The sequence below is a fragment of the Pseudomonas sp. WPR_5_2 genome (assembly GCF_003634475.1).
Taxonomy (GTDB): domain Bacteria; phylum Pseudomonadota; class Gammaproteobacteria; order Pseudomonadales; family Pseudomonadaceae; genus Aquipseudomonas; species Aquipseudomonas izuensis.
Map to the genome: position 1 here is coordinate 1,146,455 of NZ_RBLA01000001.1, position 57,671 is coordinate 1,204,125.

General features: G+C 62.2%; 45 protein-coding genes (2 of these 45 running past the window's edge). 17 read left to right on the plus strand and 28 right to left on the minus strand.

From position 1 onward, the window contains the following. The 9 genes from BJ917_RS05135 to BJ917_RS05180 form a co-directional block, all read right to left on the minus strand. A protein-coding gene (locus tag BJ917_RS05135) for a coniferyl aldehyde dehydrogenase (protein ID WP_256658502.1) crosses the window boundary here: on the minus strand, positions 1-354 show its 5' end (the start). It extends 1,077 nt beyond the left edge of the window; 354 of the gene's 1,431 nt are visible here — the first part of the coding sequence; its start codon is at positions 352-354; its stop codon lies beyond the left edge, outside the window. A 42-nt stretch (positions 355-396) separates the two neighbouring features. After that, positions 397-2,190 carry a LuxR C-terminal-related transcriptional regulator gene (locus tag BJ917_RS32515; protein ID WP_301943427.1) on the minus strand — a complete coding sequence of 598 codons (1,794 nt, stop codon included), beginning with the start codon at positions 2,188-2,190 and terminating at the stop codon, positions 397-399. Between the two features lie 629 nt (positions 2,191-2,819). Continuing rightward, a complete protein-coding gene (locus BJ917_RS05145) occupies positions 2,820-4,187 on the minus strand; it encodes a DUF1329 domain-containing protein (RefSeq protein WP_121102386.1) in 1,368 nt (455 codons plus the stop codon). Between the two features lie 27 nt (positions 4,188-4,214). Next, on the minus strand, positions 4,215-6,047 hold the full coding sequence (locus tag BJ917_RS05150; protein WP_121102388.1) for a DUF1302 domain-containing protein: 1,833 nt from the start codon (positions 6,045-6,047) through the stop codon (positions 4,215-4,217). A gap of 313 nt (positions 6,048-6,360) precedes the next feature. After that, positions 6,361-7,563, minus strand: coding sequence for a lipid-transfer protein (locus BJ917_RS05160; protein WP_096510520.1), 1,203 nt, complete (start codon positions 7,561-7,563; stop codon positions 6,361-6,363). A 31-nt stretch (positions 7,564-7,594) separates the two neighbouring features. Beyond that, positions 7,595-8,734 (minus strand): acyl-CoA dehydrogenase family protein, encoded by a 1,140-nt coding sequence (locus BJ917_RS05165; protein WP_121102390.1) that lies wholly within the window; start codon positions 8,732-8,734, stop codon positions 7,595-7,597. Positions 8,735-8,979: 245 nt separating this feature from the next. Then, on the minus strand, positions 8,980-10,503 hold the full coding sequence (locus tag BJ917_RS05170) for a long-chain-fatty-acid--CoA ligase (protein WP_121102392.1): 1,524 nt from the start codon (positions 10,501-10,503) through the stop codon (positions 8,980-8,982). Between the two features lie 4 nt (positions 10,504-10,507). After that, a complete protein-coding gene (locus tag BJ917_RS05175; protein ID WP_256658503.1) occupies positions 10,508-12,097 on the minus strand; it encodes a long-chain fatty acid--CoA ligase in 1,590 nt (529 codons plus the stop codon). 27 nt (positions 12,098-12,124) lie between these two features. Then, positions 12,125-12,928 carry an enoyl-CoA hydratase/isomerase family protein gene (locus BJ917_RS05180; protein ID WP_096510516.1) on the minus strand — a complete coding sequence of 268 codons (804 nt, stop codon included), beginning with the start codon at positions 12,926-12,928 and terminating at the stop codon, positions 12,125-12,127. A gap of 231 nt (positions 12,929-13,159) precedes the next feature. Here BJ917_RS05180 and BJ917_RS05185 point away from each other — a divergent pair, with 231 nt between their 5' ends. The 8 genes from BJ917_RS05185 to BJ917_RS05220 all read left to right on the plus strand — a co-directional run bounded on the left by BJ917_RS05185 (position 13,160) and on the right by BJ917_RS05220 (position 22,710). Then, complete coding sequence (locus BJ917_RS05185; RefSeq protein ID WP_121102394.1) at positions 13,160-15,967, plus strand: LuxR C-terminal-related transcriptional regulator; 2,808 nt, start codon at positions 13,160-13,162, stop codon at positions 15,965-15,967. A gap of 308 nt (positions 15,968-16,275) precedes the next feature. After that, positions 16,276-17,376, plus strand: coding sequence for an acyl-CoA dehydrogenase family protein (locus BJ917_RS05190; protein ID WP_246218887.1), 1,101 nt, complete (start codon positions 16,276-16,278; stop codon positions 17,374-17,376). A gap of 27 nt (positions 17,377-17,403) precedes the next feature. Next, on the plus strand, positions 17,404-18,588 hold the full coding sequence (locus BJ917_RS05195; protein WP_121102396.1) for a lipid-transfer protein: 1,185 nt from the start codon (positions 17,404-17,406) through the stop codon (positions 18,586-18,588). A 29-nt stretch (positions 18,589-18,617) separates the two neighbouring features. Further along, complete coding sequence (locus BJ917_RS05200) at positions 18,618-19,058, plus strand: MaoC family dehydratase N-terminal domain-containing protein (protein WP_121102398.1); 441 nt, start codon at positions 18,618-18,620, stop codon at positions 19,056-19,058. 14 nt (positions 19,059-19,072) lie between these two features. Further along, positions 19,073-19,489, plus strand: a complete 417-nt coding sequence (locus tag BJ917_RS05205; RefSeq protein ID WP_096510512.1) for a MaoC family dehydratase — start codon at positions 19,073-19,075, stop codon at positions 19,487-19,489. Between the two features lie 30 nt (positions 19,490-19,519). Next, positions 19,520-20,344: an SDR family NAD(P)-dependent oxidoreductase gene (locus tag BJ917_RS05210; protein ID WP_096510511.1), complete on the plus strand. Its 825-nt coding sequence runs from the start codon at positions 19,520-19,522 to the stop codon at positions 20,342-20,344. A 236-nt stretch (positions 20,345-20,580) separates the two neighbouring features. Continuing rightward, a complete protein-coding gene (locus BJ917_RS05215) occupies positions 20,581-22,152 on the plus strand; it encodes an arylsulfatase (RefSeq protein ID WP_121102401.1) in 1,572 nt (523 codons plus the stop codon). Between the two features lie 105 nt (positions 22,153-22,257). Continuing rightward, positions 22,258-22,710, plus strand: coding sequence for a hypothetical protein (locus tag BJ917_RS05220; RefSeq protein WP_096510509.1), 453 nt, complete (start codon positions 22,258-22,260; stop codon positions 22,708-22,710). A gap of 62 nt (positions 22,711-22,772) precedes the next feature. On the opposite strand, the gene BJ917_RS05225 is transcribed toward BJ917_RS05220, so the two are convergent. From BJ917_RS05225 to BJ917_RS05255, 7 genes are all read right to left on the minus strand, one after another. Continuing rightward, positions 22,773-24,089, minus strand: a complete 1,317-nt coding sequence (locus tag BJ917_RS05225) for an MFS transporter (RefSeq protein WP_121102403.1) — start codon at positions 24,087-24,089, stop codon at positions 22,773-22,775. 155 nt (positions 24,090-24,244) lie between these two features. Further along, on the minus strand, positions 24,245-25,462 hold the full coding sequence (locus BJ917_RS05230; protein ID WP_121102406.1) for a fumarylacetoacetate hydrolase family protein: 1,218 nt from the start codon (positions 25,460-25,462) through the stop codon (positions 24,245-24,247). A gap of 118 nt (positions 25,463-25,580) precedes the next feature. After that, on the minus strand, positions 25,581-26,675 hold the full coding sequence (locus tag BJ917_RS05235; RefSeq protein WP_121102408.1) for an Ldh family oxidoreductase: 1,095 nt from the start codon (positions 26,673-26,675) through the stop codon (positions 25,581-25,583). A gap of 54 nt (positions 26,676-26,729) precedes the next feature. Continuing rightward, on the minus strand, positions 26,730-28,277 hold the full coding sequence (locus BJ917_RS05240) for a UxaA family hydrolase (RefSeq protein ID WP_096510505.1): 1,548 nt from the start codon (positions 28,275-28,277) through the stop codon (positions 26,730-26,732). A gap of 164 nt (positions 28,278-28,441) precedes the next feature. Next, on the minus strand, positions 28,442-29,404 hold the full coding sequence (locus tag BJ917_RS05245) for a LysR family transcriptional regulator (RefSeq protein WP_121102410.1): 963 nt from the start codon (positions 29,402-29,404) through the stop codon (positions 28,442-28,444). 144 nt (positions 29,405-29,548) lie between these two features. Continuing rightward, complete coding sequence (locus tag BJ917_RS05250) at positions 29,549-29,824, minus strand: hypothetical protein (RefSeq protein ID WP_096510503.1); 276 nt, start codon at positions 29,822-29,824, stop codon at positions 29,549-29,551. A 234-nt stretch (positions 29,825-30,058) separates the two neighbouring features. Beyond that, positions 30,059-31,678: a mechanosensitive ion channel family protein gene (locus tag BJ917_RS05255; protein WP_096510502.1), complete on the minus strand. Its 1,620-nt coding sequence runs from the start codon at positions 31,676-31,678 to the stop codon at positions 30,059-30,061. Between the two features lie 240 nt (positions 31,679-31,918). On the opposite strand from BJ917_RS05255, the gene lldD reads away from it, so the two are divergent. After that, on the plus strand, positions 31,919-33,061 hold the full coding sequence (gene lldD / locus BJ917_RS05260) for an FMN-dependent L-lactate dehydrogenase LldD (RefSeq protein ID WP_121102411.1): 1,143 nt from the start codon (positions 31,919-31,921) through the stop codon (positions 33,059-33,061). A 113-nt stretch (positions 33,062-33,174) separates the two neighbouring features. On the opposite strand, the gene BJ917_RS05265 is transcribed toward lldD, so the two are convergent. After that, a complete protein-coding gene (locus BJ917_RS05265; RefSeq protein WP_121102413.1) occupies positions 33,175-34,704 on the minus strand; it encodes an MFS transporter in 1,530 nt (509 codons plus the stop codon). 621 nt (positions 34,705-35,325) lie between these two features. Between BJ917_RS05265 and BJ917_RS05275 the strand changes: the two genes are divergently transcribed. The 3 genes from BJ917_RS05275 to BJ917_RS05285 all read left to right on the plus strand — a co-directional run bounded on the left by BJ917_RS05275 (position 35,326) and on the right by BJ917_RS05285 (position 39,493). Further along, a complete protein-coding gene (locus BJ917_RS05275; protein WP_121102417.1) occupies positions 35,326-36,807 on the plus strand; it encodes an APC family permease in 1,482 nt (493 codons plus the stop codon). A 62-nt stretch (positions 36,808-36,869) separates the two neighbouring features. After that, positions 36,870-38,063, plus strand: a complete 1,194-nt coding sequence (locus BJ917_RS05280; protein ID WP_121102419.1) for an iron-containing alcohol dehydrogenase — start codon at positions 36,870-36,872, stop codon at positions 38,061-38,063. After that, positions 38,060-39,493: an aldehyde dehydrogenase family protein gene (locus BJ917_RS05285; protein ID WP_121102421.1), complete on the plus strand. Its 1,434-nt coding sequence runs from the start codon at positions 38,060-38,062 to the stop codon at positions 39,491-39,493. The genes BJ917_RS05280 and BJ917_RS05285 overlap by 4 nt, the downstream gene beginning before the upstream one ends. A 5-nt stretch (positions 39,494-39,498) precedes the next feature. Here the strand turns inward: BJ917_RS05285 and BJ917_RS05290 are convergent, their stop codons facing one another. Continuing rightward, positions 39,499-40,395: a LysR family transcriptional regulator gene (locus tag BJ917_RS05290; RefSeq protein ID WP_121102423.1), complete on the minus strand. Its 897-nt coding sequence runs from the start codon at positions 40,393-40,395 to the stop codon at positions 39,499-39,501. Positions 40,396-40,512: 117 nt separating this feature from the next. Between BJ917_RS05290 and BJ917_RS05295 the strand changes: the two genes are divergently transcribed. After that, positions 40,513-41,289 carry a metallophosphoesterase gene (locus BJ917_RS05295; RefSeq protein ID WP_121102425.1) on the plus strand — a complete coding sequence of 259 codons (777 nt, stop codon included), beginning with the start codon at positions 40,513-40,515 and terminating at the stop codon, positions 41,287-41,289. Here the strand turns inward: BJ917_RS05295 and BJ917_RS05300 are convergent. Beyond that, a complete protein-coding gene (locus BJ917_RS05300; RefSeq protein ID WP_121102427.1) occupies positions 41,282-42,055 on the minus strand; it encodes a helix-turn-helix domain-containing protein in 774 nt (257 codons plus the stop codon). The two genes, BJ917_RS05295 and BJ917_RS05300, sit on opposite strands and share 8 nt — an antisense overlap. A gap of 115 nt (positions 42,056-42,170) precedes the next feature. Between BJ917_RS05300 and BJ917_RS05305 the strand changes: the two genes are divergently transcribed. Beyond that, positions 42,171-43,391, plus strand: a complete 1,221-nt coding sequence (locus BJ917_RS05305; protein WP_121102429.1) for an MFS transporter — start codon at positions 42,171-42,173, stop codon at positions 43,389-43,391. A 439-nt stretch (positions 43,392-43,830) separates the two neighbouring features. Here BJ917_RS05305 and BJ917_RS05315 read toward each other — a convergent pair whose 3' ends face one another. Then, a complete protein-coding gene (locus BJ917_RS05315) occupies positions 43,831-44,793 on the minus strand; it encodes a threonine dehydratase (protein ID WP_121102433.1) in 963 nt (320 codons plus the stop codon). Positions 44,794-44,889: 96 nt separating this feature from the next. Between BJ917_RS05315 and BJ917_RS05320 the strand changes: the two genes are divergently transcribed. Beyond that, positions 44,890-45,711 carry a helix-turn-helix transcriptional regulator gene (locus BJ917_RS05320; RefSeq protein WP_121102435.1) on the plus strand — a complete coding sequence of 274 codons (822 nt, stop codon included), beginning with the start codon at positions 44,890-44,892 and terminating at the stop codon, positions 45,709-45,711. A gap of 738 nt (positions 45,712-46,449) precedes the next feature. Here BJ917_RS05320 and BJ917_RS05325 read toward each other — a convergent pair. From BJ917_RS05325 to BJ917_RS05345, 5 genes are all read right to left on the minus strand, one after another. Next, the gene (locus tag BJ917_RS05325; protein ID WP_096510495.1) at positions 46,450-47,037 is read right to left on the minus strand and encodes a DUF2889 domain-containing protein; all 588 of its coding nucleotides are present in this window, start codon (positions 47,035-47,037) and stop codon (positions 46,450-46,452) included. 49 nt (positions 47,038-47,086) lie between these two features. Then, positions 47,087-47,914 carry an SDR family NAD(P)-dependent oxidoreductase gene (locus BJ917_RS05330; protein WP_121102438.1) on the minus strand — a complete coding sequence of 276 codons (828 nt, stop codon included), beginning with the start codon at positions 47,912-47,914 and terminating at the stop codon, positions 47,087-47,089. 27 nt (positions 47,915-47,941) lie between these two features. Beyond that, complete coding sequence (locus BJ917_RS05335) at positions 47,942-48,361, minus strand: MaoC/PaaZ C-terminal domain-containing protein (RefSeq protein WP_121102440.1); 420 nt, start codon at positions 48,359-48,361, stop codon at positions 47,942-47,944. A 10-nt stretch (positions 48,362-48,371) separates the two neighbouring features. Further along, entirely contained in the window at positions 48,372-48,812 is a 441-nt protein-coding gene (locus BJ917_RS05340; protein WP_096510492.1) for a MaoC family dehydratase N-terminal domain-containing protein, read from the minus strand. 84 nt (positions 48,813-48,896) lie between these two features. Beyond that, a complete protein-coding gene (locus tag BJ917_RS05345; protein WP_096510491.1) occupies positions 48,897-50,084 on the minus strand; it encodes a lipid-transfer protein in 1,188 nt (395 codons plus the stop codon). A gap of 275 nt (positions 50,085-50,359) precedes the next feature. Between BJ917_RS05345 and BJ917_RS05350 the strand changes: the two genes are divergently transcribed. Beyond that, a complete protein-coding gene (locus BJ917_RS05350; protein ID WP_121102442.1) occupies positions 50,360-52,267 on the plus strand; it encodes a DUF1302 domain-containing protein in 1,908 nt (635 codons plus the stop codon). A 16-nt stretch (positions 52,268-52,283) separates the two neighbouring features. Continuing rightward, positions 52,284-53,654, plus strand: a complete 1,371-nt coding sequence (locus BJ917_RS05355; RefSeq protein WP_121102444.1) for a DUF1329 domain-containing protein — start codon at positions 52,284-52,286, stop codon at positions 53,652-53,654. 693 nt (positions 53,655-54,347) lie between these two features. Here BJ917_RS05355 and BJ917_RS05360 read toward each other — a convergent pair. The 3 genes from BJ917_RS05360 to BJ917_RS05370 form a co-directional block, all read right to left on the minus strand. Further along, on the minus strand, positions 54,348-56,042 hold the full coding sequence (locus tag BJ917_RS05360; RefSeq protein WP_096510488.1) for an AMP-binding protein: 1,695 nt from the start codon (positions 56,040-56,042) through the stop codon (positions 54,348-54,350). Between the two features lie 84 nt (positions 56,043-56,126). Continuing rightward, entirely contained in the window at positions 56,127-57,227 is a 1,101-nt protein-coding gene (locus BJ917_RS05365; RefSeq protein ID WP_096510487.1) for a hypothetical protein, read from the minus strand. 64 nt (positions 57,228-57,291) lie between these two features. Next, positions 57,292-57,671, minus strand: the 3' portion of a protein-coding gene (locus tag BJ917_RS05370; RefSeq protein WP_121102446.1) for an SDR family oxidoreductase. 1,438 nt of this gene lie beyond the right edge of the window; only the last 380 of its 1,818 coding nucleotides appear in the window; its start codon lies off the right edge, out of view; the stop codon is at positions 57,292-57,294.

Genomic DNA, 57,671 nt, shown 5'->3' on the forward strand with positions numbered 1-57,671 from the left:
ACGCATCCATTCGGCCAGTTCGGCCTTGGTCTGATGGAGCGTCGCGAGCGGCGACAGCACTTCACTGCCCCTGGAGAAGCTTGGGCTGCGATGGCCGAAATCGGCCGTCAGGGCGTCGATGATCGCCTGCTCGTGGCTGACCAGCAAACCGATTGCCCGGTCGAGCAATTCGCAACGCTGCTCGAGGGTCCAGGGTTCACTGGCCAGGAAGGCGGACCTCTGCTTTTCCAGGACCGTGCGGATTTCACAGCTCGTCGAATGCTCGATGGCGCTCATCACTACCTCTCTTGTTTTGGTCGGGACGCGGCCGTGATTGCACAGCACGGCGTCGGGGCTGGCTGCATGGTTGACCATCGCCGGCACCACGCCGCCACCCGGATCAGGTGGTGGGCGCTTTCAGGCCAGGATGCCCATGGCCTTGGCGCTATTGATCGCTTGGGTGCGACGGCATGCGCCGAGCTTGACGTTGATGTTCTTGGCGTGGGTCTTGACGGTATTGACCGAGATGAACAGGCGATGACCGACTTCACGCACCGACATGCCTTCGGCCAGCAGCTTGAGCACCGACATCTCGCGGGGCGTCAAGTCGTCCTGATAGTCCGGTACGCCCGTGATGCGCGTCATTGCGGGCTTTTCGGAGTCACGGGGCTGTTCGCGGGCCAGGTTCCGGGCTTTTTGCAGGGCAATCGGCCCCTGGTAACACGCGCCGTCAATCTTGCCCCAGTGCATGCGCCGTTCGGCTTCGTACAGCAGCAGCTGGGCTTTTTCCGCCTCACGGTTTTGGGAGGCTATCTCGGACAGCAACAGATAGGCATCGAGCACGAAGGGGGCGCAGGCATCGCGAACCTGCAACAGCCCTGCCCGCAAGACGTGCTCGGCCTCACTGGCATGCCCTTGTTGCACCAGCAATTCACCCTGCAGGAACATCAACCGACCGAGCAATGGATAAGGCGCGGTCCTGCTGCCCGTCAGTTGCGCAAGCTCAGTACGCAGCAAGGATTGCGCCAGGCCGGTTTGCCCCTGCAGCGCCATCAATCGCACCCTGTCCGCATTGACCAGCACTTCCGCTTCACGACTGCCCCGGCGCCGGGCAAGCTCCAGCGAATGCTCCAGCAACACCTGGGCCTCGGTCAGTTCGCCGGTTTTCATGGCGATACGCGCCAATGTGCAATGACACAACAACACCGAAAGCCAATCCGCCCCCGTGAGATAACGAAGGGCTGCATGGCAATGCTGACGCGCCTGTTCGACGTTACCGCGCAGGGCGTGCAAGGTGCCGGACAACGCTTGCCAGTTCGCCAACAGGCGTTGATGGCGCTGTGGATCGGGCAGCGGCAGAAAATGCCCCAGGCGTTGCAGGCACTCGTCGGCCTCCTTCAGCCGACCACTGAACAACAAGGCCTTGGCGCACAGGTAGATCAGGCGCGGGCTGCTGTGCAGCAGTTGCGGTTCAATGCGCTCGCGCCAGCCCATGAGTTTGCTCAGATGGCGTTCGCCGAGTATCCAGCTGAGCCATAAGCGCTCCATGTAGTTCGCGGCGACTTCCGGCTGATCGGCGCACAGGGCTTGCTCGACGGCGTCGTCGACGTGTCCCGATACGCTGAGCCACTGACAGGCCCGCAGCCGCAAGCGGTTCAATGGCGCACCGCTCAATTGCCCTTGCAGGACCCGGGCCACGGCCGGCAACAACCGGAACCAGCCCGGTTGTTGGTCGACGGGGACCAGAAACGCCTGGCATGCCAACAGACTGTCGAACACCCGGCCGGCCTGCCGGCCCTCCCAGAGTCGTTCACAGAAATCTGCGTTGGCCTTGGGCAAATGCGCCAGGCCCAACAGCACCTCGCGCTGGTCAACGCTCAAGCGCGACAAGAGTTCACGTCCGAGGTATTGGTCGAGCAACGACGATGGCCCCGGCAATAACAAACGAACACCCGCACACCATCCACCCGTGACCTGCCAGAGCCGTTCCCGGGCAGTGGCATCGGTCTGGGGCGATAACCCATCGATCAGCGATTCGAATTCATCCGCTCGCAAAGCCAACTGCCTGGCGTCCAGCTCAAGCAGCTGGCCGTCGAGCATCAGGCGCGGCAGGTTCCAGTCGGGGCGCTGGCGGCAGCTCACCCGTATTTGCAGGTGGGGGTTTTGAAGAGACAGGAGTTGATCGAACCAGTGGTTCAGGTCAGCGGGCATATGGGCGGGGAGATCGTCAAAAACAAGGTGAAGCTTTGAATCCTCATCGCCAGGACTGGCCTCTTCGCGAGCAGGCTCGCTCCCACAGTTGACCGCATTCCCCTGTGGGAGCGAGCCTGCTCGCGATAGCGCCAAGTCAGACACCCCATCTTTAGAGTCGAGAAATGCCAACAGCCGGTCAGACGACACTCCAAGCTCACCCGCCAGCATCGTGGTCAAACTGCCCAATGTTTGCGGCTGTCCATCCAACCCCACCCAAACCACCCGCCCCGGCGCAACCTCACCTCGCAAACACTCGCGCAGCAACGCCGTTTTCCCATACCCCGCCGGCGCGCAAAGCAGTTGCAATCGATGCGGCGAGCGCTTGAGTACGTCGCACAAATGTGGCCGTGGCACAAACATGACGGACCTCACTGATGGAGAAAGGATTCCATCATTGGCCTGCACGGCTGCTTGCACGCCACCCGCATCAGGTGGTTGGCACACACAACACCCACCTGTAGGAGCGAGCCTGCTCGCGATGGTCGTTAACGATTACGCGTGCCTGCTGACTGAACGCGGCGTTCTCGAGTCCATCGCGAGCAGGCTCGCTCCTACAGTAAGGCGTTGTTTCAAGCGGGAAGGAACCCTCAGCGGATACCCGCGTTACGCAGCGCAGACGGGGTGAAGTCGGTCATCTTCGCGGTCATGCCATAGGTGGTTGCATGCTTGGACTGGTTGGTCATCGCCAGCACGTTGTAGCGACCGGCGATCAGGTCATAGATCCCGAGCATGGCGAAGTTGGGGGCACCGCGCTCGTAATCGTTCAACGCATACCCTTCCGCCACCCGCCACAGCTGTCCACGGCCGTCGTAGTGATCGACTTCCGCCAGTTGCCAGGTGTCCTCGTCGAAGTACAGGTCACGCTTGGCATAGACGTGACGCTGGCCCGGCTTGAGCGTGGCTTCGACGTGCCAGACCCGGTGCAGTTCATAACGGGTCAGATCCTGATTGATGTGCCCCGGCTTGATGATGTCGTCGTACTTCACCTTGGGCGACTGCAAACGGTAGTTGTTGTACGGGATGTACAGTTCCTTTTTGCCGATCAGCTTCCAGTCATAACGGTCCGGCGCGCCGTTCATCATGTCGGTGTTGTCGGCGGTGCGCATGCCGTCGGAGCCATTGCCCGGGCCGTCGTAGGCCACTTGCGGCGCGCGGCGCACCCGCCGTTGCCCGGCGTTGTAGACCCAGGCCAGGCGCGGTTCCTTGACCTGGTCGATGGTCTCGTGAATCAGGATCACACTGCCGGCCATGCGCGAAGGCGCGGTGATTTCCTGCTTGTAGTAGTACAGGACGTTGTCGCCTTCCCCACCCTCGACGCCTTCCATCAATTGCGGGAACGCCAGTTTGTCGTCGTACTCGACGATGGAATACGAACCGTTGGTCTGCGGTGCGGCCTGGGCGGCCTGGCGCTCCATGTTGCCGCCACGATAACGGTTGGTGTGGTTCCAGTAGACCTCGACACCGTTTTTCGGAATCGGGAACGGGTAGTAGCGGGTTTGCGAGAAGTTCAGCAAGCCATTGCCATCGGCGGTCAGCTCGGTGGTCACCGCGCTCTTTTTGGCGATGTCATAGATGTTCTGTGGCGACGCCGCCGTGCGCTGGGTCTTGTACACCGGGATCTTGTAGCTGTCCGGATAGCGCTTGAACATCGCCAGTTGGCCCGGGGTCAGCTTGTCCTTGTACTGCTCGGCGTTGGCGGCGGTGATGATCACCTGCGGCTTTTCACCGGCGAACGGATCACCCAGGAAACCGTTGTCCAGCGCCGCCGCACCCGGCTTCAAGCCTCCGGTCCAGGCCGGGATGCTGCCGTTGGCATTGCCGGCTTTTTCTGCACCCAAAGGCGTCAAGGTGCTGCCCAGTTGGGCCGCTTCCTGGGGGGTGACGGCGGCCAGGACGCTGGTGGCCAGTAACGACAGGGTCAATGCGCCGGCACGTAGCATGGATGTTGTTTTCATTGTTCGGGCTCCTCGGCCAATGGTGCGTCAGAAATTCACGCCGAAGCTGAGCGCGACGTAGTCGCGGTCGACGTTGGTGTTGAAATCGCCACCGAAGTAGTTGGTGTAACTCAGGCTGGCGGTGTAGGTGTTCAGGTAGTCGGCATCCAGCCCGAGGCTGACGGCTTTGGAGCCTTCATCGAAGTTCGGGCCATAACCTTCCACGTCGTGGGACCAGGCCAGGTTGGGCGACAGGTTGATGCCGGCGATCACGTTCGGGTAATCGAGCTTGCCGCGCAGGCGATAGCCCCAGCTGTTGCTGGTGTAGAAGCCGTTGTCGTTGCACTCTTGGGCCGGGTTGCTGGCCGATGGCGTGCCCACGGCACTGCCGGCGCAGGTGGCCGGACCCGCCGCGCCTTGCAGCTGGCCGGAACCGAAGGCCGGGCTGCGACCGAAGCGCAGGTCAGAGCCGTCGGCCTTGCCCAGGCCGCTGATGTGGTTGTAGCCGACCTCGCCGACGACGGTCAGGCGGTTGGCGCCGAGCACCTGATCGAAGAACTGGGTCGCGGTCACTTGCGCCTGGGTCACCGGCATGCGCTTGTAGCCGTTGACCTCGGCACCGAGGTTGCGCCCGGCGAAACCGGTGGTGATCAGCGGCGAAGTGGCGCCGAAGGTGGCGGCCGACAACAGGTCGGCAGTGTTCAGTTGCAGCGGCATGTTCGGCCGGTAGCTGACTTCGCCCCCCAGCGAGACGCCCTCGACGTTGGTCTGGAAGCTCAGGCCGTAGAGGCGGATGTCTTCCGGGTAGTCGATGAAGTAACGCACGCTGCGCGCCGAGGTCACGCCACCGGCCGCACTGGTCATCTGGTTGACGCTCAGGAACGGGCTGCGGCTGTGGTAGTTCATGGCGTAGGCGCCGAACTCGGTGTCGTTGGCCTCCGGCACGTACCAGCGCAAGGCCAGACCGTACTGGCCGCTGTCGCGGGCGTCGTTGTCTTTCAGGCGTGGAATGAAGGCATCGTCAGTCCCCGCCGCAATGGCCGCTGCGCCGCCGGTGTTACGTGCCACACCCGGTGGCAGGTCGAGGCCGGCCACCACCAGACGGTCATCACAACCTTGCGGCACGCCGTCGCTGCCGAAGAAGGTGCCGCAGTTGTCGACCACCGACTTGTCCCACTCCAGCTGATAAAACGCTTCGGCGGTGATGTTGTCGGCCAGGCCCTGGGACACGTAGAGCAGGTTGACCGGGATCAGGCCTTCTTTCACTTCCGCACCGGGCCGGCGCAAGGCCGCGACGTCGACCGGGTTGATGCTGTTGATCGAGTTGCCGATGAAGGTACTCTCGCCCCAGCTCACCACCTGCTTGCCGAGCCGCACATTGCCGACCTGATCGCCGATCGAGTAGTTGTGGTAGACGAAACTGTCGAGGAACATCGCCCCGGACGATTTGGCCGCGCGGTCACGACCGCTGTCATCGATGTCGTAGAACGGCCGGTGTTCGTCCATCAACTCGAAGTCATACCAGTACTTGCCGCGCACGAAGGCGCCGCTGTCGCCGTATTTGAGCTCCAGGTCGTGCACGCCCTTGAAGATCTTCGAGAAGGTTTCGCCCTTCTTGAAGTTCAGGCGGTTGTCGTCGGTGGTCCGCGAGGCGGATTCGCCACCGGTCACACCCTGGGAGTTGAAGTTGGAGATGAACTGCTTGTCCGGGTCAGCCGTCGACCAGCTGGCGCCAACCGACAACGATGAATCGAACGTCCCTTGAATCTCCCCGATATTGAAATCAACCGCGTGAGCCTGTTGGCTCGCGCAAGTGGCAATCGTCACAGCTACGGTCAGCAGACTCGGCTGGAAGACTCCGCGCATTGTTGTTTTTGTCATGCGGTTTCTCCGGTTAAGGATGGCGTGGTGAGAGCCCATGCTAGCGAGGCTCCGGTAAGGTCCTCACACCCGAACGGGTGATTTGGATGAAGCGTTTTCGTCTGGTTTTTCAATGGCGTAACGGCCCGGTTCGGGATGCGCCCGGCGGGCGTTACGCTCGGTGACACGGGTCGCGCAAATGGCCCTCCCTCACCCCTTGTTGGAGCCCCCTGTGGGAGCGAGCCTGCTCGCGAATGCGGTGTGTCATTCAGCAAAAATGTCGACTTGCACGGCCCCTTCGCGAGCAGGCTCGCTCCCACAGTTGCTCTACCCATCACAGGCCGCCTGTTTTCCCATAGAGCGTCACCACGCAGGCGCCGCCCAACCCAAGGTTGTGCGCCATGGCCAGGCGTGCGCCTTCGACCTGGCGCTGCTCGGCATTGCCGCGCAATTGCCGGGTCAGCTCATAGCATTGCGCCAGACCGGTAGCGCCCAGCGGATGCCCCTTGGACAGCAGGCCACCGGACGGATTGACGACGATTTGCCCGCCATAGGTGTTGTCGCCGTCCATCACGAACTGCTCGGCACCACCCTCGGGACAAAAGCCCAGCGACTCGTAGCAGATCACTTCGTTCTGGGCGAAGCAGTCGTGGAGTTCACAGACATCGATGTCCTGCGGGCCGACGCCGGCCTTCTCGTAGACCTGCCCCACCGCCGCGTGGGTCATGTGCGTGCCGACCCAATCGAGCATCGAAGGCTGTTCGAAATTGAAGGATTCGGGGGTGTCGGTGGTCATCGCCTGGGCGACGATTTCCACGTCACGGCGCAGGCCATGTTTTTTGGCAAAACGTTCGGACACCAGGATCGCCGCCGCACCACCACAGGTCGGCGGGCAGGCCATCAGGCGCGTCATGACGCCCGGCAGGATCACCGGGTCATTCATCACGTCTTCGACGCTGAGCACCTTGCGAAACAATGCAAGCGGGTTGTTGGCGGCATGGCGGCTGGCCTTGGCCCGCACCGCGGCGAAGGTTTCCATTTTGGTGCCGTATTTGTGCATGTACTCGCGTCCGGCCCCGCCAAAGGTACGGATGGCCTGAGGCATGCCATCCATATCATCGGTGAGACCACGCAGAATCGGCAGGAAGCGCTCGCGGGTCGGCGGACGGTCATCCCAATGGGATTTCAGCGCCCCGGCCTGCATCTGCTCGAAACCGACCGCCAGCACGCAATCGGCCGATCCTGACTCGATGGCCTTGCGCGCCAGGTACAACGCGGTGGAACCGGTGGAGCAATTGTTATTGACGTTGACCACCGGGATCCCGGTCATGCCGACTTCGTAGAGCACGGTCTGGCCGCAGGTGGAGTCGCCGTAGACGTAACCGGCATACGCCTCCTGCACCAGGCGGTAGTCGATGCCCGCATCGGCCAGGGCAAGACGCACCGCCTCGGCCCCCATCTGCACATAGGTCGGGCTTTCGCTGGGCTTGCGGAACGGGATCATGCCGACGCCGGCTACCAGTACTTTTTCGCTCATGGTGTCACCTGGAAAAATGAGGGGGAAAGGATCACAACTGGCGCGCGATCAGCTCGCGCAGCACTTCGCTGGTGCCGCCAAAAATCCGCGTCACGCGCATGTCGACGAAGGCACGGGCAATCGGGTACTCGAGCATGTAGCCGTAGCCGCCGTGCAGCTGGACCATGTCGTCGATGCACTTGCACAGGGTTTCGGTGGCGAACAGCTTGGCGATCGCCGACTCCTGCACCGTGAGGCGACGACGCATGTGTTCGCCGATGTAGTGATCGATCATCAGCCGCACGGCGGTGGCCTGGGCCTTGATGTCGGCGAGCTTGAACCTGGTGTTCTGGAAGTCCCACACGGTCTGGTTGAACGCCTTGCGGTCCTTCACGTACTCGACGGTCTGCTCCAGCAGGCGTTCGAGTTTGGCGGCGCTGTACAGTGCAATCACCAGGCGCTCTTGCGGCAGCTCTTCCATCAAATGCATGAAGCCTTTGTTTTCTTCACCCAGCAGATTGCCCACCGGCACGCGCACGTTGTCGAAGAACAGTTCTGCGGTGTCGGCGGCATGCTGGCCGACTTTCTCCAGCTTGCGACCGCGACGGAAACCTTCACGGTCGCACTCGACCATGATCAGGCTGCAACCCTTGGCGCCGGCACTCGGATCGGTCTTGCATACGACCACGACCATGTCGCAGGTCAGGCCGTTGCTGATGAAGGTCTTGCTGCCGTTGATCACCCATTCGTCACCGTCACGCACGGCGCTGGTGCGGATCGCCTTGAGGTCCGAACCGGTGCCCGGCTCGGTCATCGCCACGGCCAGCACGGTTTCACCGCTGCAGATTTTCGGCAGCCACTGTTGCTTCTGCTCCTCGGTGCCCAGGCGTACGATGTACGGCGCGACGATGTCGGAATGCACACCGAGGCTCCAGCCCGAGACACCGGCGCGGTACAACTCTTCGATCAACACCGCCGAGTGCCCGAAGTCACCGCCACCGCCGCCATATTCGGCCGGCACGGTGAGGCACAACAGGTTGTGACGACCGGCCTTGAGCCAGGTTTCCCGGTCGACCTGCCCGGCCTTGTCCCACTGCGCCTGCTTGGGCAGGCATTCACGCTCGAAGAAACGCCGCGCGGTTTCACGCAGCATTTCGTGGTCTTCACGGTAGACGGTACGGTTGATATGCATCGGGATCTCCAGTGGGTTGCCAGGCCGGTGTGCGCCTGGTACGTGAGTCCAATGTATTGAGGGGGGTGGGGATACTCGCCACCCGGATCGGGTAGCGATTGGCAAGAGGAAAAATTCTGTGGGAAACATGCAGTACCCTGTGGGAGCGAGCCTGCTCGCGAAGGCCTCGGCACATCCAACACTGATGTTGCCTGACGCACCGTCTTCGCGAGCAGGCTCGCTCCCACAGGGGATTTGTGGCGGGGCTATCGGCGCAGTTCGCGCTTGAGGACTTTGCCGGCGGCCGAGAGGGGCAGTTCGTTGCGAAACTCGATGCTCTTGGGGCACTTGTAGCCCGCGATGAACTCACGGCAATACAGGCGCAACTGCTCGGCGTCGGCCTGGGCGCCGGGCTTGAGCACCACCACCGCATGCACTGCCTCGCCCCATTGCGCATGGGGGATGCCGATCACCGCCGCCTGCGCGACCGCCGGGTGGCGCACAAGAGCGTTCTCGACTTCGGCCGAATAAACATTCTCGCCACCGCTGACGATCATGTCCTTGAGGCGGTCGACGATGAACAGGTAACCCAGTTCGTCCATGTACCCGCCATCACCGGTGTACAGCCAACCGTTACGCAATGCCCGCGCGGTTTCTTCGGGTTTGTTCCAGTAGCCCTGCATGATGTTCGGCCCGCGCACGATGATCTCGCCCACCGTATTCCGGGGAACTTCCCGGCCCTGCGGGTCGACGATTTTCACGTTGACGCCCAGTCCGCCGCGCCCGACCGAGCGCGACAATCCGCTCTTGCGTGCTGCTGGCGTGTGGTTGCACGGCAGGTTGCTCGACACCACCGGGCACGCTTCGGTCAGCCCGTAGGAATGCGACAGCTCGATCTCCGGTAACCGCGCCAACACCTGCTCGACCATCTCGCCGGCGCTGGGGGAAGCGCCGTAGGTCAGGCGCTTGAGGCTGCACAGGTCATGTCGTTCGAAGTCGGGATGGGCCAGCAACGCGAAGATCATCGTCGGCACCAGCAACGTCTCGGTGACCTTTTCGCGCTCGATCACCCGCAGCACTTCACCCGCCTCGAAACCCGACACCAGCACATGGGTTTCACCGGCCATGAACTGGATCAACGCGCGCGCCATGCCGGCCACGTGGAACAGCGGAGCGACGTGCAACAACCGGCCGTCACGCAGCGGCGGCATATCGACCATGCGCGGCATGCACGCCGACCACAGGTTCCAGTGGGACTGCATGACCCCCTTGGGAAAACCGGTGGTACCGCCGGTGTACATGATGCAGGCCAGGTCTTCACCACCGCGCCCCGCATCCTCCACTGCTGCGGCTTGAGCAATCAGTTGCTCGTAGCCGAGCATGCCCGCCGGCACTTCGCCCTCGCCTGCATAGATAAACCGTGGGGCATGGCGGGCCGTCTTGCGGATGCCTTCGACCAGCGCGGCGAAGTGCTCGTCGACAATCAGGATGCCGGTAGCGCAATCGTCCAGCGAATAGACGATCTCCGGCACACTCCAGCGGATGTTCACCGGGTTGAGCACCCCGCCGCCCCACCACACGCCCATGATGTATTCCAGGTAGCGGTCCGAGTTGAGCGCCAGCATGCCGACCCGGTCACCGGCCGCCATGCCCAGCGTTTGCAGCGCTCCCGCCAGGCAGGCGACACGCTCGCCAAACTGCCGATAAGTCTGGCGACGGACACCGAAGATGGTCGCGAGGTGCTGCGGATTCTGCTGCAGCGTGCGTTGCAGGCATTGGGTCATGTACATGGCGTCAGCTCACACCCCGATCCTTGCCGGCCCAGAACGGTTCGCGCAGGTCACGCTTGAGCACCTTGCCCGCACCTGACAGTGGCAGCGCGGCCCGGAACTCGACGCTCTTCGGCGTTTTGTAGCCGGCGATGTGGCGACGGCAGTGTTCGATGATGTCTGCGGCCACCACTTCACGTTCGGGTTTGAGCACGATAACCGCGTGCACCGCTTCGCCCCACTGCTGGCAGGGAATGCCGATCACCGCACACGCGGCGACCGCCGGGTGACTGGCGATGGCGCTCTCGACCTCGCCGGAATACACGTTTTCGCCGCCGCTGACGATCATGTCCTTGAAGCGGTCGACGATGTAGAGGTAACCGTCCTCGTCCATGTAGGCGCCGTCACCGGTGTGCATCCAGCCGCCGCGCAGTGCCTGGGCGGTTTCCTCGGGCTTGTTCCAGTAACCGAGCATGATGTTCGGGCCGCGGACCAGCACTTCGCCGACGGTTCCCCGAGGGACTTCGTTGTCATTTTCGTCGACGATGCGCACGGTCACGCCAAGACCCGGACGCCCGGCCGAACGCAGGCGGCCGTTGGCAATGCCCTCGGGGCCATGGTTTTGCGGGCCGTTGGCGGTAATCGGCGGCGCCGCTTCGGTCATGCCGTAGCCCTGGGTGAACTCGGCATTGGGCAAGGCTTTGAGGGCCATTTCCAGCACGGGCACGGCAATCGGCGAGGCGCCGTAGGTCAGGCTGCGCAGGCAACTCAAGTCATGCCGGGGGAAATCTGGGTGCATGATCAATGCCTGCAACATGGTCGGCACGATCAGGATGTCGGTAATGCGTTCGCGCTCGATGGTCTGCATCACGTCCAGCGCATCGAAGGCCGGGACGAAGATGCTGGGCAGGCCGATCAGCGAGATCAGGATCACCCGCGACAGCGCCGCGAGGTGGAACATCGGTGCAATGTGCAGGGTCAGCGCATCGGCCGGTACCGGCACATCCGCCGCACGGGCCACGGCCGCCGTCCACAGGTTCATGTGCGACTGCATCACGCCTTTGGGGCGGCCGGTAGTGCCGCCGGTGTACATGATGCTGGCGAGATCGTCGCCACCCCGGAAAGCGTCATCGACCGGCATCGCCTCACGGATCAGTTGCTCGTAGGACAGCATGCCTTCGGGCGCCGGGCCATCGCCGACGTGGATCAGCAACGGTCGCACCCTGGCCGAACCGGCGATCGCTTCGGCCATGGGCAGGAAGGTGTCGTCGATCATCAGGATGCGGGTGTCGCAGTCGTCCAGCGAGTACACGATTTCCGGCACGCTCCAGCGGATGTTGACCGGGTTGACCACGCCGCCGCCCCACCAGGTGGCCAGGTAATACTCCAGGAATCGGTCGGAGTTCAGACCGAGCAGGCCGACCCGGTCGCCGGGCTGCATGCCCAGGCGCTGCAGGGCGCCGGCCAGACGGGCCACCCGCTCGGCCAGTTGGGCGTAGGTGTGGCGTCGGTCGCGATAGACGGTCGCCAGGGCATGGGGTTGTTGCTGCAGCATGCGGTGCAGCCCTTGGGTCAGGTACATGTGGCTCTCCTGTGAATTATTGTTGTCAGGCAAGGACGCGGGCGACGGCAAGGCGCGACGTCAGGCACCGGTGTATTTGGGCGAACGCTTTTCGTTGAGGGCCACGCGCCCTTCGGCGTGATCCTTGCTGTCGCGCAGCAATCCCCAGTGCAGATGGGCCTGGGTCACGAAGTCCCGGGGTGTCATGTGAGCTGTCTGCAGGGCCAGGCGCTTGATCGATTGCACTGCCAGCGGGCCGTTGGCCGCGATGCGTTCGGCCAGGTCCAGGGCTACCGGCATGAGCCGGTCCGGTGGCAGGAGGTCGATGATCAGGCCGATGCGCAAGGCTTCTTCGGCGTTGATCGGCTCGCCCGTCAGGGCCATTTTCATGGCGTGTGCCGCCGGGACGGCGCGCACCAGGTACTGCACGCCACCCGCGGCCGGAATGGTCGCGTCCCGCACCTCGGGCAAGCCGAACGTCGCGTTGGCCGTGGCGATCCGCAGATCGCATTGCAACGCCAGCTCAAGGCCGGCCCCGAGGCAGGCGCCGTTGACGGCGGCGATCACCGGCTTCCAGATTTCCAGGTCGCTGAGGTCAAACAAACGCGTATAACCGCCCTCCTCGGCTTCGGTTTCGCGACTTTTCATTGAGCCGGCGACATGACCGGCCGCCGGCAGCAATGCGTCCTTGTGGTTCGCGCCACAGCAAAACGCGCGCTCGCCCGCCCCGGTCAGCACGATGACCCGCACCTGCTCATCGTCCTGGCAGGCCGCGAGCGTCTTGCGCAGGTGCATCAGGTCGCTGACGGTCAGCGTATTGTTCGACGGTTGCGCATCAAGCGTGATGACGGCGACGTGATCGATGATCTTGAACTGAATGGCCATGGGCCGACTCCTGCGCTCCGGGATTTGGTTTTTGTTGTTCGCGGGCGTTCACGCCTGGAAGTCCCAGGCAGCACTCCTGTGTTGATGCCGTCCAGTAGAACAACCCCTGCACCGCCGCCCACCACCCGCATCGGGTGGCGAAGGCCCGACACAGGGTCATGAGGTTCAAGCTCTGGGTTACACTCGAAGGGATTCATGCACTCTTAAAACAAAAAAGATTCGGACAACCCCATGGACAAACACCGCAAGTCCACCGCATCGGACACTCCATCCAGCCAGGTCTCGAATCCGACTCAGTCTCCGATCGTCAGCACCAAACTGATCCCGCCGCGCAACGCGGGACGCCTGATTTCCCGGGAGCGCCTGCAAGATCAAATGCTCAAGGCTCGCCGCCAGCGCTGTATCGTGCTCAAGGGCCCGGCCGGTTGCGGCAAGACGTCTACCCTGATCGCCTGGCGCCAGGCGCTGCTGCCACTGGGTTTTGAGGTTGCGTGGCTGACGCTGTCGGCCGATGACAACGAACTGACCCGGTTCCTGGACTATTTGCTGGCCAGCCTCGGCCAGATCAACCCGACGCTGGTCCACGAAGCCACCCAACTGGAAGGTCGCGGCATCGACAGCGAAGCGGTGGAACGGACCGTCATCACCCTGGTGCGCAGCATGGCCAGTCGTGGCCGCGAACTGGTGCTGGTACTCGATGACCTGCACCACCTGACCGATGTGGGCATCCATCAAGCCCTGCAATGGCTGATTGATTACGCGCCGGCGAACCTGCACCTGGCACTGGTGTCGCGTACGGCGGTGCCGTTATCCCTGGCGCGCTTGCGCAGCCAGGAACTGGTGCTGGAACTGAACCTGCGCGACCTGCGCTTTACACCCGCCGAGTCCGAGCAGTTCCTCAAGGCACAGTTGGGCGAGATCAACGCCCGCGACGCCCGGCAAATACACGAACTAACCGATGGTTGGGTAGCCGGACTACAACTGCTGGCAGTCAGCCGCAAGAAAAATCGCCCCGCCGCCGTCGACCAGACCCACGTCCGGGACGATCAGGCGTTCGCGAAGTTTTTCGAAGTCGAAGTGCTGTCACACCTGTCGCCGACGGACCTGGACCTGATGCTGCTCATGGCCGTCTGCAACCGTTTCTGCGCTTCTTTGTGCGCCGCCCTCAGCGGCAAGCCGGAAGCGGTGCACGAGGCCAATGCCCTGATCGCGCGGCTGGAACGGGACAACCTGTTCCTGATCCCGGTGGACGGTGCCGGGCGTGAAACCTGGTATCGCCTGCACCCGCTGCTGCGCGAAACATTGCTCAAGTACTTCGACTCACGCAGCACGACCGAACAGCAGGCGGTGCATGCACGGGCCTGGGTCTGGTTCCATGATCATCAGTATCTGGATGAAGCGGTGCACCATGCCGTCATGGCTGGCGACCCCGATGCCGCCGCCGACCTGGTGGAACAACACGCCGAAGCGCTGTATGCCCATGGCGACCTGCGCATGTTGATCGAATTGGTGCGTCTGCTTCCGTTCGAGCAAGTGCAGGCGCGGGTCAAACTGCGCATTCTCAAGGCCCGGCTGCAACTCTATGCCCGGGATTTCGCGGCCTGCGCCCATAGCCTCGATCAGCTGCTCCACGACGTCCCCGAAAATGATGTCCATGATCGCTTCATGATTGCGCTGCTGCGCGCCTCCCTGGCCCTGCAACGCGATGACACGGACGCCGCAATGGCTGTGCTGCCGCAACTGCTCGATCCGCCGCCCGGCAGCAACGCCGTTGCGGTTGGCTCGTGCATCAATATCCTGTCGTGGCTCTACATGCATCGGGGTGACTACGAAAGGGCCCGTCAGGTGCAACTCGACCGCCCTGCCTTGCTGATCAATGGCGAACCGCTGCTGGGCACCACGGCGGGCAGCCTCCAGGGGCGTTGCCTGGTCGGGTTGAGTCACGCCCTGGAAGGCCAGATGAAGCAGGCGGAACGGGTTTATCGCGATGTGCTGCATGAAGCCGCCCAGTGCGGAAAAGCCGGGACCGACGCGACCTACCTCGCCACCGCCCTGTTGGGCGAGGTGCTCTACGAAACCAATGACCTGGACGCCGCGTTCAAACTGCTGGCGGGCTGGGTCGATATTCTCGAGCGGATTTCGATTCCGGACTCGGTCCTGCGCGTGCTCCAGGTGCTGTGGAAGGTGCAGTGGCTGGCCGGTAACCATCAGGAAGCGTTCGCCTTCATCGACCGACTCGATGAGTACGCGATCAAGCTTGGCCTGGAACGCTTGCAGACCTACTGCCTGACCTGGCAGGTGTACTGGAATACTTTGCTCGGCGAGACAGCCGTCGCTCAGGCCAAACTGGCCCGGATGGAGGCCATCGACGCCCGTCACCGCGATAGCGGGCCCAGCGCCTTCAAGGAAATCAACATCCTCACCGAGAACGTGCGGGCGCGCTGGCAAATTCACCAGGGTGACCTGGACGGTGCGCTGCAACGCATTGACCGGCTGATTGAAACCTGTGACCTGCAACGTCGGCAGTTGGCCACCGTGCGGCTGATGGTCCTGAGTGCCGTGATCGAGTCCCGCCGCGGTCATCCGCAGATTGCGCGGGCACGGGTGATGGAAGCGCTGCGCCGCGGGCAACGTTTCGGCATGCTGCGCAGCCTGATCGACGCCCACCCCGATGCACTGGACCTGATATCCGACATCGCCGGTAAAGAGGAAAACCTCGACCCGGTACTGGCGTTTTATGTCGAGCGCCTGCAAGCGGCGCAGATCTCGACACCCGCCATATCGACGGGCAAACCGGCACTGGCCGCGCCGGCAAAACCACTCGCCACCGGCATCGAGCCGTTGAGCGACCGCGAAATCGAAGTGGTGCGCCTGCTGGCCCAGGCCCTGCCCAACAAAAAAATCGCCCGCGCCCTGGGCCTGTCCCCGGAAACCGTGAAATGGCACCTGAGCCATATCTACAGCAAACTCGGCGTCAACAGCCGCGATGAAGCGGTAGCGCGGGTGCGGGATCTGGAATCGCAGGATGGGCAAACCTGAGGCGCCACACTGCCCTGTAGGAGCAAAGCTTGCTCGCGATGGCGGTGTGTCATCCGCCACAGATGCTGGATGTGCCGGCCTAATCGCGAGCAAGCTTTGCTCCTACAGGGCTCGCGAAGTCCCCAGATCAAGATACATACCCCGCCACCCACCTCGGGTGGCGTTCGCCCAGCCCCCCCGCCCTATCGTAATCCTCAGTTCAAAGGCGCACCTCGCGCCTTGCATCAGCGCCTGGCCCAGGCCGGCCTGTGATCATTGAGGAGTCTTGCGTGCACATCGCCCGAACCGTTTTCCGCGACGACCATGAGATGTTCCGCACCACCGTGCGGCGCTTTTTCGAGCGTGAATGCCTGCCGCGCCAGGCCGAGTGGGACAAGGCCGGACAGGTCGACCGCGAAACCTGGCTCAAGGCCGGTCGCGAAGGCCTGCTCGGCATCACCTTGCCCACCGAATACGGTGGCGGCGGCGGTGATTTCGGGCACTGCGCGGTGTTCAACGAAGAGTTCGCCCGGGCCGGCATCAGCGGCGCCTACTTTGGCATGCACTCCGACGTCATTGCCCCGTATATCAACCGTTGCGGCAACGAAGCACAAAAGCAGAAATGGCTGCCAGGCATCTGCGCCGGCGAGATCATCCTGGCCATCGCCATGACCGAACCCGGCACCGGCAGCGACCTCAAGGCCGTGCGCACCACCGCCGTGCGCGACGGCGACGAGTATGTGATCAATGGCAGCAAGACCTTCATCAGCAACGGCCTGACCGCCGACCTGGTCATTGTCGTGTGCAAGACCGATCCGGCCGCCGGGGCCAAGGGCATCAGCCTGATTGCCGTGGAAACCAGCCGCGCCGGCTTCAAGCACGGGCGCAAGCTGGACAAGGTCGGTCAGCACGCCCAGGACACCGCCGAGCTGTTCTTCGACAACGTGCGCGTGCCGGTCGGTAATCGCCTCGGCGAGGAAGGCCTGGGCTTCACCTACCTGATGGGCGAACTGCCGCAAGAACGCTTCTCCATCGCCATTTCCGCCGCCGCCAAACTGGAGCGCCTGCTGGAACAGACCACCGAATACGTCAAGGACCGCAAGGCCTTCAACCAGACCGTGTGGGACTTCCAGAACAGCAAATTCAAGCTTGCCGACATCAAGGCCCAGGCCACCGCCATGCGGGTGATGGTCGATCACTACCTGGGCGAACACATGCGCCGGCGCCTGACCCTCGAAGAAGCGGCCATCGCCAAGCTCTACACCACCGAAACCCTGTGGAAATGCATCGACGACATGGTCCAGCTGCACGGCGGCTACGGCTACATGATGGAGTACCCGATCGCCCGCGCCTTCGTCGACATGCGCGTCAACCGCATCTACGGCGGCACCAGTGAAGTCATGCGCGAATTGATCGCGCGCAAGCTCTGACCCTCAAAAACAAAAAGGAAAAACTCGATGAGCAATAAGGTATTCGTTGCTGGCGTCGGCATGATCCAGTTCAAGAAGCCGGGGACCAACGAGCCCTACGACGTGATGGGCGAACAGGCGATCCGCCAGGCCCTGGCGGACTCGGGCCTGGACTTCAACGACATCCAGCAGGCCTACGCCGGCTACGTCTATGGCGATTCCACCTGCGGCCAGAAAGCCCTGTATCGCGTGGGCATGAGCGGCATCCCGCTGATCAACGTCAACAACAACTGCGCCACCGGTTCCTCGGCGCTGTTCCTCGCCCGTCAAGCGGTCGCCAGCGGCGCGGTGGATTGCGCCCTGGCTTTTGGTTTCGAGCAAATGAACCCTGGTGCGTTGAAATCGGCCTGGACCGACCGTGCCCCGGCCACCGAGCGTGCGCTCAATTTGACCAACGAACTGGTGGGCATGCCTGACCTGCCGACCGCCATCCGCCAGTTCGCCGGGGCCGGTTTTGCGCACATGCAAAAGTACGGCACCCGCCTCGACACCTTCGCCAAAATCCGCGCCAAGGCCAGCCGCCACGCGGCCAACAACCCGCTGGCGGTGTTCCGCAACGTGGTCAGCACCGAAGAAGTGTTGGCCGCACCGATGCTCTGGGAAGGTGTGCTGACCCGCCTGATGGCCTGCCCGCCCACCTGTGGTGCCGCCGCCAGCATCGTAGTGTCCGAAGCCTTCGCGAAAAAACACGGGCTGCGCACCGACGTGATGATCGCTGGCCAGGCGCTGACCACCGACCTGCCTAGCACCTACGACGCCAACGACATGATCCGCGTGGTCGGTTTCGACATGACCCGCATGGCGGCCGACATCGCCTACAACCAGGCCGGCATCGGCCCGAAAGACATCGACGTCATCGAGTTGCACGACTGCTTCGCCCAGAACGAACTGCTGACCTACGAAGGCTTGGGACTGTGTAGCGAAGGCGGTGGCGAGCAGCTGGTCTGCGACGGCGACAACACTTACGGCGGCGAATGGGTGACCAACCCGTCCGGCGGCCTGCTCTCCAAGGGTCACCCGCTGGGCGCCACCGGCCTGGCCCAGTGCTACGAGCTGACCCACCAACTACGCGGCACCGCCGAGCAACGCCAGGTGCAGAACGCGCGTATTGCCGTGCAGCACAACCTCGGCCTCGGTGGCGCCTGCGTGGTGACCGTGTACCAGAAAAACTGACGCGCCCGGCAATCAAAGGAGCCATCCGGATGATCGACAAGAAACACATCGGCAGACAGCTGCCCACCTTCCTCGCCACCGCCGAAGCCGGGCAACTGCGCTTTTTCGCCAAGGCCACCGGGGAAACCAACCCGATCTATTTCGACGAGCAGGCCGCCCGTGACGCCGGTTATCCGAACCTGCCGTTGCCGCCGACCTTTCTGTTCTCGCTGGAATTCCAGATCCCGTCCAACGCCTGGCGTGACGAACTGGGGATCGTCACCGCCCGCATCCTGCACGGTGTAGAGTCCTTCCGTTACCACCGCATGGCCTACGCCGGCGACACCCTGCGCTTCGATGTGCGCATCGCCGACATCTACGACAAGAAAGGTGGCGCCCTGGAGTTCGTGGTGCGCGAAACCCGGGTGACCAATCAGCACGGTGAGCACGTTGCGGACCTGCGCAGTGTGCTTGTGCAGCGCAACAGCTGAAGCGGAGAAGACTGATGAATGCGATAAGCCTGGAAAAAATCAACATCGGCGACAGCCTGCCGCCATTGGCATTGCCACCGATCAACCGTACCACCCTGGCGCTGTTCGCCGGTGCGTCGGGTGATCACAACGCCATTCACATCGACACCGATTACGCCCGCCGCGCCGGCATGCCGGACGTGTTTGCCCACGGCATGTTGTCGATGGCCTACCTCGGTCGCCTGCTGACCCAATGGGTCGATCAGCGCCAGTTGCGCGAATTCGGCGTGCGTTTTCTCGGCATCACCCACCTGGGTCACCAGATCACCTGCACCGGTGCTGTCGTCGACCGCTTCGAAGTCGATGGCGAACAGCGGATCAAGGTCGAAGTGCGCACCACCAATCAATACGGCGAGACCAAGATTGTTGGTGACGCCGTGATCGCTCTGTAAACAAAACCAATCATTGAGGAGCAACACCCCATGGCAAAACTCGACGGCAAAGTCGCACTGGTCACCGGTTCCGGCCGTGGCATCGGCCAGCAGATCGCCCTGAAACTGGCGAGCGAAGGCGCGCGCATCGTGATCAACGACCTGGACGCCGATCCGGCCCACGAGACCGCGGAGATGATTCGCCAGATGGGCGGTGAAGCCGCCGTCTGCCACGGCAACGTCAGCGCCCCGGACTTCGGCGACCGCTACGTCAAGACCGCGATGGACAATTTCGGCGGCATCGACATCATCGTCAACAATGCCGGCTACACCTGGGACGACGTGATCCAGAAGATGAGCGACGAGCAGTGGTACGCGATCCTCGACTGCCACATGACCGCGCCCTTCCGCATCCTGCGTGCCGCCTACCCGATCATCAAGGCGCAGGCACAAGCCGATGCCGCCGCCGAGCGCGAAGTGTTCCGCAAGGTGGTGAACATCTCGTCGGTATCGGCCCTCAACGGCAACGCCGGGCAGATGAACTATTCCTCGGCCAAGGCCGGTGTGATCGGCATGACCCGTGCCCTGGCCCGTGAATGGGGCCGTTTCAAGGTCAACGTCAACGCCGTGGCCTTCGGTTTCATCGAGACCCGCATGACCAAGGCTGACGCCCATGCCGGCGCCACGGTGAACATCGAAGGTCGTGACATCCGTGTCGGCATCAGCCCGGAAGCGGCCAAGTCGTTCGCCCAGCGCAACCCGTTGGGTCGACCGGGCACCGTGCAGGAAGCCGCCGACGCGGTGTATCTGTTCTGCTCGCCGGAGTCGAACTACATCACCGCGCAGACCATTGCCGTAGCCGGCAATCTGCAATAACCCCTGCAGCCCGGATGCACCATTCCCCCCTGTGGGAGCGAGCCTGCTCGCGATGGACGTCAACGATGACGCGCCCTGTCTGAATGATCGCGATATCTGGACGTTTTTCGCGAGCAGGCTCGCTCCTACAGGGGATATGTGATCCGCCACCTGATCCGGGTGGAGCGTTGTCGCTGGCGTCCTTCGAACATGGGACCGTCGCCCTTCGCGACGCCCGACAACAAGGAGCCAGTCAGATGACTCGCATAACCAAGTGGCTGCCGGCACTCGCCCTGGCGGCGATTTCGGCAACCGCCGCCGCTGCCGAAAAACCCAATATCCTGGTGATCTTCGGCGATGACATCGGCCAGACCAACATCAGCGCCTATTCCATGGGCGTGGTCGGCTACAAGACCCCGAACATCGACCGCATCGCCCATGAAGGCATGCTGTTCACCGATTACTACGCGGAAAACAGCTGCACCGCCGGGCGTTCGTCGTTCATTACTGGCCAGTCTCCCCTGCGCACCGGCCTGACCAAGGTTGGCGTACCCGGCGCGCCGATTGGCATTCAGAAACGCGACATCACCATTGCCCAGGCCCTCAAATCCCAGGGCTACGCCACCGGCCAGTTCGGCAAGAACCACCTCGGCGACAAGGATGAGTTCCTGCCGACCAACCACGGTTTCGACGAGTTCTTCGGCAACCTCTACCACCTCAACGCCGAAGAGGAACCGGAGCGCCCGTACTGGCCAAAAGACGACCCGGACTTCGTCAAATCCCGCACGCCCCGCGGCGTGATCCACAGCTACGCCGACGGCAAGATCGAAGACACCGGTGCGTTGACCACCAAGCGCATGGAAACCATCGACGACGAAACCACCGCTGCGGCGCAGGCGTTCATCGAGAAGCAGGCCAAGGCGGATAAACCGTTCTTCGTCTGGATGAACACCACGCGCATGCACCTGTTCACCCACGTGCGCGAGTCGATGAAGGGCCAGAGCGGCATGCCGGGCAACGATTACGCCGATGGCATGCTGGAGCACGACGGTGACGTCGGCAAACTGCTGAAAACCCTCGACGACCTGAAAATCAGCGACAACACCATCGTCGTCTACACCACTGACAACGGCCCCAACCAATTCTCCTGGCCGGATGCGGCGACCACGCCGTTCCGTAACGAGAAGAACTCCAACTGGGAAGGCGCCTACCGGGTGCCGGCCATCGTGCGCTGGCCGGGCAAGATCAAGGCCGGCGAAGTCTCCAACGAGATGTTCTCGGGCATGGACTGGTTCCCGACCCTGCTGGCGGCGGCCGGCGACAGCGAAGTGAAGGACAAGCTGCTCAAGGGATGGTCACCGACAGCCGGCGGTACCAGCTTCAAGGTGCACCTGGATGGCTACAACCAACTGCCGTACCTGACCGGGAAGCAACCAAAAGGCGAGCGTCGCGAGTTCTACTACTTCAACGACGACGGCGTGCTGGTGTCCATGCGTTACGACAACTGGAAAGTAGTGTTCGCCGAACAACGGGAACCCGGTGGTTTTGCGGTGTGGAGCAGCCCGTTCGTGCCGTTGCGCGTGCCGAAACTGTTCAACTTGCGCATGGACCCGTACGAGCGGGCGGACAGTGTCTCCGACCAGTATTACGACTGGACCGTGAAGAACTCCTACCTGCTGGCTGCCGGAGTGGCCAAGGCCGCGAGGTTCCTGCAAACCTTCGTCGAGTTCCCGCCGAGCCAGAAGCCCGCCAGCTTCAGCATCGACCAGATCCGCGCGGCGGTGGATGCGAAGATCGAAGAGAAGAGCAAGGCCCAGGCCAAACCTTGAACAGCGGCCGTCGCCTGCCTTGCGGCGGGTGGGGGCTTTCGCTCGCAGTGATTTGAGCTATACCCACTAATCTCCCATTGCAGTTATTCAATTCAGGAGGTTGGCATGAAGTTCAGATATGCACTCGCAATTCTAACCGCCACCGCGAGCCTCTACGGCTGCACCACTTCATCGGGCCATGGGGTAATGGTCCCTTTGAATGCCACCCGGCAAAACGCCGGAGAGATCGGCAATGTCACGCTGGCTGATTGGGACAAACAAACCGGACTCAGTTTCTTCATCAGTGGTATCCCCAACGGCACCTCGCTGCCGTTGCGCATCTACAGCTTCATCTACAAGGGCAGCTGCCAACAACCCGGGCCGGTCGCCTACGCCATGAACGATCGCGTCAACACCGAGCGCCAGGCCATCAAGGGCTGGGCGTTTTCCAGAAGCGTACCCGTCCCCATGGCGACTCTGCTGTCCGGCGGTTACTCCATCGTCGTGCGATCCGCACCGCCCGATGGCAACGTCGATCTCTTTTGCGGGGACATCCCGCAAGCAGCTACACAGAAATAGAAAAAGGGAGGGGGCGACGCTTGCTGCGTCGCCCTTCTCCCGTCGCCAAAGACGCGGGGCCTTTACTCGGTCACACCGACGATGTGCTCAGGTGCAGGCTCGGCAGAACCGATTGGCGCGTTGAGCAGCAGGAAGTACGCCAGGGCCGAACACAACGCCACCACCGCACTGATCATGAACGCGGTATTGAACGAACCCGAGTACTGGATGCTGAAGCCGGTGACGATCGGCGCGACGGAGCCGGCGATGTAGCCGCCGAAGTTCTGGATCGATCCGAATGAAGCCACCCGGCGGCTGTCGACGATGGTATTGACGATCATCCAGGCCGTGGCGCTGGCCATGTTGATGCTGAACAGCGCCAGGCACAGCAGGATGATGCAACCGGTCAGGTCGGTGACAAACGACAGTGGCAAGGTGAATAGCGCCGCCAGCACCAGGCCGGTGATCACGCCGAATTTGCGGCTGGCGAGAACACTTTTGCCACGGCGTACCAGCAGGTCGCAGAAGCGCCCGGCGACGATGGTGCCCACCGCGCCGAAACCATAGGCCAGCGACACCAGCCACGCGGTCTTGTACAGGTTCATGCCGTGCTCGCGCTCGAAGTAACCGGGCAACCAGGTCAAGTGCAGCCACAGCATGTAGATCACACCCATGAAGCCCAGGACCGCCCCCCAGGTGCTGCGGTGCTTGAACAGGTCGAGCCAGCCGGCAAAGTAGGACACCTTCGGCGCTTGAGGGTTGGTCACTTGTACCTGAGGTTTTTTCTCGGTGGGCAATGGCTTGCCTTCAGCCGCGAGTTCGGCCAGGTATTGCGCCTTGCTCTTGTAGAAGGTCAGCCAGCACAACGCCAGGATGACACCGAGCGCGCCGGTGATGATGAACATGCCGCGCCAGCCGAAGTTGACCATGAACAGTGTCAGCAAGGGCGGCGCCAGGCATGGGCCCAGGCAGGTCGACGACCAGACGATCCCGGTCGGCGTGCCGCGCTCGTTGGCATCGAACCATTCGGACAGAGCCTTGGCCGCCGAGGGGAACATCGGTGCCTCGCCAATCCCCAGCAGGACGCGCAGGCCCATGAAGCCGGCAAAGCTGTTGACCATGCCGAACGTCGACTGAGCCACCGACCAGGCCAGCAACGAGGCGCCCAGGGCGATCTTGCTGCCCAGGCGGTCGATGATCAGGCCCATCGGCAACTGCGCAAAGGCGTAGGCGATGGAGAAGGCCGACAACAGAATGCCCATCTGCGAAGGGCTGATCATCATGTCCTTCTGGATCGAGGTATTGGCGATCGACAGCGCACTACGGTCCAGGTAGTTGACGATGCCGATCAACAGCAGGAAGACAACGGTGAGGCTTTGATACTTCTTCAGTGTGTTCATCTGATGGCCTTTATTATTGTTATTGAAGCGGTTGCAGGTCTACGCATCCCCCCTGTAGGAGCTGGCTCGCCAGCGAAGACGGTGGATCAGTCGACACTGTCATTGCCTGAACGGACGCTTTCGCTGGCAAGCCAGCTCCTACAGGGGACAAAAAATCAGGGTTGGCGTGCCGTCACCGCCGCCTCAAGCAGGCCGCGCCGGCTCAGGCTGTCGATCAACGAGCGCAGGCCGAAATCCCACGGCGGCGCCTGGTCGCTGGTGGTCACACGGTTGCACAATGTCCCCAACTGCGGGTTGCTGATAGTCACCACATCGCCCGGCTTGTGGGTGAAACCGTTACCCGGCTGGTCGCGGTCCTGCTTGGGGGCGAACAGGGTACCGAGAAACAGCACCAGGCCGTCGGGATATTGATGGTTTTCATTGAGTGTCTGCTGGACCAGGTCGAGCGGGTCGCGGCTGATCTGGCGCATGGAGCTGCGGCCCTCGAGGATGAAACCGTCCAGGCCTTCAACGCGCAGATCCACCTCCGCGTGACGCACGTCATCCAGGTTGAACGTCTCGTCGAACAGACGCAGCAATGGCCCCAGCGCGGTCGAGGCGTTGTTGTCCTTGGCCTTGGACAACAGCAAGGCACTGCGCCCTTCGAAGTCGCGCAGGTTGACGTCGTTGCCGAGCATGGCGCCCTGTACCGTGCCGTTGCTCGACACCGCCAGCACCACTTCCGGTTCCGGGTTGTTCCAGCTCGACTTGGGGTGAATGCCGATGTCGGCGCCATGACCGACCGCCGACAGCGGCTGGGCCTTGGTGAAGATTTCAGCGTCCGGGCCGATGCCCACTTCCAGATACTGGGACCACAGGCCCTGCTCCACCAATACCTTGCGCAAGGCTTCGGCCTGGGCCGAACCCGGTACTATTTGCGACAGGTCGGCACCAATGCGGCTGGCCAGGGTGTCGCGGATCGCGTCGGCCTTGGCCGGATCGCCCTTGGCCTGTTCTTCGACGACGCGCTCCAGCAGGCTGGCGGCGAACGTCACGCCAGCGGCCTTGACCGCTTGCAGGTCGATGGGTGCCAGCAACCACGGCAGGTTTTCGTCGCGCAGGCTCGGGTCGCTGTTGTCCAGCAACGCGGGCAACTCGATCAAGGCTTCGGCCAAGGGCAATGCACGCAGGTACGCCACCGGGTCAGCCACTTCAAGCAGGGCCGAGACGGTGGCTACATGGGCGCTGATATCGTGCACGGCACCCGCCTTGACCAGCACCACGGCCGGCCCCTGCCCCGGCAGCCAGACCCGTCCGACCCAACTGCCGGTATTGAATACGGCGGCGTGGTGGCCCAACCGCAGCGGTGCTTGTGCTTTCGATTCGTTTGTCATGTCTGCACTCTTGTTGTCGTTGTGTGTCATGTCGACGCTCGCTTTCGCTTTTGTAGGAGCGAGCCTGCTCGCGAAGGACCTGAGGGCGACGCGTTTCATCTGGAAATACGCGTTATCGTTAAAGTCCTTCGCGAGCAGGCTCGCGCCTACAGGGAAGTCCGGAAAGCGCGGGCAGTTGCAACTGCCCGGCAGTCCGGTTGAGTTCATCGACCACCTTCTGCGTCAGGCTCACGCCTTCGGCCAGGGCTTGTTCGCGCAGCTTCAGGCCCGCCTGGCCCGGCAAGCGCACCGGGCGCCCGGGATCGACCGGCCGGCTCGCCAGGATCAACTTACTCAGGAACGAACTTTCATCGGTGAAAGCCTCCAGCCCACCGAAGAAGCGCGGGTCAATCACCACGGCCGTGGCCGAGGCGCCCCACTGGTCCGGAGCGTCCTTGCGCCCATACCCGGCCAATCCCGAGGTCAGGGCCTCGACCAGAATCGCCAGGGCAAAACCCTTGTGCCCGAAGGCCTGGCCACCCAGTGGTAGGATGCTGCCCGGCGGCGTGGTGAAAAAGTCGGCCGGGTCGTCGCTCAACCGGCCCTCGTTGCTCATCAACACCGGGTGCGGCAAGGTGCTGCCGGCATCGCGGCACTGGCCGACCAGGCCCAGGGTCACGGTGGACATGCTCACATCCAGCAGGATCGGCTCGCCGCGGGTTGGAATACCGGCGGCAATCGGGTTGGGCGTGTAGACCGGGTCAATCCCGCCATGGGCGCAGACCAGCCCCGCCGACGGGTCCGAGGAATACACCATGGCCACCAGGCCACGGTCAGTGAAGGGTTTCAGGTAAGCGGCCAGGCAACCGATGTGCGAGGCGCGGCGCACCACGGCGATACCGATGCCCTGCGCCGTGGCGCCTTTGGCCGCGCAATCCAGGGCGCGGCTGACACAATAAGGGCCGAGCACATAGTGGCCATCGAACAACGCCGAAATGCCGCTGTCCGAGACCTGCTCGAGCATCCGCGCACTGGCCTTGACCTGCCCGGTCAGCATGCCGCCGATGTAGCGGCTCACCAGGTTGAGGCCGTGGGTACGATGCCCCAGCAGCTCACCTTCGAGCAGTACGCGGGTCACCACCTGGGCGACCTCGGCATCGGCCCCGGCTTTTTCGAACAGTTGCTCGACGAACGTAGTGAGTATTGATGCGGCGTAGCTTTTGGCGTGAGTCATGCTTGCTGCTCCGTGATCCATTGAAGGTCTGTGCGGTGTTGGCCCATCGACCCGTCAGGTCACGGCACCGATTTGCCAGGGCACGAACTCGTTCTGCCCATAACCGTGTTGTTCGCTCTTGCTGCGTTCGCCGGAAGCGATGCGCAACATCTGTTCGAAGATGTAGGCGCCGCGCTCTTCAATAGTGGTGGAACCCTCGGCGATGCCGCCGCAGTTCACGTCCATGTCTTCTTCCTGGTGCTCGAACACCCGGTTGTTGGTCGCCAGCTTGATCGAAGGTGCCGGCGCACAGCCGTAGGCCGAGCCTCTGCCTGTGGTGAAGGCGATCAGGTTGGCGCCGCCGGCGACTTGCCCTGTGGCCGAGACCGGGTCGTAACCCGGGGTGTCCATGAACACCAGCCCCTTGGCCCGAACCGCTTCGGCGTACTGGTACACCTCCACCAGGTTGCTGGAGCCGGCCTTGGCCACGGCGCCCAGGGATTTCTCCAGGATGGTGGTCAGGCCACCGGCCTTGTTGCCGGCCGAGGGGTTGTTGTTCAGTTCAGCGTTCATGCGCCGGCAGTAGTCTTCCCACCAGTGGATACGCGCGATGAGCTTTTCCCCCACCTCGCGGCTCACGGCCCGGCGCGTCAGCAAATGCTCGGCACCGTAGATCTCCGGGGTTTCCGAGAGGATGGCGGTACCACCCGCCGCCACCAGACGGTCAACGGCATTGCCCAGCGCCGGGTTGGCGGTGATGCCCGAGTACCCGTCCGAGCCGCCGCATTGCAGGCCGACGATCAGGTGGCGGGCACTGACGGGCTCGCGCTGCACCTGGTTGGCCTTGGGCAGCAAGGCCTTGACCTGTTCAATGCCGCTGGCGATGGTTTTCGACGTGCCGCCGATGCCCTGGATCGTGAAGGCGCGCAACTGGTCGCTGGCCTCAAGCCCCTGGGTCTCGAGCAGGCTCTCGATCTGGTTGGTTTCACAGCCCAGGCCGATGATCAGTACCGCCGCGAAGTTAGGGTGTACGGCGTAACCACCGAGGGTGCGGCGCAACAGGCCCAAGGCCTCGCCGCCGGGGTCCACTGCGCAGCCGGCGCCGTGGGTCAGCGCCACCACACCGTCGATGTTCGGGAAGGCAGCCAATGCTTCGGGGTGGATATCCCGGCGAAAATGATCGGCCACGGCCCGGGCCACGGTCGCCGAGCAGTTCACCGACGTGAGAATGCCGACGTAGTTGCGGGTCGCGACGCGGCCATCGGCACGTACGATGCCCTGGAACACCGCTTCACTACCGGGGAGGGTGTGGGCATCGACGCCGAAGGCGTAGTCACGGGCAAAGTCGCCCATCTCCACGTTGTGCACATGCACGTGGTCGCCGGCTTCGATGGGTTGCGAAGCGAAACCGATGATTTGTCCATACCGGCGCAGGGGTTGGCCCTGCTCCACGCGCCGGGTGGCGACTTTGTGCCCGGAAGGGATCGGCTGGCGCACGGTGATCGCTTCCGCTTCCAGGCTCAGCCCCTCTGGCAGGGCCTGCCGTGCAATCAGTACGTTGTCCAGGGGGTTGAGGCGAATCACGGCAGTGTCGCCGGTCCGAGTTCTGGCAATCAGTTGCATGGGACCTCTCAGGGCAGTACGGCTGACTTCTTGTTATGGCGCCGCCCCTTCCGTGAAGGGCGAATCTGCGATAACTGTAAGGAGCCAGCCCTGACATTCCCAATGAGATGATCCGATCAACCGATAACCTGGCGTTATCGAATGGCCTGATCGAGTGACCTTAATTAATCAATCGCCACGCCCTCCTCCCGGCGCTGGCGCGCGAAATCGAGCAGGATGTCGGCGAATTCCCGGGCGGAACCGCTCAGGGGTTCGTCCTTGCGGGTGATGATGCCGTACTCCAGCGGAGCCAGCCGCAGCGGGCTCTGCAGCTCCTTGAGCAGGCCACTGTCGAGCTGCGCAGCCACCATGGACCTGGGCAACATGGCGATCATCGGCCCCGATTGCAGCAATTGCAGGAACATCTGCATCGAGATGGTATTGACGCTATCTGCCGGGGAAGCAATGCCGGCGGCCTTGAATGCCAGCTCCAGACGATCGCGGATGGGCGTCCCGATCGGGTACAGCACCCACGGCCACTGGCCCAGCGCTTCAAGCGGCGTACAGTCCAGCTCGTTCAGTGGATGACGGCTGTTGACCACCAGGCTGAAGGGCTCGGGCTCCAACGGCTGGAAGTCAAAGGCCTGGCTGTAACGCTCTTCGGTAAAACGGCCGATCATCAGGTCGAGCTTGTTCTGCTCAAGCATGGACAGCAGGTGGTCGCTGGACTGCTCCACCACCTCAATCGACAGCAAAGGGCTGCGTGCCTTGATCGCGGCGATGGCCTGGGGCAGCACCACCGAAGTGGCCGCAAAAATCCCGCCCACCTTGAGAAAGCCATGGCCGCCCTTGCGCAGCCGGTTGACCTGATCGACGAAGGTGTGTGAATCGGCCAGCGCCCCCTGGGCATAGCGCACCACATACTCGCCAAGCTCCGTGGGCGGCATGCTGCGTGGCAGGCGCTGGAACAGGGCAAAGCCGAACTGCTCCTCCAGATCACGCAGCATCTTGCTCAAGGCGGGCTGGCTGAGGTTCATCTGGATGGCGGTGGTGTGCATGTTGCGCGTGCGTGCCAGGGTGTCGATCAGCACCAGGTGCTTGAAGCGCACCCAGTTGCAGAAGCTGGAATGGGTAATGTCCGACGGCATCGGGGGGTAGTGCCTCTTTAAAATGGGGTGCATCCCGCAGGAGCTGGCTTGCCAGCGAAGAGGCCATGGCAGGCAAGGTGAATCTCGCCCGATGATCCATTCACCGCGCCGCTATTCTCGCTCTGTTGGAGCACAACACTCGTTTTATTTCAGCTCCGTTCTTATTTCGGTTCCGGGCACGAAAAACTTAGTGGGATCATCGACCTTCTTCAGATCAATCAAGGCTCGGCAAACGCAATGGGAGAACTCTTTCTGCAACGTTTCGGGGTCTTTCGATGCCACTTGCGATGCTTGCATGGGTTGTCCCCCGGGCGACTTATAGCAGACACAATTATCCATTCGGGTGATGCCGTACTCAGTTGTGCTCGAACAAGCAGTGGTCAGCAAAGAGATCGCGATGAGCATTGCGAAGCGTTTCATTGGCTCCCCTCCGAGGCGGTTATGAAGGGCTAACGCTAAATAGAACGCAGTGGAGTGATAGTGCCTTCGTCTGCCCTCTGATCAGGCAGGCTGTTGTAACGGCGTGGTGACCGATGAAGGCGGATTTACACCCTGGACGCAAAGCCCGACCTGCTCAATAAGCCCGACAGAAGAAAGCTTAGCTCTCATTTTCCAACGCTCCATCCACTGGTGGCTGTTGGCGGTTTTTTGCCCTCAACGCTGGCGCACATCCCGGGGTTCCTCGGCCGGGGCCGTAAACCATTTGTCTTTAGGCACCCGTTTATCTTTCTCGGGATCGCCCAGGTAGTGCGGCGACATGATTTGCACGCCGTATTCGTTGAAGACGTCCTGAATATTGGCGTGCAGCATGCTCAGCAGCACGGCACGGGGCCGGGGTTGGCTGGGGATGGCCTGCGCCACCAGGCGATATTCGGGATAAAAATCGGACAGCGCGGTCTGGAAGACCTGCGCCGGCGGTTCTTCGAGCACACCCGGCGTGCGCCTGGCGGCTTCCAGCAACATGGCCTCCACCTGGCGCCACGGCGTGTCGTAGCCGATGGTCACCACCGTATCCACCACATAGCCAGGGCCCTGCACCGTGCGGGAGTAATTCTTGGTGACCGTGCCGGTGATCATCGAATTGGGCAAGGTCAGCACTTCCCCCAGACCGGTGCGGATGCTGGTGGTGAACATGCCCAGTTCGGTGACCGTGCCTTCGTATTCGCCGATGCGCACGAACTCACCGGGACGCAAGGTTCGGGTGTACGTCAGGATCAACCCGGCGGCGGCCTGCCCCACCACGCTGGTGGCACCCAGCGAAATCATCAGGCCGATCAGCACGGACAGGCCTTTGAAGGCATCGGTACCCGCGCCGGGCAGATACGGGTACGCCATTGCCAGCGCGAACAGCCAGATCGCCAGGGACGTGAGGCGCTGGGTAGGCTGCAGGGTTTCACGGTTGAGCCACGTAAAGGTTCCCGGCGTCGCCATGCGTCTGAGCACACGGCGACTGAACGCCGTGGCGCCACGGGCGATGAAAAAGATCGCCAGGGCCACACCCAGCCCGGGTATGGCGCCGACGATGGCCTGAAACAGGTAGCTGACCACCTCGAACAGGTAATTGTTGAGGCTTTCACCCCAGGGCCGGGTGTAGGGAAAACGCGACAGGACAAAACCCAGCCACTCATACGTGAGCAGCAGCAAGGCCAGCCATCGCAGCAGCCAAAACAGGCGGATGACCAAGGGGTACAGGTAATTGGCTTCAATGACCTGTACCCGCCCGACTTTCAACGCCCGAGTGTGCCGATCCATCAATTCGGGCAATCGCTTGAGCAATCGGCCTCGCAAATAAGCCACGCCCCAGAGCAGCGCCACGTACACAGTCGTGGCGATGGCCACAGCGAGTAGCGAGCGAAGCATCAGCTTCAGGTTCCGCGCCTCCCGGGTTTCCGCCACCACCTGGCGCAAGTGTTCAGCCGCGCTTTGCGCGGCCTCCTGCACCGAGGCAAAGTCCACGCTGTCGACATCATCGGGCGCCACGATAAAGGCGCGCCTGGCCCCCAACAGCACCAGATAACTGTCGTGGATCGGGTCAAGGGTGACAACAGGCTCGCCGTCCTCATCCAGGGTTTCGCCGATCACTGCTTTCGCCCGCTTGACCCGCGAAACCGGCGCTTCACCGAGCAGCGTGGCGCGGAACACCATGATGCTGCGGTTGGCCACTTTCAATTCGACGGGTTCTTCGATCGGTTTCACAGCGTCCCCGGCCCATAGCAGCATTGACCAGAACAGGCTGAAAACGACCATCGACAAGGCAGGCAACCTGCTCCGCATGTGTCAGTTCCTTATGTCACAGGTTGAGGACAGGGTTAACAAAACGCAGCGTAGTCCAGCGATGAAGGGTTGTCAGATTGTGCCGTGGTCGATATCAAAAGCCGTGTGAGCCGGGATCGACTTGACGCAGAACACCGTTGCTCGCTCCAGGGAAACAAGCGCAACACAGATCCCATGCGCTAACCTGACGCCAGGACTCGACAGCCCAGCCCTCACTCACCGGATCAAGGCCTGCCCTCTATGATCATCTCTTCTGCATCAGACTACCGCGAAGCGGCACGTCGCAAACTCCCCCGTTTTTTGTTCGACTACATCGATGGTGGAGCTTATGCAGAGCATACGCTGCGGGCCAACAGCGCCGATTTGAGCGGGGTCAGCCTGCGCCAGCGCATCCTGAAGAACGTCGAAACCCTGAGCCTGGACACCACCCTCTTCAACCAGCGGCTGTCGATGCCCATCGTGCTGGCGCCGGTAGGGCTGACCGGGATGTTCGCCCGCCGTGGCGAAGTGCAGGCGGTCAAGGCGGCGCAGAACAAAGGGATCCCGTTGTGCCTGTCGACCGTGTCGGTGTGTTCGATCGAGGAAGTCGTGGCCAACACCCAGCAACCGATCTGGTTCCAACTCTATGTGCTGAAGGATCGCGGCTTCATGCGCAACGCGCTGGAGCGGGCACAAGCCGCCGGAGTGCGCAACCTGGTGTTCACGGTCGACATGCCTACCCCCGGCGCCCGCTACCGGGATGCCCACTCGGGCATGTCCGGTCCGTTCGCCTCGTCACGTCGTGTACTCCAGGCCATGACCCGTCCCGATTGGGCCTTCAACGTCGGCGTGATGGGGCGTCCACACGACTTGGGCAATATCTCCAAATACCTGGGCAAAGCCGTCACCCTCGAGGACTACATGGGCTGGCTGGCCAACAATTTCGATCCCTCGATCAGCTGGAGCGATCTGGAGTGGATTCGTGAATTCTGGAAAGGCCCGATGATCATCAAGGGCATTCTCGATCCCGAGGATGCCCGCGACGCGGTCAGCTTCGGTGCAGACGGGATTGTCGTGTCCAACCACGGCGGCCGGCAGCTGGACGGCGTGCTGTCTACCGCCAAGGCGCTGCCGCCGATCATGCAGGCGATCGGCAATGATTTGAGCGTGCTGGTCGACTCGGGCATCCGCTCGGGGCTGGACGTAGTGCGCATGCTGGCGCTGGGGGCGAAAGGTGTCTTGCTGGGCCGCTCGATGGCCTACGCCCTGGCCGCCGACGGCCAGCGCGGGGTGGAGAACATGCTGGATATATTCGCCAAGGAAATGCGCGTGGCCATGACCCTGACCGGCGTCACGTCCATCGATCAAATTGACGAATCCATTTTGGTGCACAACCCCCTGTAGGAGCGAGCTCGCTCGCGATGGAGGCTGAGGCACCTAGGGCATTCAGACAGCCCGCGTTATCGTTGACGACCATCGCGAGCAATCGAGCGTCGACCGGCTGCTCCTACGACGACTCAGCGATTTCCGGCATGACTCAGCGGGTCCCGCACTCGCAAAAAGCGAAATGCAACTAGCGCAAACAGCACAATGAAGCCCGTCATTATGGCGCTTGTCGTCATCATGCCTTCTGTAAAGGCAGCGTTAGCTGCTTCCATAATCCGCGCAGCCACGTCCTCGGGCTGGGTTTGACTGACGGCGTGCGCCCCTCCCAACGTCGCAACTGCCGCAACCACACTTTCGGGTCCGGCCTCAGGAATATCCAAAGACAATCGATACAGCGCCGCTACCGCCCCCCCGATCAACGTGGTACCCATGACCACGCCAACCTCGTAAGCCGTTTCACTGACGGACGAGGCACTTCCGACGCTCTCGGCCGGCACCGAGCCCAATACAAGATCGTTGGAGACGGTGGTGATGGCGGCAATACTGGCGTTGAGCAACACGAAAGCCGCACCTACGATCAGCGCAGTAGGCGCAAGCAACGCCATCATCGCGAAGGCCGCAGCGGCCAGCAGCAGACAGCCGGCAATGACCCTGTTCGGTGCATGTTTTTGCGCCACCGGCACGACGGCAAGGCCGGCGACAATCGCCAATACCTGCCCCGGCACCAATATCAAACTTGCCAGCAGCGGGGACAGCCCAAAGACCAACTGCAACAACTGGGTGGCGAAGAAGATGAAGCCGATCAACAAGCCCAGGCTCACCAGATTCGTCGCAATGGACATGCTGAAGACAGGAGAGGCGAACAACCCGAGGTCCAACAGCGGCTGCTCCAACCGTAGCTGGCGACGGACAAACACTACACCCAGCGATATTCCGGAGAGCGCCCAGATTAAAACCTCGCCGTCGAAACCAACCGTGGCCAGATACTTGAGGCTTAGCATCACTCCCGTCATGGCACCCAGGCTCAGCAAGATGCTCAGATAGTCGATCGACCTGCCCGGCTGCCTTGGCGACTCGGTGATCATCGGCGCCAACAGCAAAACGGGCAGCAAGAACGGTAAAGCAACCAAAAACACCGACTGCCAATCGAAATATTGCAACAGCACTCCGCCCAGCAATGGTCCCAACGCCGAGCCAATAGTCAAGCAAGTTGCCCAGACCGCCACTGCCAAGCGTCGCTCTTCTCGATCCTCAAATGCGGTGCGGATAAGCGCCAGAGTCGCAGGCAAGATCATTGCGCCAAAACAGCCCAACAGCACACGCCCCGCAATCAGATGCCACGCTTGCTGTGAAAACACCACAACCATCGACACCACTGCGAAACCCATACACCCCAAACAAAGCATACGTCGATGACCGAAGCGGTCTCCGGAACTGCCCATAGTCACCAGCAACCCAGCTAGCATCAGAGAATAGGCATCGATCATCCACAATTGCTCGGCAGCGGACGGGTTCAATGCGGCAGCGATTCGAGGCAGGGCGAAATTGAGGATCGTGTTATCGATGGTTACCAGCAGGACTGGAAGCATGATCACCAGTAAGGCAGCACCCTTAGAACGATCCTGGATTATGGAGACTAGGGGGGATGCCGTTCTTTGCATTAGTCGCTTTTCCTTGATGGGCTCAATGTTCTTCACAGTTTGAAAGTCGTTTTCAGCGCCCTCGAAGACCCTATTTCAAATAAAAAATTATCGCCAACCACGAAATTTCAATCCAACCAACAACAAAGACACATCTCACACTTTGAAAATAAGCACCTGAAGGAGATTTCTCACGCCTCACCACAACTTCACTTACCCAAACGTAACTAAAGAACCAAATTCAGCTCGCAATAGATCAATACAGACGCACCATTGCCAGCCAAAAATGCCCAATTGCCAACGAAAAACGCTTGGGCAACGCGATCATCCAGACAGCCCGCGTTATCGTTGACCTCCATCGCGAGCAGGCTCGCTCCTACAGGTGGTTCATTACGGCCACAAACATCAAAAAATTCAGATGTCAGCCTACAAACATATGAATTTTCTTTGATGTATTCCCCTTTTAAGCTCCCATTCACTCCTTTCTGAAGGAGCCCGTTTCGTCGGTACGCCTGAAAACAAGGCGATCCCAACAATAATGTGTCTGCCGACCCAAGGAATTTCTATGTCATCTACGTTCGCACGCCACCGTGCCGGCCGTTGTGCACCTGTCATTGGCGTCATCTCTATTGGAGGTGAGCGATGAGTGCTTCCCTCAAGCGGCCAAGCGCCGATGAACACCTGCTGCACAGCCAGGGCTACGCTCAGGAATTGCATCGCGGCTTGTCGCTCTGGTCCTCTTTTTCCGTCGGCTTCGCCACGGTATCACCCGTGGTCGGCATCTATTCAGTGATGTCACTGGGCGCGATGAGCGTTGGCCCTTCCTGGGTGTGGATCGTGCCGTTGTGCCTGGCGTTGCAGTTGCTGGTGGCCCTGGTCTATGCCGAGCTGGCCTCGCAGTACCCCCTGGCTGGCGGTTGCTACCAGTGGGTCAAGCGCCTGGCGGGTGACCGTTGGGCCTGGTTTACCGGGTTCATGTACCTGGCCTCGGCCCTGGCGTCTTTAACCACCGTGGCCTATTTGGGCGGGTTCTGGTTATGGCTGTTTTTCACCGGCGAGCCACCCGGCGCCAATGCTCAGGTGTTCAGTGGCGCGGTACTGCTCCTGCTGGGCCTGGGTGTGAACCTGTTCGGGATCAACCCACTGAAGTATTTCGTCAATGCCGGGATCATCGCCGAGGCGATCGCCTCCATCGGTATTGGCGTGTTGCTGCTGTTGTTTTTCCGCAATCACTCCCTGTCTCTGGTGTTCGAAGGCCTTACCGCTTCACAAGCCGGCGACGGTTCCTACCTGTCGGGTTTCCTCACGGCCATGGCCGTCGGCGGCTGGGCCTTCCTGGGGTTTGATGCCTGCTCGCAGGTATCCGAGGAAACCGCCGACGCTCGCACATCGACGCCACGGGCCATCCTGCGCTCGATGATCCTGGTGGGCCTGACGGTGATGCTCACCGCCTTCGCCGTCACCCTGTCCTACACCGATACCGCCGCCATGGTGTCGGGCCAGGTCGTCGATCCGGTCACGCCGGCAGTGGTCGACGCCTTCGGTGCCTGGTCGGAGCAGCCATTCGTGGGCGTCGTGCTGGTGGCGTTCATCGCCTGCGTGGTGTCCGTGCAGACCTACATCGGTCGCGCCGTGTTCGGCATGGCCAGGGATTCGATCCTGCCCGCCTCGGCAATGCTGCGGCGCGTGGATAAACGCAAAGTACCGTTCGCGGCGATGGTGTTCAGCACCTTGTTCGCCAGCTTCGGCCTGGCGCTGGGCCTGAACGCCACTGCGGTGGGCACGCTGATCGCCTTCGGCAGCGGCGGCTTCTTCGTGGTGTTCCTGATCGTGGTGACCTGCGCCCTGCTCGCTCGCCTGAGCGGTAAATGGAAAGCCGAACCGGGTGTGTTCAGCCTCGGTCGCTGGGGTGTGCCGGTCAACCTGGCGGCGTTCTGCTGGCTGGTGTTCGAAAGCATCAACGTGGCCTGGCCACGGGAGTCCCTCGCACCACCCGGCGCCCCATGGTTCCAGGTCTGGGCTGTGATCCTGGTGTTCTCGATTCTCGCGGTACTGGGTCTGATCTACCTGTTCTGGGCCAAGCCGCACCTGCGCACGCTCAATCCCCAGCTGCGCCTGCAATAACCCCCCCTCGTATTGATGTGCAAGGCGCATCCCCCCTGCGCCTTGCCGATCCGGAGTTTCAGATGTCTGCTCTTCACTATTGGAATTACCCCACGGAAATTTTCTGCGGGCCGGGTGCGCTTGAGTCGCTGGCACAACGCAGCACCTTGCTCGGCATGCGCAATCCGTTGCTGGTGACCGATCCCGGCATGCTGGGACTGGAACCCTTCGCGCTGCTCAAGGCTCATCTGACGCAAGCGGACATTGCGTTCAGCGTGTTCAGCGACGTCGCCAGCAACCCGAGCATGGCCGACGTGGCGCACGGCGTTGCCGCGTTCAAGGCGGGCCGGCACGATTCGCTGATCTCCCTGGGCGGTGGCAGTGCAATGGACGCCGCCAAGGGCATCAGCCTCGCCGCCGTCGATGCCCGTGGCCTGGAGCGGTTCGAATGGTCCCAGGTCATGGCGCACTACCCGACCCTCGCGGATTTCCCGCAGTTGGGGCTACCGCCCTTGATCGCCCTGCCGACCACTGCCGGCACCGGCTCGGAACTGGGCCGCGAAGCCGTCCTGACCCAGACAGAACAGAACATCAAACGCGTGATCAGCCACCCGGAATTGCTCCCGGCCACAGTGATTCTCGATCCACTGCTGACTCGCGGCCTTCCGCCAGCCCTGACCGCGGCGACCGGCATGGACGCCCTGACCCATCACATCGAAGCCTTCTGCTCCCCGCTGTATCACCCCATGTCCTCGGGTGTCGCGGTCGAGGGCATTCGCCTGATCCGGCAACACCTGGTCGACGCCTGCGAAGATGGCCAAAACATGGGCGCACGCGAAGGCATGCTGATCGCCTCGGCCATGGCTGCCGTGGCGTTCCAGAAAGGCCTGGGCGGCGTGCATGCCCTCGCCCATCCGCTGGGTGCGCGCTATCACAAGCACCATGGTTTGCTGAACGCGATCCTCCTGCCTTATGTGCTGATCGCCAACCGCGAAACCATCCGCGTGGACATCGGGCGACTGGCCCGTTACCTGGAGCTCGAACAGCCTGATTTCGAGGGTTTTCTGGCGTGGGTACTGGCGCTGCGCAAACGCCTGGGCATTCCCCATTCGCTGAGTGAAATCGGTCTTGATGCAGACGCCGCCGACTGGGTGGGAGAACAAGCCCTGGCCGATATCTCGTCCTCAGACACCAATGCCTGTGCCCTCGACGCCGCCGACTACAGCCAGATTTTCCGCAACGCCGTGCAAGGCGTTCTGCAAGGAGCACGAGCATGATCCCCGCGCATTACATCGATGGCCGCTGGGTGGCTGGCGAAGCCGAAGAGTGCATCACCGTCTACGACCCCGCCCTGGGCCAGCCCTTTGCGGAGTTCATCGGGGCAAGCCCCGCGCAAGTCGACCAGGCCATCGTCGCCGCGCGCCAGGCGCTGACCGGCTGGGGCAACCTCGCTTCGCCGCAACGGGCGGGCTATTTAAGGGGGATTGCCGAGCAGCTGGAGCAACGTCGCGAGACCTTGCTCGCGTTGCAAATGCAAAACAACGGCAAACCCCGTCACGAAGCCGTGGTGGATATCGACGATGCCGTGGCCACGTTTAACTATTACGCAAACCTGGCCGAGGGACTGGACGAGCGGCAGGACCGTGACGTGCCGTTGTCCGTAGCGGGTTTCAATGCCCGAACACGCCTGGAGCCGGTGGGTGTGGTGGGCCTGATCGTGCCGTGGAACTTCCCGTTGGTCACCAGTGCCTGGAAGCTCGCGCCGGCGCTGGCCGCCGGCTGTACGGTGGTGCTCAAGCCTTCGGAAATCACCCCACTGATCGAGCAAGCCTACGGCCACATCGCCGATGCCATCGGCCTTCCGGCAGGCGTGTTGAACATTGTCGGTGGCAAGGCCGAGACCGGTGCAGCGCTGAGCAACCATCCCGGCATCGACAAGCTGTCGTTCACCGGCAGCAACGCCATCGGCAGTCAAGTGATGCGCAGCTCGGCCGCCCATTGCCGCCCCGTCACCCTAGAGCTGGGTGGCAAGTCCGCCATCCTCGTGTTCGACGACTGCGATCTCGACCAAGCGGTTGAATGGATCGTCGCGGGCATCTGCTGGAACGCCGGGCAAATGTGCTCGGCCACCTCGCGCCTGCTGGTACAGGACCGTATCGCTGATGAGTTGATCCCGCGTCTGAAGAGTGCCTTCGAAAAAATTCGGGTCGGCAACCCCCTCACCGGCGAAGTCGACATGGGGCCGCTGACCAGCCAGGCACAATGGGCCAAGGTGACCGAGTACTTCGACATCGCCCACGCCGAAGGCTTGCAGTGCGTGAGCGGTGGCGATGTGCAGCGCGATCCGGGCTGGTTCGTCAACCCGACCCTGTATGCGGACGTGCCGCTGAACAGTCGCCTGTGGAACGAAGAGATCTTTGGCCCGGTGCTCTGTACTCACCGTTTCTCATCGGAAGCAGAGGCCCTGGCGCTGGCCAATGACTGCCGGTTCGGTCTGGTAGCCACAGTCATCAGCACCGATCTGGTCCGGGCTGAACGCGTGGCCAATGCGCTGGAGGTCGGTCACGTCTGGATCAACTCGATACAGGCGGTATTCGTCGAAACCTCCTGGGGCGGCACCAAGGGCAGCGGCATCGGCCGTGAACTCGGGCCGTGGGGCTTGTCGGCCTATCAGTCGGTCAAGCACGTGACCCGCTGCCTTGGCTGACGTGCCTACAAGGCGTGTTCGCTCAGCAGATCATCAATGAAGGCGCGCACCGCTTCGCTTTGCGGATGCCCGACATGGGTGATCATGCTGTGCTGCACTTCATAGCGCAGTGTCTGCGGATGCAGGGCGCGCATTTGCCCGTTCGCCAGCCAGGGCCGGGCGTAATGGGCCGGCAAATACCCCAGGTGCGTCCCGGCCAACACTCCATGGGCCACGGCCTCCATGTGATGCGCCGTGGCCGATGCGCGAAGCGGCGCAACCGGCAATACCTGGTCGGCCGGCAGGAAGCCATGGGTGATCCAGTCACTGGCCTGCATCTGTTCGACACTCGGGTTGTCCACGGTAAAAAGCGGGTGCGTGTGGCCGCAGAAAATGCCGATTTCCTCACGGTACAGCGGCTGATAAGCCAGGGTCGGCAATGGCCGGCTGAAATACGAAATAGCCAGGTCCAGTTGCCCGTCGATCACCGCCAACTCCAGCTCCGTGGGCGAGTTGACGAAGATGTGCAGGTGCATGTCGTGTTCACGCTGATAAAAACGCGCCATGGCGGCATCGATTCGGGCGCTCGGCAACGTCGCGATGTTGTCCGCCAGCCCCAGGTAGAGATCCCCCACCAAACGCCCGGCAAGGTCTTGCGCCTCGTCGCGAAAGGCGTCCACCGCGCCAAACAATGCCGATGATGCCTTGAGGATGCGCTGGCCCTTTTCGGTCAAGCGGAAGCCGCCCTTGCCTCGCTCGCAGATTCGATAACCCAGGCGCTTTTCCAGCCCCGAGATGTGCGTGCTAATGTTGGACTGGCTCATGTTCAGCTCGGCCTGGGCGGCTGTGAATCCGCCGCATTTGACGACAATGGAGAAAATGCGCAGCAGGCGCAGGTCCATGTCTGTTACGTTTCTGAGCACAGGTTTTCCCTACAAGTGACAATGAACAGCGTGGGCCTCGGGGGGACCGCTATTCAACGCCAGGGCCTTGCCAGCGTCAATGCTCGGCCGACCTTCAACACCGACAGGAATTGACCCATGCGCATCGCCTTGCTGTCCGATATCCACTTGTCCGTCAACGCAATACCGTTTCCCGAAGTGGATGCCGATATCGTTGTGCTGGCTGGCGACATTGCCCGGCCGGCCAGGGCCATCGAGTGGGCCAGGGCCTGCCCGGCTCCGATCCTGTACGTGGCCGGCAACCACGAGTTCTATGGCAGCGACCTGGTCTCGACCTACGAGCAGTTGAATAGCTTGTCCCAGGGCACAGGGATTCACATTCTGGAACGCTCGGAACATGTCCACGACGGCGTGCGTTTCCTGGGTTGCACCCTGTGGTCGGACTATCGTCTGTTCGACGATGCGCAGGACCGGGCCCGGGGCATCGACCTGGCGACGCAGCTCGTGCGCGACTTCAGCCACATCAGGATTTCGCCGGACTTTCCCGACCTGTTCACCCCGGCGGTGTCCCAACTGATTTTCTTGCAGACCGTCGCCTGGCTGGATGACTGTTTCAGCCGGGACAGTACGACGCCGACGGTGGTGATTTCCCATTACGCGCCGACCCGGTCGAGCATCAGCCCGATGTTTGCCGGTTCGCCGATCAACTCGAGTTTCGTTTCGGACCTCGAAGAGCGGATCAAGAAGTGGCAACCGGCGCTGTGGCTGCATGGCCATACCCATGGCAGTTTCGACTATCGGGTGGGCAATACCCGCGTGGTTTGCAACCCCCGGGGTTATGCGAAAAATGGCGTGAACGAGAACCCCGAGTTTAACGATGCGCTGGTGATCGAGCTGGATTTGCCCGTCACTTGAAAAAATGGCTGGGCGTTGTCCCGAACTGCTTTTTGAACATGGTGGTGAACGCACTGGGGCTGTCGTAACCCAGCGCTCCCGCCACGTCGATGATTTTCTCACCGACGGCAATGCGCTCCAACGCCAGCAGCAGCCGGGCCTGTTGACGCCACTGGCCGAAGGTCATGCCGGTTTCCTTGTGGAACAGGCGCTGGATGGTCTTGGCATCCAGGTCCAGCCGGTCGCTCCAGTCCGACAGCGTTGAACCATCCCCCGGGTCCTGTTGCAGGGCCGAACAGATCGCCTGAATACGTTGATCCGACGGTTGCGGCAGGTGCAATGGCAAGGTCGGCAGGAGGGTGAGTTCGTCCACGATCAAACGCATGATCCTGGCTTCGCGGGAATCCTCGTCAACCGGCACCGCGATGTTCACGGATGTCTTGATCAACTCGCTCAGCAGCGCCGAAATGCTCACGGCCCTGGTTTCATCCGGCAGCAGCGGGAATTGGTCCGGCCGCACGAAGACGCTGCGCATCTTCAACGCGCCGACGCAGCGTATCGAGTGCACATGCCCGCTGGGCATCCAGATCCCCCGGCTCGGCGGTACTGTCCACTGGTGCAACCCCGAGTGCACGACCATCACGCCCTCGACGGCATAGATCAACTGATGCTTGGCGTGGCTATGGGGTTCGATGAACCAGTTTTCCGGGTAATCGGTCGCGCTGGTGCAGACCGCCCAGGTCACTTCATCCATCTCGACCAGAAAGGTTTCCAGTGGCTTGACCATGATGCCTCTTTTGCGAAAGTAGCTGCCCGAATTGCGCGAGACAGGCAATTTCGCGAAATCTAGCATAGCGCCAGGTAGATGCAATGCCCCTTTTCCCCAGCCTGGATGATGTGCGATGTCCTCAATGACGACCCCTTCCGCTACCGCCGCGGCGGCCAGCCAGACCAGCCCTTTGGTCATGCGTGTGATCGGTGCCTGCGCCCTGGCCCACCTGATCAATGACCTGATCCAGGCCGTGCTGCCTTCGATCTACCCGATGCTCAAGGCCAACTACGGCCTGACCTTCACCCAGGTCGGCCTGATCACATTGACCTTCCAGCTCACCGCTTCGCTGCTGCAACCATGGATTGGCTACCACACAGACCGTCATCCCAAGCCTTGGCTGCTGCCGGCCGGGATGGTCTGCACCTTGGTCGGCATCCTGATGCTGGCCTTTGTCGGCAGCTTCCCGGCGATACTCGTGGCCTCGGCCCTGGTGGGCATCGGCTCCTCGACCTTTCACCCGGAAACCTCACGGGTGGCACGCCTCGCCTCGGGTGGCCGCTTCGGTCTCGCACAGTCGACCTTCCAGGTCGGCGGCAACGCCGGCAGTGCCTTCGGTCCCTTGCTGGCGGCGGCCATCATCATTCCCTACGGTCAAGGCCATGTGGCCTGGTTCGGCCTGTTCGCGGTATTCGCCATCCTGATCCTGTTTGGCCTCAGTCGCTGGTACCGCAGTCACCTCAACCTGTTCAAGCTCAAGCAGGGCAGCCAGGCCACCCACGGTCTGTCGAAAGAACGCGTGACCTTTGCCCTGGTGGTGCTGGCGCTGCTGGTGTTCTCCAAGTATTTCTACATGGCGAGCTTCACCAGTTACTTCACCTTCTATCTGATCGAGAAGTTCGACCTGTCAGTCGCCAGCTCCCAGTTGTACCTGTTCCTGTTTCTCGGCTCGGTTGCAGCGGGAACCTTCTTTGGCGGCCCCATCGGTGACAGGATCGGTCGCAAGAAAGTGATCTGGTTCTCCATCCTCGGCGCAGCCCCCTTCACCCTGGCCCTGCCCTACGTCGATCTGTTCTGGACCGGCGTACTGAGCATGGTCATCGGCTTCATCCTCGCCTCGGCATTCTCCGCCATCGTGGTCTTCGCCCAGGAACTGGTACCGGGCAATGTCGGCATGATCGCGGGTGTGTTCTTCGGGCTGATGTTCGGCTTCGGCGGTATCGGGGCTGCGCTGCTCGGGCACCTGGCGGACCTTCATGGCATCGAGTACGTGTACGCCCTGTGCTCTTATCTGCCGCTGTTGGGAATACTGACGATTTTGCTGCCGTCCACCCAAAACACACGGCCGGTGTAGGAGCTGGCTTGTCGGGTCGCCGCATCGCAGCGAAAGCGGGCTGTCAGTCAATATTGATGTTGACTGTGCCGCCGTCTTCGCTGGCAAGCCAGCTCCCACAGGGGAACTGGTACATCCGAGAAAATCAGGTCGGCTGTCAGGCCGCCTCGCTTGGCTTTTCGCGGTGTTCGCCCCCTCGTGAGGCCGAGTGGAGGTTCTCTGTAGGAGCGATGCTTGCTCGCGAAGAACGCCTGGACAACGCGATCATTCAGGCAGCACGCGTTATCGTTGACGCCCATCGCGAGCAAGCTTCGCTCCTACAGGCTTTTCCAAGTGACCCGCTGTAAAAGCGGAACCCTAGGTGGCCGTTACCGCAGGAATGGATATGTACTCGGTCAACAGCATTCAGGTTTTTTGACTGTGCCGCCGTCTTCGGTGCGGCGATCCGAAAAGCCAGCTCCTACAGGTTCCCGATCACGCTCGCATACACCGATCGATCAATATTGCCGCCGGACAGAATCACACCCACGGTTTTCCCCTCCATGGCATCACGCTCCTGCATGAGTGCCGCCAGGGCCGCCGCACCGGCCCCTTCGGCGAGGTTGTGGGTGTCGGTGTAATACACGCGCATGGCTTCGGCAATCTGCTCCTCGCTGACGGCTACGATCCGCTCCGCAGCCGCCCCGTAGATGGCAAAGGCGTCGGGAATCGGCTTGCGCACGGCCAGGCCGTCGGCAAAGGTATTCGCCGAGGCGGTTTCGCGTATCGCTCCAGCCTCGAACGACAATTTTGCGGCGTCGGCCTCAGTAGACACCACGCCCACCACCCGGGTGTTCAGGCCCAGGGCATCGCGGGCGGCGATCACCGCGCAAATCCCCGAACCACAGCCAATCGGTACGTAGACCGTATGCAGATCCGGTACAGCCTCGAACAGCTCCAGCGCGTACGTGGCCACGCCTTTGACCAATTCGGTGTGGAACGGCGGAACCAGGTACAGGCCATGAATCTGCGCCAGGCGCGCGGCCTCTTCACGGGCTTCATCGAAATCGCGGCCATACTCGACCACTTCGCCACCGAAACCGCGCATGGCCTTGTTCTTTTCGACCGAGTTACCTTCCGGCACGACGATCAACGCCCTCAAGCCCAGCGCCCCGGCCGCCAGTGCCAGGCTCTGGCCATGGTTGCCGCGGGTGGCCGTGACAATCCCCTTGATGCCCGGGTACTCGCGCTTGAGCCAATGCATGAAGGTAATGCCACCGCGCACCTTGAAAGCTCCGGTAGGCGTGTGATTTTCGTGCTTGACCCACACCGTGCAACCCAAGCGCTCGGCCAGCAGCGGCCAGCAATACTGGGCGGTGGCCGGCATGACTTGGTACACGTGGCGAGCGGCTTGTTCGATATCGTCGCGAGTCAGTCTGTGCATGAGTCGTCTCCCTGAAGTGTTGCCCAGTCTAGACACGGGCGCAGCATGTCGGCTTTCAGAAAACTGACCTGACTTTTGCCCGCCCTCTTCACTACTATGGCGTTCATGAGCCATCGAAACCGCCCGCAGCCCTCTCCCCCCTCTGAACCGGTCCGTCGTATCGAGGCAGGACCATGGGCGATCGAATTGTTACCCGGTGCCGCCTACGCGACCCGCTATGTAGCGACCCAGTCGGCCATCGGCTTTGCCTTCGACAGCCAGCGAGGCCTGCACGCCATCGGCAGCGATCGGGTGCAGCCTTTCGATGCCCTGCCCAACGGCCTGGCATTCGTCCCTGTCGGCTGTGACGTGTTGTCCGAATCCCCCAAGGGCGGTGAATACCTGCGGGTGATACGCACCGACGGTGTGCCATTGGCCGGGGATCGTGCCTTCAACAATCGCATCGATCAGCAGGCCATTAGCCTCGCGCTGCGAATGCGCTCCGCGCTGTTGCAGGCCTCAGTCGAGGACGATTGGGAGACTTGGGCACTGGCATTGGCGGAACGGGCGACCGGCAACCAAGCGTTACTGGCGCCGCCGCAAGGCGCTATCACCGGCAAGCGGATGCGCCTGCTCGATGAATTCATTGACGCCGGCCTCGACGGCCCGCTGGGTATACCGGCCATGGCGGGCTTGCTTGGATTGTCCGAAGGCTATTTCATGCGAGCCTTCAAGCACGCGACGGGCAAAAGCCCGCACAGTTACCTGATCGACCGACGCCTCGCCAAGGCCCGCGCCCTGACGCGCGATTCGACAGCCAGCCTGGCAGAAATCGCCCACACCTGCGGCTTCAACTCCCAGGCACACATGGCGACCACCTTCCGCCAGCGCCTCGGAACAAGCCCGGCACAGTTGCGCGGTCTATCGAAGCCCGGCTAATGCATAAAAACACGCGCACCTGTAGGAGCTGGCTTGTCGGATCGCCGCACCGCAGCGAAAGCGGTGGGTCAGTCGACATATTTATCGCCTGAACGGACGCCTTCGCTGGCAAGCCAGCTCCTACAGGAGTACGCGTACCCGCCCCTCAATCAGGTCGGCTCGTAGGCCGCCATCGCTGGCAAGCCTGCTCCCACAGGGGATGGGTGCGCCCGCAAAAGTCAGGCCAGCTCGTAGGCCGTCCTCGCTGCGATGCGGCGACCCGACAAGCCAGCTCCTACAGGGGAATGCGTACTCACCCTCAACCAGGTCGGCTGTCAGGCCGCCTCGCTTTGGCTTTGCGCGGTGTTCGCCCCCTCGTGAGGCCGAGTGGAGGTTCTGCGCAGTGGGCAACCCGGCATGGATGCCGGGTTAGCCGCGCCCGGCCATGGATGGCCGATCGCGGCGGGCCCACGGAGCAGGACCGGAGCGAGGGCATGCCGAGCACTAGCGAGGCACCGAACGAAAGGGGCAAGAGCCCTTGGTTACTTGGGGCTCTTCCAAGTGACCCGCTGTAAAAGCGGAACCCTAGGTGGCCGTTACCGCAGGAATGGATATGTACGCGGTCAACAACATTCAAGTCGGCTGTCAGGCCGCCTTCGCGAGCAGGCTCGCTCCCACAGTTGAATCGGTTTCTCCATAACAATCAGGTCGGCTCGCAGGCCGTCTTCGCTGCGATGCGGCGACCCGACAAGCCAGCTCCTACAGGGGAGTCTGCGAAGAGACCGCTATCGGTTGCCACTCACTGACGCGACGCGCCGCATCGCCCTCGGGGTGGTAGGCATGGCAGGTGCCGATCACCCAGTGCCTGGGCATCTGAAATTCCGGGTCGCTGGCAGCGCGCTGACGCAAGCGTTTCTGTATGACCGGCGCCAAAGTCTGGATGGCAGTGGTAGCCATCGGCCCCAACATTTCGGTGAGATGGGTACAACCCTTCACTCCCCCGACGCGCTCGGCGACACGTTTCTTGAAGCCCGGACCGATGCGCATGCCCACCAACGCCGCATAGGCCTGGTTGACATGACTGCAAACAGGCGTGGGCGCCTGCTCGGATAGGGCAGTGAGATGGCGGATCACCATTTTCAGATCGAGGGTCATGAGGATGCGCATGCCGTGCAGCACGCCGTTGGCGGGAATGGTCCCGTAAGGGAAGTCGGTGTCGACGCCCTTGGTATCGAGCAAGTGGCCTTCGATATCGAAAAGTCCGTCATCGCGTTCGTAGCCGGTGCAAACCACCTGCCGGGTATGCAGCAGGCGTCGTTCGGGATGACTGGCAATGGGCACTGTCATAGTCATGCACTCCAGGATGGCGGAGCGCCGAGGCGCCCCGCCACCGTTTTCAGACGTTGCCCAGACCACCGCCGCAGACCAGTACCTGGCCGCTGACGTAGTCCGATTCCGGGATGCAAAACAGGTACACAGCCCCGGCAGCCTCTTCGGTGTTGCCCGGCCGACCCAGCGGAATCATGCTTCTGGACTGCTCGACGATGGCAGGACTGATGCCCACCTTGATCTCGCGACCTTCAATGTTGATGAAGTGCGGATCGCCTTCCACCGGCTGGGTCTGGCGGGTCTCGATATGACCGAAGGCCACGGCGTTGACGTTGACTTTCATGCGCCCCCATTCCTTGGCCAGGCATTTGGTCATGCCCAGTACACCCGCCTTGGCCGTGGAGTAATTGACCTGGCCCGGGTTGCCGCCAGCGGACGTCGAGGCGATGTTGACCACCTTGCGATTGACCACGCGCCCTTCGGCGGCCTCTTTCTTGGCCATGGCACTGATGATCGGCTGGGCGGCGCGCAGGATGCGGAACGGCGCGGTGATGTGGCAGTCGATGATCGCGTACCACTGTTCATCGCTCATCTTCTGGATCACGTTGTCCCAGGTGTAGCCGGCGTTGTTGACGATGATGTCGATGCCGCCATAGCTGTCGACCGCGGTCTTGACGAAACGCTCGGCGAAGTCGGCCGCCGTCACGCTGCCAACACAGGCGACAGCTTCACCACCGAGGGCGCGGATTTGCGCCACCACTTCTTCGGCGGGACCAGCGTCGAGGTCATTGACCACTACGCGCGCACCATCGCTGGCCAGTTTCAGGGCGACGCTGCGCCCGATGCCACGACCGGAACCGGTCACCAGGGCGACTTTGCCTTCGAGTTTTTTCATGGGGATATTCCTTGTTTTTGTCTGGATTCAGAGGAGTGCCACGGTGGCTTCGCCGACCAGTTTCTCGTCGCCGTATTGATTGACGCAGCGGATCGCCAGGCGTGCGCGTCTTTCACCGTCGACCTCGAAAAGTTCGATGACCTTGCCATGGCAGGTGGGGACGTGCCCCAGTTGGGTAATGCCGGTGAATCGCACCGCCAGGCTGCGGATGTGTGCCTGCGCAACCCACCCGGTCAGCAAGCGACCGAGGTACGCCACCGAAAGCATGCCGTGGGCGAAGACATCGGGCTGGCGGGCCTTGCGGGCGAAGTCCAGATCGATGTGCACCTGGTTGTGATCACCGGAGGCACCCGCATACAACGCCAGCGTGGTGCGATTGATGGCAGGCAATATCAGCGGCGACAGCTCGAAGCCGACCTGCACATCGTGCGACTGAAATGAGTTCATCACGGGCTCCTCAGCGTTGCACGAGAGACGAGCGGATATCAGCGATGTGCTGACCGTCCTGATTGGTGACGCGGGTCTGTTGCACAACAAAAGTCAGCGCCCCGCCCTTTTTCTCGTAGACATCCACCACCCGGGTATCGAAGGTGAGCACGTCGCCGGCATAGGCCAGACCGTGATAGTCGAAGCCCTGTTCGGCATGCAGGATGCGCCCCAGATCGAAACCGAAAACGTCCTGAACGATGTGGTCGCTGTCGCGCCCCTCGGCTTCCAGGCACATCAGGAAACTCGGCGGTACCGGCAAGGACCGGTGCCCGGCGAGTTTCGCGGCGGATTCATCGGTGTACACCGGGTCGGTCTCGCCGATGGCCTTGGCGAAAAAGCGCAGGCGACCCTTTTCAACTTCGCAGCTCGTCACGCCCAACGAGCGCCCGATCAGACTCTTGTCTGCCATGTCACGCAGTCCTGTCAGTCAGTGCCTTCAATCCGGCTCTTCAATCAAAAGAAAGGGCGCGCCCGCAACGGGCGCGCCGTGTCATCAGCCGCGGCCGAAGAGGGTCACGATGCCGGCGCCGCCCAGGCCTAGGTTGTGCTGCAAGGCGTGCTGGAGGTTCTCCACCTGACGCTTGTCGGCCGTGCCGCGCAGTTGATGGGTCAACTCGTAGCATTGGGCAAGACCGGTGGCACCCAGCGGGTGACCTTTGGACAGCAGGCCACCGGACGAATTGACGACCACCTGCCCGCCATAGGTGTTGTCACCGTCCATCACGAATTTTTCGGCGCCGCCTTCCGGACAGAAACCCAAGCCCTCGTAGGTCAGCAGTTCGTTATGGGCGAAGCAGTCGTGCAGCTCGCAGATGCGGATGTCTTCCGGTCCTACGCCGGCCTTTTCATAGACTTCGGTGGCGGCCTGGCGGGTCATGCCGACGCCGACGATGCTGATCAACGAAGGGGGCTCGAAAGCGTCCGGCTGATCGGTCACCAATGCCTGGGCCAGGATGCAGACATCGGTACGCAGCCCGTGCTGTTTGGCGAAGCGTTCGGAAACCACGATGGCCGCGGCACCGCCGCAGGTCGGCGGGCAAGCCATCAAGCGGGTCATGACCCCTGGGAAAATCACCTGGTCGGCCATGACTTCTTCGGTGGTGATCACCTTCTTGAACACCGACAACGGGTTGTTCGCGGCATGGCGGCTGGCCTTGGCGCGAATGGCCGCGAAGGTTTCCATCTTCGTGCCGTATTTCTCCATGTGCTCGCGGCCGGCACCGCCGAAAAACTTCAGGGCGTCCGGCATGTCACGGCCTTCAGGGAAGATCGCGTCGGCCACCTCATGTCCCTTGCCGTACGTGATCGGGCGATCGAGCCAATGGGATTTCAGCGCACCGGGCTGCATCTGCTCGAAGCCGAAAGCCAGCGCGCAATCCACTGCGCCACTCTCCACTGCCTGGCGTGCCAGGAAGAGCGCCGTGGAACCGCTGCCGCAGTTGTTGTTGACGTTGATCACCGGAATACCACTCAGGCCCACTTCGTAGAGCGCCGACTGGCCACTGGTGGAGTCGCCGTAAACATAGCCGGCGTAGGCCTGCTGGACCTTGCGGTAGTCCAGGCCGGCATCCTGCAGTGCCAGGCGGATGGCTTGCGCGCCCATCTCGATGTAAGTACCGCTCTGGCCGGGCTTGGCGAACGGGATCATGCCAACACCGGCAACAAATACTTTCTGCGACATCACTTTCTCCAAGGTCAGTTATCGAGGCCTGTGCCGCTCGCCCCTGCCTGGAGGCGATCGCAGCAAACCGTCTACCGATGGTCACGTAACGAGGAGGCGCTCTCCCCCCTCGGGTGGAGGGGGCATGGCTGAAGTGTTCAGGGAACGCGACGATTGGGGGGGCTCCCCCCCCATACGAGGGGGAGGCTCAAAAGGCGTCGGCGGTAGCGTCTTGTGGCGGTACACCAGAACAACAAGATCAAAGGGGTAACCAACACGTGACTTTCGAAAGACCTATGAGCTCCCGGCGCCAGTGGCCCTCTACCACTTTGCCAATCGAATTGCGCCCTCACCTGCTGGCCCTGGCCGTGGGCCTCGGGACCTGCGCCAGCGCCAATGCCGTCGACTTCCAGATCGGCGAAATCGAAGGTCAGTTCGATTCGTCCCTTTCCGTCGGTGCCAGTTGGGCCGTGCGCGGACCGGACCCAAAATTCATCAACAGCGCCAACACCCTTGGCCTGCGCGGTGAGTCGGCGACCCGCACGGCGGATGACAACCGGCAGAACTTCAAGAAGGGCGAAACCTTTTCGAAGATCTTCAAGGGCGTACATGACCTTGAACTGAAATACGGCGACAGCGGGGTCTTCGTTCGCGGCAAATACTGGTATGACTTCGAACTGATGGATGAGCACCGTCACTTCTACGACATCGACGACTCGGGACGCGATCGCTCGGCCAAGTCGTCCGGCGCCGAGTTCCTCGACGCCTTTGTCTACCACAACTACAACCTGGGCGATCTGCCCGGCAACGTGCGCCTGGGCAAACAGGTGGTGAGCTGGGGCGAGAGCACCTTCATCGGCAACTCGATCAACAGCATCAACCCGGTCGACGTGGCCGCCCTGCGTCGTCCAGGTGCCGAGGTCAAGGAAGGCCTGATTCCGGTGAACATGCTGTATGTCTCCCAGGGTCTTGCCGAGAACGTCACCGCCGAAGCCTTCTACCAATTGGAATGGGCCAACTCGGTGGTCGACAACTGCGGCACCTTCTTCGGTTCCGATCCCCTGCCCCAGGGTTGCAACGACCGCCTGGTATTCGCCGGCCCCGACCTCGCTCCCGGCGTAGCCCACAACACCGCGACCGCCGCACAGATTCTCAGCGGTCAAGTGCTGGACGACGTCTACATGCCGCGCACGAAAGACAACGACCCTCGCAACAGCGGTCAGTTCGGGATTGCCTTGCGTTGGTTCGTACCGGATCTGCACGACACCGAGTTCGGCTTCTATGCCATGAACTACCACAGCCGCAACCCGTACCTGAGCTTCACGCAAACCACCGTCGCGCCAATCACCGCGGCCCAGGTCGGCGCCCTGCCCGCCGCGGCGCGAACGCTGGGTGTGGCGCAGAACCAGTTCGACCGGGTGCGAGCCGCCCGTTACTTCGTCGATTATCCGGAAGATATCCGCCTGTACGGGCTGAGCTTCCAGACCACCCTGGGCGAGACTTCCGTCGGCGGCGAGCTGAGTTACCGGCCGAACATGCCGCTGCAAATCAACACCGCCGACCTGAACCTGGCGGCGATCCAGTCCACCGACACCAACTTCCGCACCCAGACCTCGCCGGTCTTTACTTCCGGTGAAACGGCACAAGCCCTGGGCGGTGACCTTCCCGGCTACAAACGCATGCCGGTGATGCAGGCGCAGGTCACTGCCACGCAATTCTTCGATCAGATCCTGGGCGCCAGCCGCCTGACCCTGGTCGGTGAAGTGGGCTACAACCGCATCAACGGCCTGGGCCCGGCCGACGGCACCGACGTCCGCTTCGGTCGCAGTCCGGTGTTTGGTGCCGGCGAATTCCCCGGCACCCAGAATGCGACCGTCTGCGCCACGGCCACCAACCCGCAGAAAGAGTGCAACAGCCACGGCTTCTACACCACCGACTCCTGGGGCTATCGCGCGCGCGCCAAGCTCGACTACACCAACGTGATCGCCGGCATCAACCTCTCACCGAACCTGGCCTGGTCCCACGATGTGGACGGCTGGGGCCCGAACTTCGAGGAAGGCGCCAAAGCCGTCAGCCTCGGCGTGGATGCCGACTATATGAGCACCTACACCGCGAGTCTGAGCTACACGGACTTCTTCGGTGGCCACTTCAACACCAACACCGACCGGGACTTCGTCTCGCTCAGTTTCGGCGTCAACTTCTGAGTCAGAGGGCATACCCATGAAAGCAAGCATGATCATCACCTCCGGGGCCTTGGCGCTCTCCCTGCTGGCCTCCAGCGTCATGGCCGCCGTCAGCGAGCAGGAAGCGGCTCAACTTGGCACGACCCTGACGCCGCTGGGCGCGCAGAAGGAAGGCAACGCCGACAAAAGCATTCCCGCCTGGGACGGCGGCCTCAAGTCTGGCGCGGCACCCGTCGACGCCAAGGGCTTCCTCGGCGACCCGTTCAAGAACGAGAAACCGCTGTTCACCATCACGGCCGCCAACGCCCAGCAGTACAAGGACAAGCTGACCCCCGGCCAGCTCGCCATGTTCCAGCGCTATCCCGACACCTACAAGATTCCGGTCTATCCGAGCCACCGTACTGCCCAGGTACCCGCGGCCGTTTACGCGGCTGCGAAAAAGAGCGCGCTCAATGTGCAACTGGTCAGTGACGGCACCGGCCTCAGCAACTTTGCCGACTCGCGCTACTACGCCTTCCCGATTCCCAAGAGCGGCGTCGAGGTCTACTGGAACCATGTCACCCGTTTCCGCGGCGAGAACGTCGAGCGCTGGTCGGTCCAGGCCGTACCGCAGGTCAATGGCGACTACACCATCGTCGAGACCCATGACCAGAACAGCTTCCCGCAATACATGGATGGCGTAGACCCGCAGACCGAGAAGAACATCCTCTACTACTACATCTTTGCGGTCGATGCGCCGGCGCGCCTGGCGGGCACCGTGTCCATGGCCCATGAAACCATCGACCAGGTGACAGAGCCACGCAAGGCCTGGACCTACAACGCCGGTCAACGCCGTGTCCGCCGCGCCCCGCAACTGGCGTACGACGCACCGGGCCTGGCCTCGGACGGCATGCGCACGTCCGACAACGCCGACATGATGAACGGCTCCCCGGATCGCTACGACTGGAAGCTGGTCGGCAAGAAGGAGATGTACATTCCCTACAACAACTACAAACTGCAGTCGCCAAGCGTCAAGTACGCAGACATCATCAAGCCCGGCCATATCAACCAGGACCTGACCCGCTACGAACTGCATCGCGTGTGGCACGTACAGGCGACCCTGAAAGCCGGTGAACGGCACATCTACGCCAAGCGCGACATGTACTTCGATGAAGACACCTGGGTACTGTCCGAGGTGGATCATTACGACGGTCGCGGCCAGCTCTGGCGCGTGGGTGAGAACTACACCTACAACAACTATGAAAAAGGCGTGAACGCCCCGGCGGCACAAGGATTCTACGACCTGCTCGCCGGACGCTACATTGTCGCGACCATGAGCAACGAGTCCAAATCCGCCCCGCAATACGGCGCCCGGACCAAACTGGCAGATTTCACACCTGCCGCGTTGCGTAATGCGGGTATTCGCTGACCCCGGGAACAGCGACAAAACAAACGCCCCGCATTGCGGGGCGTTTTGCATTCAGTGACCATCGCAGGCAACCGTGGAAGACCTGCACACCTGTAGGAGCTGGCTTGTCGGGTCGCCGCATCGCAGCGAAAGCGGTGGATCAGTCAACCTATTAATCGTCTGAACGGACGTCTTCGCTGGCAAGCCAGCTCCTACAGTTTGGTCCGGAGTGCATCCACAAAAGCCAGGTCGGCTATCAGGCCGCCTCGCTTTGGCTTTGCGCGGTGTTCGCCCCCTCGAGAGGCCGAGTGGAGGTTCTGCGCAGTGGGCACCTCGGCATGGATGCCGAGGTAGCCGCGCCCGGCCATGGATGGCCGATCGCGGCGGGCCCACGGAGCAGGACCGGAGCGAGGGTATGCCGAGCACTAGCGAGGCACCGAACGAAAGGGGCAAGAGCCCTTTGGTTACTTTGGGGCTTTTCCAAAGTGACCCGCTGTAAAAGCGGAACCCTAGGTGGCCGTGGCCGCAGGAATGGATATGTATGCGGTCAACAACATTCAGGTCGGCTAGCAGGCCGTCTTCGCTGGCAAATACCCCAAAAGTCCTGTGGGAGCGAGCCTGCTCGCGAAGACGGTGGCACAGTCAACGTTGCTGTCAACTGATCCACCGCCTTCGCGAGCAGGTTCGCTCCCACAGGGGAGGATGTTTTATGGCCTACTCGAAAACAACCTTGCTGCGACTGGCGTCCCAAGCCTCGATCTGCCCTTGATAACGCTCTTCAATCAGACTGCGACGAATCTTCAAGGTCGGCGTCAGCAGCGCATTCGCGACAGTCCAGGGCTCGGCGACAACCACCAGGCACCCCAATTGCTCATGGGACTCGAACTGTGCATTGACCTCTGCCAGGAACACTTCAAGCTCAGTACCCACCTGGTCACGCCCCTCGGCCGTGGCCAGGGCAGCGCGGGTATCGGGCGACACGTTGATCAAGGCCAGCGGTTGTGCCAGTCCGACGCCGGTGACGCAGGACGCCTCGACACGCGGATGATTACCCAGTTTGGCCTCGATCGGCACCGGCGCGACGTACTTGCCCTTGGCCGTCTTGAACAGCTCCTTGACCCGCCCGGTGATGCGCAGCCGTCCCTGCTCATCCAGTTCGCCACGGTCACCGGTACAGAACAGGCCGTCGGCGGTATAGCTCTGGGCGGTCAACTCGGGTCGCTTGTAATAGCCCAGCATCTGCGCCGGACTCTTCACCAGAATTTCGTTGTCGTTACCGATACGGCATTCGACACCCGGTATTGCCGCCCCCACATAACCGACACGCACCTGCCCCGGCAGGCTGAAATGCGATGTGCCGAAGTTCTCCGACATGCCATAGCCTTCCAGTAACTCAAGACCCAGCTCGCGATACCACTCCATCACCTTGACCGGCAACGGCGCCGACCCGGACAGGCCCGTGTGTACCTGGTCCAGTCCCAGGGCCGAGAGGATCTGCGACTTCATCAGTTTGCCTTCCACCGGATCGGCGAAAGCGGCAGCCTGGCTGGCAGGGTCGATCCGTTCGTTGATGCCCTGATAGAACTTGCCCCACAACCGCGGCATGGACAGGAAGATCGTAGGACGTGCACGTCGCAGGTCGTCGCTGAAGGTGTCCAGCCCCAGGTTGAAGAACACCCGGCAACCACTGTAGAGCGACACCGCCTCCACCACCGCTCGTTCGGCGGTATGGGCAAGCGGCAAGTAGGACAGCAAACGGTCACGGTTGCTGGTGCCCCGGCCGTTGTCATACATGCAGCCGGTCACCGCCGGTGCGTTGTACATGGCGGCGAAGCTGTGCATCACCCCCTTGGGATCGCCGGTACTGCCGGAGGTGTAGATGATGGTGGCAAGTTCTTCGGGCGCCGGTTCGAGCACCCTTTGCAGCGGCGCGGTATGGGCGATGATTCGCTCCCAGGACTCGCCCTTGCCGCAGCCGGACATGGGTAAGTCAATCAACGGCAGGCCGGTTGGAATCGAAGCGCAAACCGCATTCCAGCCAGCCGCGTCGCCCTCCAGGCGACCGACGAACAGCAGCCGTATTTCGGCATGCTCCAACACGTAGCGCACCGTGTCGCTGTTGGCGGTCGTGTACAGCGGGACACTGACGTGCCCGGCCATCCAGATCGCCAGGTCCGCGATGATCCAGTGCGCGGTGTTCTTGCCGAAGATGCCGATAGACGATTTCGCGGGCAGTTCGAGGGTCCGCAGGTGAGCGGCCATGCGCCGCGCCTGGTCGCCCACTTCACGCCAGCTGTAGTCTTGCACGCTGCCATCGGGCAGGGGTTGGGTCAGGTAGATTGAATCAGGTGTGTTGAGCTCCCAGTGAAGGAAGCGATGCAACAGGGTTGAATTCTTGTTGTTATTCATGGCTGCTCCTGCATCTGAAGGATGGTGTTCCACCCATTGAAATTGTTCTGTTGCGCCAGTCGCAGCGCGCATTCGCCGCCCGGTTCAATCGCGCTGATATAGGGTGGTCGTCACCGTGCCATCGGCACCTGTCTGATGTTGAAGGGCCAGTTGCGCATCGGCGACCTGGCGTCGGCCGGCACTCCCGCGCAGCTGTTGCACCAGTTCGATACACTGCGCCAGAGCGCTCGCCGCCGACGCCTGACCCAAGGCAAGCAAACCACCGGAAGGATTGACGACCAAGTTGCCACCCGCCGTATTGTCGCCATCTTCGACCATCTTTTCACCGCAGCCTTCCGGGCAGAAACCCAGTGCTTCGTAAAGCAGCAACTCGCTGACGGTACTGGCGTCGTGCAGCTCGCACACGGCCACCTCTTGCGGCCCCCTGCCCGCTTGCTCATACAACTCGCGGGCGGCGGCGACGTTGACGTCATAGTCTACGCCAGCGAAGCTCGAAACCCGATCCAGGCCGCTCACCTGCTGCGGTGAAACGCAGGCCTGGGCGGCAATGCGCACCCTCGGGCCGCTGCAGTGGCGCCTGGCAAACTCACCGGAGCACAGCAAGACCGCCGAGACGCCCGAGCTGCCCCAGGCAAACTGAGGATGCGTGAGCGGTTCGGCGATCGATTGCGCCGCCAGCACCTGCTCCAGGCTCAGCGTGCGGTTGAACGCCGCCATCGGATTGAGCGCGGCATGCTGGCGCGCCTTGACGGCGATCATGGCGAAGGTCTCTGGCCGGGCCTGGTAACGCACCATGTAGTCCCGCGCAGTGGTGCCCAACTGTTCGAAGAAAGGGCCCGGCGCCACGGGCGCACTCTGAACGCCCAGCACCAGGATGCTTTCGGCCTGCCCCAGGGTGATGGCCTGACAAGCCCGGGCAAGCAAGGCACTGCCATCGACGCCACCCTCCGGAAAGTGACAGAGGGGGGCTTGCCCCAACCCTACTCGTTGCAAAGCACGCTGCAAGGTCACGCCATCCATCATGCACGAGACGGCATAGACGGTCGCGATGTTGCTCGCGGACAAGCTGGCATCGCTGAGTGCCTGTCGTATCGTACCGCTGACCGGAACCGCCGGATCGGGTCCCAGCGTGGTCGTACGCAAAGGCGACATCCCTACGCCAATCACATTGACGCAACGTTGCATCGTGCTCTCCTGAAATAAAAAAGCTGCCGCTTCCAGCTCAGGAAAGCGGCAGATGCCCAAGGGATCAGGCCGGGACGGACTCGAACAATTCGACCGCGCCGTTTTTCAATACAACAACGTCTCGCTCCACAGCGCGCATCTCGACCACGATGCGTGTAGGGGACTCTCGCCACATGCGGGTTTCCAGGGTATCGCCGGGCATCACGATGGACGCGAAACGCGCGCGAACGCTCTTGAACAGGCGCGAGTCGTTGCCGCAGAACGCCTTGATCACATGGCGACCCAGATAGCCGAAGGTGCACAGACCGTGCAGGAACGGTTTCTCGTAGCCGGCCCTGGCGGCGTAGTCCGGATCGATGTGCATCGGGTTCCAGTCGCCGCACAGGCGGTACAGCAGCGCCTGGTTGATTTCGGTCTTGTCAGCCAGCACCGCGTCGGGCTGAC

Bases quoted from the DNA above. Each gene is read 5' to 3' on its own strand.
- lldD (WP_121102411.1), top strand. From the start codon at position 31,919: ATGATCATCTCTTCTGCATCAGACTACCGCGAAGCGGCACGTCGCAAA.
- BJ917_RS05255 (WP_096510502.1), bottom strand. From the start codon at position 31,678: ATGCGGAGCAGGTTGCCTGCCTTGTCGATGGTCGTTTTCAGCCTGTTC.
- BJ917_RS05365 (WP_096510487.1), bottom strand. From the start codon at position 57,227: ATGCAACGTTGCGTCAATGTGATTGGCGTAGGGATGTCGCCTTTGCGT.
- BJ917_RS05265 (WP_121102413.1), bottom strand. From the start codon at position 34,704: ATGCAAAGAACGGCATCCCCCCTAGTCTCCATAATCCAGGATCGTTCT.
- BJ917_RS05185 (WP_121102394.1), top strand. From the start codon at position 13,160: ATGGACAAACACCGCAAGTCCACCGCATCGGACACTCCATCCAGCCAG.
- BJ917_RS05215 (WP_121102401.1), top strand. From the start codon at position 20,581: ATGACTCGCATAACCAAGTGGCTGCCGGCACTCGCCCTGGCGGCGATT.
- BJ917_RS05295 (WP_121102425.1), top strand. From the start codon at position 40,513: ATGCGCATCGCCTTGCTGTCCGATATCCACTTGTCCGTCAACGCAATA.
- BJ917_RS05250 (WP_096510503.1), bottom strand. From the start codon at position 29,824: ATGAAACGCTTCGCAATGCTCATCGCGATCTCTTTGCTGACCACTGCT.
- BJ917_RS32515 (WP_301943427.1), bottom strand. From the start codon at position 2,190: ATGCCCGCTGACCTGAACCACTGGTTCGATCAACTCCTGTCTCTTCAA.
- BJ917_RS05165 (WP_121102390.1), bottom strand. From the start codon at position 8,734: ATGCATATCAACCGTACCGTCTACCGTGAAGACCACGAAATGCTGCGT.
- BJ917_RS05280 (WP_121102419.1), top strand. From the start codon at position 36,870: ATGTCTGCTCTTCACTATTGGAATTACCCCACGGAAATTTTCTGCGGG.
- BJ917_RS05230 (WP_121102406.1), bottom strand. From the start codon at position 25,462: ATGACAAACGAATCGAAAGCACAAGCACCGCTGCGGTTGGGCCACCAC.
- BJ917_RS05285 (WP_121102421.1), top strand. From the start codon at position 38,060: ATGATCCCCGCGCATTACATCGATGGCCGCTGGGTGGCTGGCGAAGCC.
- BJ917_RS05200 (WP_121102398.1), top strand. From the start codon at position 18,618: ATGATCGACAAGAAACACATCGGCAGACAGCTGCCCACCTTCCTCGCC.
- BJ917_RS05195 (WP_121102396.1), top strand. From the start codon at position 17,404: ATGAGCAATAAGGTATTCGTTGCTGGCGTCGGCATGATCCAGTTCAAG.
- BJ917_RS05225 (WP_121102403.1), bottom strand. From the start codon at position 24,089: ATGAACACACTGAAGAAGTATCAAAGCCTCACCGTTGTCTTCCTGCTG.
- BJ917_RS05315 (WP_121102433.1), bottom strand. From the start codon at position 44,793: ATGCACAGACTGACTCGCGACGATATCGAACAAGCCGCTCGCCACGTG.
- BJ917_RS05360 (WP_096510488.1), bottom strand. From the start codon at position 56,042: ATGAATAACAACAAGAATTCAACCCTGTTGCATCGCTTCCTTCACTGG.
- BJ917_RS05160 (WP_096510520.1), bottom strand. From the start codon at position 7,563: ATGAGCGAAAAAGTACTGGTAGCCGGCGTCGGCATGATCCCGTTCCGC.
- BJ917_RS05340 (WP_096510492.1), bottom strand. From the start codon at position 48,812: ATGGCAGACAAGAGTCTGATCGGGCGCTCGTTGGGCGTGACGAGCTGC.
- BJ917_RS05300 (WP_121102427.1), bottom strand. From the start codon at position 42,055: ATGGTCAAGCCACTGGAAACCTTTCTGGTCGAGATGGATGAAGTGACC.
- BJ917_RS05305 (WP_121102429.1), top strand. From the start codon at position 42,171: ATGTCCTCAATGACGACCCCTTCCGCTACCGCCGCGGCGGCCAGCCAG.
- BJ917_RS05335 (WP_121102440.1), bottom strand. From the start codon at position 48,361: ATGAACTCATTTCAGTCGCACGATGTGCAGGTCGGCTTCGAGCTGTCG.
- BJ917_RS05320 (WP_121102435.1), top strand. From the start codon at position 44,890: ATGGCGTTCATGAGCCATCGAAACCGCCCGCAGCCCTCTCCCCCCTCT.
- BJ917_RS05275 (WP_121102417.1), top strand. From the start codon at position 35,326: ATGAGTGCTTCCCTCAAGCGGCCAAGCGCCGATGAACACCTGCTGCAC.
- BJ917_RS05180 (WP_096510516.1), bottom strand. From the start codon at position 12,928: ATGGCCATTCAGTTCAAGATCATCGATCACGTCGCCGTCATCACGCTT.
- BJ917_RS05345 (WP_096510491.1), bottom strand. From the start codon at position 50,084: ATGTCGCAGAAAGTATTTGTTGCCGGTGTTGGCATGATCCCGTTCGCC.
- BJ917_RS05235 (WP_121102408.1), bottom strand. From the start codon at position 26,675: ATGACTCACGCCAAAAGCTACGCCGCATCAATACTCACTACGTTCGTC.
- BJ917_RS05245 (WP_121102410.1), bottom strand. From the start codon at position 29,404: ATGCCGTCGGACATTACCCATTCCAGCTTCTGCAACTGGGTGCGCTTC.
- BJ917_RS05145 (WP_121102386.1), bottom strand. From the start codon at position 4,187: ATGAAAACAACATCCATGCTACGTGCCGGCGCATTGACCCTGTCGTTA.
- BJ917_RS05220 (WP_096510509.1), top strand. From the start codon at position 22,258: ATGAAGTTCAGATATGCACTCGCAATTCTAACCGCCACCGCGAGCCTC.
- BJ917_RS05190 (WP_246218887.1), top strand. From the start codon at position 16,276: ATGTTCCGCACCACCGTGCGGCGCTTTTTCGAGCGTGAATGCCTGCCG.
- BJ917_RS05205 (WP_096510512.1), top strand. From the start codon at position 19,073: ATGAATGCGATAAGCCTGGAAAAAATCAACATCGGCGACAGCCTGCCG.
- BJ917_RS05170 (WP_121102392.1), bottom strand. From the start codon at position 10,503: ATGTACATGACCCAATGCCTGCAACGCACGCTGCAGCAGAATCCGCAG.
- BJ917_RS05350 (WP_121102442.1), top strand. From the start codon at position 50,360: ATGAGCTCCCGGCGCCAGTGGCCCTCTACCACTTTGCCAATCGAATTG.
- BJ917_RS05210 (WP_096510511.1), top strand. From the start codon at position 19,520: ATGGCAAAACTCGACGGCAAAGTCGCACTGGTCACCGGTTCCGGCCGT.
- BJ917_RS05240 (WP_096510505.1), bottom strand. From the start codon at position 28,277: ATGCAACTGATTGCCAGAACTCGGACCGGCGACACTGCCGTGATTCGC.
- BJ917_RS05355 (WP_121102444.1), top strand. From the start codon at position 52,284: ATGAAAGCAAGCATGATCATCACCTCCGGGGCCTTGGCGCTCTCCCTG.
- BJ917_RS05330 (WP_121102438.1), bottom strand. From the start codon at position 47,914: ATGAAAAAACTCGAAGGCAAAGTCGCCCTGGTGACCGGTTCCGGTCGT.
- BJ917_RS05150 (WP_121102388.1), bottom strand. From the start codon at position 6,047: ATGACAAAAACAACAATGCGCGGAGTCTTCCAGCCGAGTCTGCTGACC.
- BJ917_RS05325 (WP_096510495.1), bottom strand. From the start codon at position 47,037: ATGACAGTGCCCATTGCCAGTCATCCCGAACGACGCCTGCTGCATACC.